The 57,671-nt window shown below is 44.6% G+C and carries 52 protein-coding genes (1 of these 52 running past the window's edge); 29 read left to right on the top strand and 23 right to left on the bottom strand.

Annotated features, from left to right (window positions below):
- The 4 genes from IE165_RS13575 to IE165_RS13560 form a co-directional block, all read left to right on the top strand.
- A protein-coding gene (locus tag IE165_RS13575) for an RNA polymerase sigma factor (RefSeq protein WP_189627185.1) crosses the window boundary here: on the top strand, window positions 1-239 show its end. Its footprint begins 289 nt before the window's first position; the window shows 239 of its 528 coding nt (coding positions 290-528); its start codon lies beyond the left edge, outside the window; the stop codon is at window positions 237-239.
- An 18-nt stretch (window positions 240-257) separates the two neighbouring features.
- Window positions 258-1,166, top strand: a complete 909-nt coding sequence (locus IE165_RS13570; protein WP_189627184.1) for a FecR family protein — start codon at window positions 258-260, stop codon at window positions 1,164-1,166.
- A 104-nt stretch (window positions 1,167-1,270) separates the two neighbouring features.
- The gene (locus tag IE165_RS13565) at window positions 1,271-3,664 is read left to right on the top strand and encodes a TonB-dependent receptor (protein WP_189627183.1); all 2,394 of its coding nucleotides are present in this window, start codon (window positions 1,271-1,273) and stop codon (window positions 3,662-3,664) included.
- A 172-nt stretch (window positions 3,665-3,836) separates the two neighbouring features.
- Window positions 3,837-7,544, top strand: coding sequence for an ATP-binding protein (locus tag IE165_RS13560; protein ID WP_189627182.1), 3,708 nt, complete (start codon window positions 3,837-3,839; stop codon window positions 7,542-7,544).
- A 113-nt stretch (window positions 7,545-7,657) separates the two neighbouring features.
- On the opposite strand, the gene IE165_RS13555 is transcribed toward IE165_RS13560, so the two are convergent.
- The 7 genes from IE165_RS13555 to fabG all read right to left on the bottom strand — a co-directional run bounded on the left by IE165_RS13555 (window position 7,658) and on the right by fabG (window position 14,383).
- Window positions 7,658-8,128 (bottom strand): hypothetical protein, encoded by a 471-nt coding sequence (locus IE165_RS13555; protein ID WP_189627181.1) that lies wholly within the window; start codon window positions 8,126-8,128, stop codon window positions 7,658-7,660.
- Between the two features lie 115 nt (window positions 8,129-8,243).
- Window positions 8,244-9,305, bottom strand: a complete 1,062-nt coding sequence (locus IE165_RS13550; protein ID WP_189627180.1) for a fatty acid desaturase family protein — start codon at window positions 9,303-9,305, stop codon at window positions 8,244-8,246.
- A 229-nt stretch (window positions 9,306-9,534) separates the two neighbouring features.
- Window positions 9,535-10,620 (bottom strand): NAD(P)-binding domain-containing protein, encoded by a 1,086-nt coding sequence (locus IE165_RS13545; RefSeq protein WP_189627179.1) that lies wholly within the window; start codon window positions 10,618-10,620, stop codon window positions 9,535-9,537.
- Window positions 10,621-10,631: 11 nt separating this feature from the next.
- Window positions 10,632-11,654 (bottom strand): LLM class flavin-dependent oxidoreductase, encoded by a 1,023-nt coding sequence (locus IE165_RS13540; RefSeq protein ID WP_189627178.1) that lies wholly within the window; start codon window positions 11,652-11,654, stop codon window positions 10,632-10,634.
- Between the two features lie 143 nt (window positions 11,655-11,797).
- Window positions 11,798-12,313, bottom strand: coding sequence for a C40 family peptidase (locus IE165_RS13535; protein WP_189627177.1), 516 nt, complete (start codon window positions 12,311-12,313; stop codon window positions 11,798-11,800).
- A 160-nt stretch (window positions 12,314-12,473) separates the two neighbouring features.
- Window positions 12,474-13,448 (bottom strand): LuxE/PaaK family acyltransferase, encoded by a 975-nt coding sequence (locus tag IE165_RS13530; protein ID WP_189627176.1) that lies wholly within the window; start codon window positions 13,446-13,448, stop codon window positions 12,474-12,476.
- A 191-nt stretch (window positions 13,449-13,639) separates the two neighbouring features.
- On the bottom strand, window positions 13,640-14,383 hold the full coding sequence (gene fabG, locus IE165_RS13525) for a 3-oxoacyl-[acyl-carrier-protein] reductase (RefSeq protein WP_189627175.1): 744 nt from the start codon (window positions 14,381-14,383) through the stop codon (window positions 13,640-13,642).
- A gap of 236 nt (window positions 14,384-14,619) precedes the next feature.
- Between fabG and IE165_RS13520 the strand changes: the two genes are divergently transcribed.
- The gene (locus IE165_RS13520) at window positions 14,620-16,113 is read left to right on the top strand and encodes a malate:quinone oxidoreductase (RefSeq protein WP_189627174.1); all 1,494 of its coding nucleotides are present in this window, start codon (window positions 14,620-14,622) and stop codon (window positions 16,111-16,113) included.
- A 96-nt stretch (window positions 16,114-16,209) separates the two neighbouring features.
- Here IE165_RS13520 and IE165_RS13515 read toward each other — a convergent pair whose 3' ends face one another.
- Complete coding sequence (locus IE165_RS13515) at window positions 16,210-16,521, bottom strand: hypothetical protein (protein WP_189627173.1); 312 nt, start codon at window positions 16,519-16,521, stop codon at window positions 16,210-16,212.
- Between the two features lie 269 nt (window positions 16,522-16,790).
- On the opposite strand from IE165_RS13515, the gene pxpB reads away from it, so the two are divergent.
- The 5 genes from pxpB to IE165_RS13490 all read left to right on the top strand — a co-directional run bounded on the left by pxpB (window position 16,791) and on the right by IE165_RS13490 (window position 21,182).
- Window positions 16,791-17,456 (top strand): 5-oxoprolinase subunit PxpB, encoded by a 666-nt coding sequence (gene pxpB / locus IE165_RS13510; RefSeq protein WP_229826560.1) that lies wholly within the window; start codon window positions 16,791-16,793, stop codon window positions 17,454-17,456.
- A complete protein-coding gene (locus tag IE165_RS13505) occupies window positions 17,446-18,405 on the top strand; it encodes a 5-oxoprolinase subunit C family protein (protein ID WP_189627171.1) in 960 nt (319 codons plus the stop codon). The genes pxpB and IE165_RS13505 overlap by 11 nt, the downstream gene beginning before the upstream one ends.
- A complete protein-coding gene (locus IE165_RS13500; protein ID WP_189627170.1) occupies window positions 18,395-19,153 on the top strand; it encodes a 5-oxoprolinase subunit PxpA in 759 nt (252 codons plus the stop codon). The genes IE165_RS13505 and IE165_RS13500 overlap by 11 nt, the downstream gene beginning before the upstream one ends.
- Window positions 19,150-20,322: an NRAMP family divalent metal transporter gene (locus tag IE165_RS13495; protein WP_189627169.1), complete on the top strand. Its 1,173-nt coding sequence runs from the start codon at window positions 19,150-19,152 to the stop codon at window positions 20,320-20,322. The genes IE165_RS13500 and IE165_RS13495 overlap by 4 nt, the downstream gene beginning before the upstream one ends.
- Window positions 20,323-20,414: 92 nt before the next feature.
- The gene (locus tag IE165_RS13490; RefSeq protein ID WP_229826559.1) at window positions 20,415-21,182 is read left to right on the top strand and encodes a sulfite exporter TauE/SafE family protein; all 768 of its coding nucleotides are present in this window, start codon (window positions 20,415-20,417) and stop codon (window positions 21,180-21,182) included.
- Window positions 21,183-21,274: 92 nt separating this feature from the next.
- On the opposite strand, the gene IE165_RS13485 is transcribed toward IE165_RS13490, so the two are convergent.
- The 10 genes from IE165_RS13485 to IE165_RS13440 all read right to left on the bottom strand — a co-directional run bounded on the left by IE165_RS13485 (window position 21,275) and on the right by IE165_RS13440 (window position 32,898).
- Window positions 21,275-22,090: a serine hydrolase gene (locus IE165_RS13485; protein WP_229826558.1), complete on the bottom strand. Its 816-nt coding sequence runs from the start codon at window positions 22,088-22,090 to the stop codon at window positions 21,275-21,277.
- A gap of 251 nt (window positions 22,091-22,341) precedes the next feature.
- The gene (locus tag IE165_RS13480; protein ID WP_189627166.1) at window positions 22,342-23,775 is read right to left on the bottom strand and encodes a TolC family protein; all 1,434 of its coding nucleotides are present in this window, start codon (window positions 23,773-23,775) and stop codon (window positions 22,342-22,344) included.
- Window positions 23,776-23,783: 8 nt separating this feature from the next.
- A complete protein-coding gene (locus tag IE165_RS13475; RefSeq protein ID WP_189627165.1) occupies window positions 23,784-25,142 on the bottom strand; it encodes an HlyD family secretion protein in 1,359 nt (452 codons plus the stop codon).
- Window positions 25,132-26,133 carry an ABC transporter transmembrane domain-containing protein gene (locus tag IE165_RS13470; RefSeq protein ID WP_189627164.1) on the bottom strand — a complete coding sequence of 334 codons (1,002 nt, stop codon included), beginning with the start codon at window positions 26,131-26,133 and terminating at the stop codon, window positions 25,132-25,134. Before IE165_RS13470 ends, IE165_RS13475 begins: the two co-directional genes overlap by 11 nt.
- Window positions 26,134-26,202: 69 nt before the next feature.
- A complete protein-coding gene (locus tag IE165_RS13465; RefSeq protein ID WP_189627163.1) occupies window positions 26,203-26,541 on the bottom strand; it encodes a hypothetical protein in 339 nt (112 codons plus the stop codon).
- Window positions 26,542-26,788: 247 nt separating this feature from the next.
- A complete protein-coding gene (locus tag IE165_RS13460; protein ID WP_189627162.1) occupies window positions 26,789-27,166 on the bottom strand; it encodes an SPFH domain-containing protein in 378 nt (125 codons plus the stop codon).
- 143 nt (window positions 27,167-27,309) lie between these two features.
- Window positions 27,310-28,941, bottom strand: coding sequence for an ABC-F family ATP-binding cassette domain-containing protein (locus IE165_RS13455; RefSeq protein WP_189627161.1), 1,632 nt, complete (start codon window positions 28,939-28,941; stop codon window positions 27,310-27,312).
- 81 nt (window positions 28,942-29,022) lie between these two features.
- Complete coding sequence (locus tag IE165_RS13450) at window positions 29,023-31,524, bottom strand: ATP-binding protein (RefSeq protein WP_189627160.1); 2,502 nt, start codon at window positions 31,522-31,524, stop codon at window positions 29,023-29,025.
- A 278-nt stretch (window positions 31,525-31,802) separates the two neighbouring features.
- Window positions 31,803-32,039 (bottom strand): hypothetical protein, encoded by a 237-nt coding sequence (locus tag IE165_RS13445; protein WP_189627159.1) that lies wholly within the window; start codon window positions 32,037-32,039, stop codon window positions 31,803-31,805.
- A gap of 1 nt (window position 32,040) precedes the next feature.
- Window positions 32,041-32,898, bottom strand: a complete 858-nt coding sequence (locus IE165_RS13440) for a universal stress protein (RefSeq protein ID WP_189627158.1) — start codon at window positions 32,896-32,898, stop codon at window positions 32,041-32,043.
- Window positions 32,899-33,112: 214 nt separating this feature from the next.
- Between IE165_RS13440 and IE165_RS13435 the strand changes: the two genes are divergently transcribed.
- Entirely contained in the window at window positions 33,113-33,724 is a 612-nt protein-coding gene (locus IE165_RS13435; protein ID WP_189627157.1) for an RNA polymerase sigma factor, read from the top strand.
- A 12-nt stretch (window positions 33,725-33,736) separates the two neighbouring features.
- On the top strand, window positions 33,737-35,062 hold the full coding sequence (locus IE165_RS13430; protein ID WP_189627156.1) for an outer membrane beta-barrel protein: 1,326 nt from the start codon (window positions 33,737-33,739) through the stop codon (window positions 35,060-35,062).
- Between the two features lie 61 nt (window positions 35,063-35,123).
- On the opposite strand, the gene IE165_RS13425 is transcribed toward IE165_RS13430, so the two are convergent.
- Window positions 35,124-35,735, bottom strand: a complete 612-nt coding sequence (locus IE165_RS13425; RefSeq protein WP_189627155.1) for an HAD family hydrolase — start codon at window positions 35,733-35,735, stop codon at window positions 35,124-35,126.
- A 43-nt stretch (window positions 35,736-35,778) separates the two neighbouring features.
- The gene (locus tag IE165_RS13420) at window positions 35,779-36,972 is read right to left on the bottom strand and encodes a proline dehydrogenase family protein (protein ID WP_189627154.1); all 1,194 of its coding nucleotides are present in this window, start codon (window positions 36,970-36,972) and stop codon (window positions 35,779-35,781) included.
- Between the two features lie 87 nt (window positions 36,973-37,059).
- Between IE165_RS13420 and IE165_RS13415 the strand changes: the two genes are divergently transcribed.
- The 14 genes from IE165_RS13415 (at window position 37,060) to IE165_RS13350 (ending at window position 52,337) form a co-directional block, all read left to right on the top strand.
- Window positions 37,060-37,266, top strand: coding sequence for an RNA-binding S4 domain-containing protein (locus IE165_RS13415; RefSeq protein WP_189627153.1), 207 nt, complete (start codon window positions 37,060-37,062; stop codon window positions 37,264-37,266).
- A 13-nt stretch (window positions 37,267-37,279) separates the two neighbouring features.
- Window positions 37,280-38,350: a 3-dehydroquinate synthase gene (gene aroB, locus IE165_RS13410; protein ID WP_189627152.1), complete on the top strand. Its 1,071-nt coding sequence runs from the start codon at window positions 37,280-37,282 to the stop codon at window positions 38,348-38,350.
- Window positions 38,347-39,063 carry a ThuA domain-containing protein gene (locus tag IE165_RS13405; RefSeq protein ID WP_189627151.1) on the top strand — a complete coding sequence of 239 codons (717 nt, stop codon included), beginning with the start codon at window positions 38,347-38,349 and terminating at the stop codon, window positions 39,061-39,063. The genes aroB and IE165_RS13405 overlap by 4 nt, the downstream gene beginning before the upstream one ends.
- A 218-nt stretch (window positions 39,064-39,281) precedes the next feature.
- On the top strand, window positions 39,282-40,589 hold the full coding sequence (locus tag IE165_RS13400; RefSeq protein ID WP_189627150.1) for a D-alanyl-D-alanine carboxypeptidase/D-alanyl-D-alanine-endopeptidase: 1,308 nt from the start codon (window positions 39,282-39,284) through the stop codon (window positions 40,587-40,589).
- Window positions 40,590-40,671: 82 nt separating this feature from the next.
- Window positions 40,672-41,979: an MFS transporter gene (locus IE165_RS13395; RefSeq protein ID WP_189627149.1), complete on the top strand. Its 1,308-nt coding sequence runs from the start codon at window positions 40,672-40,674 to the stop codon at window positions 41,977-41,979.
- On the top strand, window positions 41,976-42,704 hold the full coding sequence (locus tag IE165_RS13390) for a (Fe-S)-binding protein (protein WP_189627148.1): 729 nt from the start codon (window positions 41,976-41,978) through the stop codon (window positions 42,702-42,704). The genes IE165_RS13395 and IE165_RS13390 overlap by 4 nt, the downstream gene beginning before the upstream one ends.
- Window positions 42,705-42,722: 18 nt before the next feature.
- Window positions 42,723-43,607, top strand: coding sequence for a sugar phosphate isomerase/epimerase family protein (locus IE165_RS13385; RefSeq protein WP_189627147.1), 885 nt, complete (start codon window positions 42,723-42,725; stop codon window positions 43,605-43,607).
- 9 nt (window positions 43,608-43,616) lie between these two features.
- Complete coding sequence (locus IE165_RS13380) at window positions 43,617-44,507, top strand: hypothetical protein (protein ID WP_189627146.1); 891 nt, start codon at window positions 43,617-43,619, stop codon at window positions 44,505-44,507.
- Between the two features lie 117 nt (window positions 44,508-44,624).
- Window positions 44,625-46,196, top strand: a complete 1,572-nt coding sequence (locus IE165_RS13375; protein WP_189627145.1) for a peptide MFS transporter — start codon at window positions 44,625-44,627, stop codon at window positions 46,194-46,196.
- A 110-nt stretch (window positions 46,197-46,306) separates the two neighbouring features.
- The gene (locus tag IE165_RS13370) at window positions 46,307-48,076 is read left to right on the top strand and encodes a peptide MFS transporter (RefSeq protein ID WP_189627144.1); all 1,770 of its coding nucleotides are present in this window, start codon (window positions 46,307-46,309) and stop codon (window positions 48,074-48,076) included.
- A 66-nt stretch (window positions 48,077-48,142) separates the two neighbouring features.
- Entirely contained in the window at window positions 48,143-49,627 is a 1,485-nt protein-coding gene (locus tag IE165_RS13365; RefSeq protein WP_189627143.1) for a peptide MFS transporter, read from the top strand.
- A 92-nt stretch (window positions 49,628-49,719) separates the two neighbouring features.
- Window positions 49,720-50,445 carry a polyprenol monophosphomannose synthase gene (locus IE165_RS13360; protein WP_189627142.1) on the top strand — a complete coding sequence of 242 codons (726 nt, stop codon included), beginning with the start codon at window positions 49,720-49,722 and terminating at the stop codon, window positions 50,443-50,445.
- Between the two features lie 28 nt (window positions 50,446-50,473).
- On the top strand, window positions 50,474-51,496 hold the full coding sequence (gene ruvB / locus IE165_RS13355; RefSeq protein WP_189627294.1) for a Holliday junction branch migration DNA helicase RuvB: 1,023 nt from the start codon (window positions 50,474-50,476) through the stop codon (window positions 51,494-51,496).
- 43 nt (window positions 51,497-51,539) lie between these two features.
- Window positions 51,540-52,337, top strand: a complete 798-nt coding sequence (locus IE165_RS13350) for a hypothetical protein (RefSeq protein WP_189627141.1) — start codon at window positions 51,540-51,542, stop codon at window positions 52,335-52,337.
- On the opposite strand, the gene IE165_RS13345 is transcribed toward IE165_RS13350, so the two are convergent.
- On the bottom strand, window positions 52,320-52,871 hold the full coding sequence (locus IE165_RS13345) for a HEAT-like fold family protein (RefSeq protein WP_189627140.1): 552 nt from the start codon (window positions 52,869-52,871) through the stop codon (window positions 52,320-52,322). The genes IE165_RS13350 and IE165_RS13345 overlap by 18 nt on opposite strands.
- On the bottom strand, window positions 52,861-54,285 hold the full coding sequence (locus IE165_RS13340; RefSeq protein ID WP_189627139.1) for an ATP-dependent DNA helicase: 1,425 nt from the start codon (window positions 54,283-54,285) through the stop codon (window positions 52,861-52,863). Before IE165_RS13340 ends, IE165_RS13345 begins: the two co-directional genes overlap by 11 nt.
- Before the next feature lie 82 nt (window positions 54,286-54,367).
- Between IE165_RS13340 and IE165_RS13335 the strand changes: the two genes are divergently transcribed.
- The 3 genes from IE165_RS13335 to coaD are packed head-to-tail and all read left to right on the top strand — an operon-like array spanning window position 54,368 to window position 56,165.
- The gene (locus tag IE165_RS13335) at window positions 54,368-55,165 is read left to right on the top strand and encodes a DUF3822 family protein (RefSeq protein ID WP_189627138.1); all 798 of its coding nucleotides are present in this window, start codon (window positions 54,368-54,370) and stop codon (window positions 55,163-55,165) included.
- A complete protein-coding gene (gene rsmD / locus IE165_RS13330; protein ID WP_189627137.1) occupies window positions 55,153-55,704 on the top strand; it encodes a 16S rRNA (guanine(966)-N(2))-methyltransferase RsmD in 552 nt (183 codons plus the stop codon). The genes IE165_RS13335 and rsmD overlap by 13 nt, the downstream gene beginning before the upstream one ends.
- Window positions 55,701-56,165 (top strand): pantetheine-phosphate adenylyltransferase, encoded by a 465-nt coding sequence (coaD, locus tag IE165_RS13325; RefSeq protein ID WP_189627136.1) that lies wholly within the window; start codon window positions 55,701-55,703, stop codon window positions 56,163-56,165. Before rsmD ends, coaD begins: the two co-directional genes overlap by 4 nt.
- A 9-nt stretch (window positions 56,166-56,174) precedes the next feature.
- Here the strand turns inward: coaD and IE165_RS13320 are convergent, their stop codons facing one another.
- Complete coding sequence (locus tag IE165_RS13320; protein ID WP_189627135.1) at window positions 56,175-57,482, bottom strand: DEAD/DEAH box helicase; 1,308 nt, start codon at window positions 57,480-57,482, stop codon at window positions 56,175-56,177.
- Between the last annotated feature and the right edge of the window lie 189 nt (window positions 57,483-57,671).

Genomic DNA, 57,671 nt, shown 5'->3' with positions numbered 1-57,671 from the left:
ATGAGGAGAACCACGAATCTCCGCAGTTCCTACTGGAAGAAAAGCAGTTTAAAGAACAACTGCTGCAAGCCATCGCACGCTTGAAGGAAACACAGCGTGTCGCTTTCCTGATGCACCGGATTGATAAAATGAAATATGCAGAGATTGCTGAGGCATTAGGTATCAGCGTAAAAGCAGTAGAGAAACGCATACATTTGGCGATGTTGGCACTAAAGGATCAATTAGCGACATTTAAGTAATTTTCAGATCGTAGAACGATGAAAGAAGATAATAGATTGGCCAAATTTTTGGATGGCTCCTTGTCCGGTGAGGCAAAAAACGAATGGGACCAAGAAGCCGATAAAGAGCTATATGAGCGGATAAAACGCTACTCTGCCGACTTATCGGCACCCATCCATACACATGATGATCACTTGTTGCAAGCGATTATGGACAGCAAGGCTACTGCGGTAAAGAAACTACCCCCGTATGGATACAGCCGTTGGCTGGCTGTTGCTGCGATATTGCTGTGTGTACTACTGGGCGGCTGGTTGATGTGGTCGTCAGAAACGGTTCTTCAGGCATCAACCCACGCGACCTTGCAGGTGCCACTACCCGATGGTTCCGAAGTGCTGTTGGACAACGGATCGAAAGTAAGTTACAAACGCTTCACATGGCCGATACAGCGGTATGTACAGCTCGAGGGCGACGCCTACTTCGCGGTAGAGAAAGGACAAACCTTCACGGTAAAAACGAAGCTAGGAGCCGTTCGGGTGCTCGGCACACGCTTTGACGTGCTGACAAGTAGCGGGAAGCTCAGCGTGCATTGCTACCATGGAAAAGTAGAAGTGCAGCAGCAAAAAGATAAAATGCTATTGACAGCAGGTCAATCCCTCCGTGTCGACGACGGAAGATGGGAACGGGATAGTGTCTTCCTGCTGGAACCTACATGGAAAGCTGGCCAACTGTTGTTTGAGTCGGCCAGCTTGGATCAGGTGGTCACGGAATTGGAGCGTTCCTTTGCTATAACAATTGAAACGACAGCGCATTCGGTTAGCAGAACGCAGCAGTTTACTGGTAAGTTGCCCACAGCGGATCGGGACGCAGCCATACATATCATAGAAACAGCCTTTTCGGTCAGTTGCCGTAAATTGGCAGATCACCGCTACCTGATCGAATCGAAGTAGGGATGTTTTACAAATCATTAAGCCGTATTTGGGCTTTGCTTTTTATGTGTTGTACACTTGTATTTGCACAACAGAAAACCCTGTCCTTACGCCGCTATATAGATATGTTGGAGAAGCAACACCAGTTGTCTTTCAGTTTTTTGGACGGAGATATAGCCCATAAACGTATCGTGCTACCGAACCGTCGTCTTGCTAAAGATGAAGCTTTGGCGGATCTGTACGCAAAGACCGGACTGCTTTTTACGAAGGTGAACGATGCTTATGTGGTGGTACACCGTCCAGAGCGCAAAGAGCTACGCGTACGTGGGTTTGTAAAAGATGACAGTACGCAACTGCCGATCGAAAATGCCAGTATACACAGCATCGACAGGCAGCCTACCTTGACGAATGAAAAAGGTTATTTCTCGGTCATCGTGCCGTCGAGTACTACTTTAACCATTACACATCTCGGTTACAAGCCACTTTATTACAGCGTGACGGAAGGTACCGCTATAGAGGAAGTATCACTCGTGATGGACCGACAGGTGAATCAACTGGAAGAAATAGCGGTTAAACATTTCCTAACTAACGGTCTGCAGATTCGAACGGATCGGAGTTATCAGATGAAGCCCAGAATGACCGGCTTACTACCCGGACTCACGGAACCCGATGTTTTGCAGACCCTGCAACAGCTACCGGGAATAGTGAGCATCGACCAGTCGATTTCAAACATCAGTGTGCGTTCTGGCTCTCACGACCAAAACCTCTTCCTATGGAATGGTATCCGCCTTTTTCAAACCGGACATTTTTTTGGTTTGATATCGGCTTTTAATCCGAATTTACCACACACCGTTACCATCTACAAAAATGGTACACCAGCAATGTTGGGTGAATCTGTATCAGGAACCATACTCATCGATAGCCCACCAGATCAGGTAGAACAAAGTACCTCGATAGGCTCCAGCCTGATCAATGCAGACGTTAACAGTTCCTTCAAAAGTTCACCAAAAACATACTGGCAATTCAGCGGACGACGATCGTTAATGGACTATGTCAACTCGCCGGTTTACCAACGTTATAGCGAGCGCGTTTTTCAGAACACCAAAGTGACGAATTTCTTTGCCGACCAGAGCCTCAGCTACCGTAGTGAAGAAGATTTTCGATTTCATGACCTCAGTGGGCAGGTTAAGCACCGATTTTCAGACCGGGTGGCGATCAGCGCAAATGCGCTGTGGATAGCCAACCAGCTAGCCGTTACACAACAGAATAGTTTGGATTCCATATCGGAAACCAGTGAATTGGCACAAATGTCTTTTGCAACCAACCTGATGTATGAGCAAAAATGGACCAATGGGCATGAAAGTGACCTGCGTGTATCGTTTTCGCGGTATAAGTTATTTGCAGAGGATTTTTATGAAGATCGTGATCAAATCGGCATTCAACGGAACCAGGTTCTTGATAAGACCTTGTCCCTGCGGCATGCACTAATATTATCGGATGCGTGGAAGCTTTCTGCAGGTTATGAATGGAGCGATATTGCGATCAAAAATGATGAGGAAGAAGCACAATCCCTACAGAGCCAGTCCATCGCGGCACAGCTTGTGGCGCGTTACCCCAATTTGTTTTTTACTACGGGACTTCGGGGCATACACTTTATCTCCCACCGTCGCTTTCGCGCCGAACCTCGTGCATCAGTTTCCTACCTCTTTAAGAAATATTGGACGATAACATTTGCCGCAGAAGCAAAAAGCCAAGCAGCCTATCAGGAAATACAGCAGCAACAGGACTTTTTCGGTATCGAAACGCGGCGATGGAAACTCGCGGATGGAGAGGAAACGCCGATTTTACGCAGTAACCAAGTTTCCATAGAGGCACAGTTTCAAAAGCGTGGATGGTTACTCAGGGCAGAATCTTTTGCAAAGCAGGTGAACGATCTTAACAGCCGCAGTCAAGGATTCCAAAACCAGTTTTCGCAAGTGCATGCCATTGGCGACTATACGGTGAAAGGGGTAGAGCTTCAAGTGCAAAAGCAGCAGGGGCGATTTACAGCCTGGACAAATTTTCATATCAACGACAGCCGCTATTCCTTTCCAACGCTCTACGGTACGCGCTTTACCAACAACTTTGAAACTCCCTATGCCATTCGCTGGGGACTGCTGTATGCACCACAGAAATGGGAAGCTGCCATAGGCGGTATTTGGTATGCCGGACGATACTATACGCAACCGAACAGCAGGATACCTTCCATCGCTGGAGATGGAAGCCTTTATATCGACTACATGGCGCCCAATAGCAGCAAACTCCATGATAACTTTCAACTAAATGCCTCCCTCAGTTTGGCGATCGTCGTCCGGAAAAGCCTTCGCTTTAAAACAGGTTTGGCCATACAGAATATGGCGAACAACGCTACGGTCATTAACAGAAGTTATCGTATTAACCGGAATAGTGAAACGATCGAAGAGATCGATAACTACAATTTGGCACGTACCAGTAATGTGTTTATCCGGTTGTATTTTTAGAACCGTAGGTTGAACTGTAACCGATTTTACGAAGCCAATGCACGATTGACGTAATGGATCAGTAGATATTCCCAGAAAACTGGTACCTGCTTAGCGATCTAGTAAAAATCTTGTATCTTTAACCTGTTTCAAGTTGCATTTTTTCGTAGTTGAGACACAGAGCTGATTATTAATGAGTACAGAAATACTAGAGAGCACGGAACAATTTCTTTTAGGCGGTGGAGAGATGGCTAAATTAATCCGCGGCATGGATTGGTCGAAGACACCATTGGGTGCAATAGAGTCTTGGCCGCAGAGCTTGCGCACATCGGTCAGTCTTTGTCTTTCCTCCTCCTTTCCGATTTTGATCGCTTGGGGGCCAGAGAAAATTCAGATTTACAACGACAGCTATCGGCCGATTTGTGGGGCAAAGCATCCCGAATCAATGGGCATGAATTTTCGAATCTGTTGGGAAACGGCCTTGGAAGTTGTTGGCGATGCTTTTACAAAAGCCGAACAGGAGGGAGAAGGGACGTACATCAACGATCAACGGATGTTTTTGGATCGTTATGGCTACTTAGAAGAGGCGTTCATGACATTTTCCTTCGCACCCATTCGGGATGAGTCTGGCGGCGTGGGCGGAATTTTTCATCCGATCACCGAGACGACCGTCAAAATGTTGAGTGGTCGTCGCACGTATGCCCTTCGTGAACTTGGCGCCGCCTTGGGTAAAACAAAAAGCATAGATGAGATTGGTCTCATTACTACCGATAAATATGAGGACTACGAGCTAGATATACCCTTTCTGCTGTTGTATCAACTAAATAGAGCCGATGAGACGGCAGCGCTTCTAGCAGCATCCGGCTTGGCAGAGGAATCTAATTTATCTCCTCATTTGTTAGACTTAGCAACCCCCGATCGATGGTCACTGTCGATGGTACAGGGAGATGACACTTATCTGCAACTGGATGATCTTCAGGATCGATTTGGCGATTTTAGAAGCGGTCCTTATCCAGAAGCACCGCGATCGGCTATGGTTCTTCCCTTGCGTATTACCGGTCAAGAAGAACTCTTTGGTTTCCTGATTGCTGGCGTTAGCGCGAGAAGATCCTTGGATGAGGAGTATTTGAATTTCTACGATCAGCTGCGAAATACCTATAATACGGCACTATCAAGTGTATATGCCTACGAGCAGGAGCAAAAGCGGGCAGAGGCATTAGCGGAGATTGACCGATCTAAAACGGCATTTTTTAGTAATGTGAGCCACGAGTTCCGAACACCGCTCACGCTGATGTTGGGCCCGTTGGAGGATGTTTTGCAGGGGCCTCACGCAACCGAAGCCGTTAAACAATCGCTTACAGCTGTGCATCGTAATGCCGAACGGCTACTCAAATTGGTGAATAATTTGCTGGATTACAGCAGGGTGGAAGCGGGTCGTATGCAGGCCGTTTATCAAAAAGTTTCCTTGGCAGCCATTACAGCAGATTTGGCGAGTAGCTTTCGGTCCATCATTGAAAAGGCGGGCATGCAGCTCTTGGTTTCGTGCCCTGGCTTAACGAAAGATACCTATGTGGATAGGCAAATGTGGGAAAAAATTGTACTGAATCTCCTTTCCAATGCCTTTAAATATACCATGGAAGGCCACATTGCGGTGCAGTTGCGGGAAGAGGGACCATATGCTGTTTTGCAGGTGAGCGATACCGGGATCGGTATTCCTCAAAAGGAGCTTCCTTATATGTTCGAACGTTTCCATCGGGTGGAAAATGCCGCTGGGCGTACACATGAAGGTAGTGGGATCGGATTGTCGTTGGTGCATGAATTGATCAGTTTGCACAAGGGGAGTATCCAAGTTAGCAGCGAAGAAGGAGTAGGCTCTACGTTCACGGTAAAGATACCGTTTGGCAACGCGCATTTGCCATCGGAGAAATTGGTACAGGAAGATGAGAGCTTGGAAACGAATTCCGTGAAGGGAGCGTTCCTTCAGGAAGCAATCAGTCTCTTGGAAGAAGATGCGATGTCGGAGCAGCATGGTATCACCGCCGTATCCGAATCGAATGCCATGCATACTTTAAACACTGTTGATACAGACGCACATATTTTGATCGTTGACGACAATGCGGATATGCGTACCTATCTTCGGCGGCTCATTGAACCACATTTCAAAACAAGTGTAGCAGTGCATGGCGCGGATGCTTTACAAAAGATTGCGCAGCTGAAGCCCGATCTGGTGCTAAGTGATATCATGATGCCTATTATGGACGGCAAGGGTATGTTGCGTGAAATCCGGAACCACAGCAACACTTCCAACCTACCTGTCATTTTCCTCTCGGCACGCGCCGGAGAGGAAGCAAGGATAGACGGTTTGGAGGCGGGCGCTGATGACTATCTCGTCAAGCCATTTTCTTCCGCTGAACTTTTAACCAAGATAAGCGCACAAATTAAAATATCAAAGGCTAGGGATCATGCAGAGAAGCAGCTGCGTCGTATATTGCTGAATGCTCCTGTAGCGATTGCGGTATACAAAGGTGAGCAGCATTGTATCGAAATAGCCAACCACCGCATGTTGGAGTACTGGGGGCGAACGCTAAATGAAGTGGCGGGCAAGCCGCTTTTTGATGTTTTGCCCGAGCTTGTCCCGCAAGGCTTGGATATTATCATGGACGCGGTGTATGCAACCGGCAACCGTTTTGTCGATCAGAAAAAGCGTATTACTCTGGCCCGCGGCGGCATAGCCAACGCAACCTACATCAACCTAACGATTGAGGCATTGATGGAACCTGACGGCCGGATCATCGGTATCATTGCGGTTGCTGCCGATGTGACCGATTTGGTGCTGGCAAACGAGGAAATCGAAAAAGCATCCGATACTTTGGCGTTAGCTTTGGATGCAGCTAATCTTGGTATTTGGCAGACCGATTGGGGGACAAATAATTTATTTTTATCGGACAATGCGCGCAACATGTATGGCATTGATGTCGACACAACCTTATCGTTTTCGGAGATGCTTGCCATCATCATGCCTGATCGTCGTCCTGATGTTTTACAGGCCATCGAACGAGCGGTAGAAACAAAGGGGAATTTTAGTGAGGCGTATCAGATCCAACCTGTTGGCGGCACGAAGCGAAAATGGATCCATTCAACCGGTAAGGTGGAAATGGATACCTTTGGGAATGGGATGCGTGTGGTTGGTACTTCGAGGGATATCACCGAGGAGATGGAAGACGATCAACGCAAGAGCGATTTTATCAGCATGGTTAGTCACGAAATGAAAACACCGCTAACATCCGTCAGCGCTTTTACACAAGTGCTGCAAGCACATGCTAAACGTCAGGCGGATGTTTTTGCTATCGACAAACTCGATCGGATCTATAGGCAAGCCAAGAAAATGAACAGCCTCATCAGTGGGTTTTTAGATGTTGCACGGCTAAAGGATTCCGGGAAAATAAGATTGAATGCGACACGTTATCAACTGAATGATGTGGTGCGCGAAGTTTTGCGTGATATTGGCGATGTATATGCCACACATGAGCTGCATTTCGAACCGGCAGAAGAGGTCGAGCTGCAGGGCGATCGCGATAAGATTGGCTCCGTCATCAGCAATTTAATCGGCAATGCTATAAAGTATTCCCCTGCACAGACAACGGTGACTGTATCAACGCTGATTCACGAAAATAGTGTCGTATTTGCCTGTTCGGATCGCGGTATAGGAATTAAAGAGGAAGACATTACGAGATTGTTCGATCGATTTTACCGAGCAGACAGCCAACTTATAGAACATATTGGCGGTTTTGGTATCGGATTGTACATATGTGCGGAAATTGTTAAAAAGCATCAAGGAGAAATTTGGGCAGAGAGCGTTTTTGGTCAAGGCTCGACATTTTACGTGCGGCTGCCAAGATAGTTGTCGCGGATTGAACGTTTACGATCCCGTTTAGTTTGGCTTAAAATCGGTTCTTTTAAACAAAACTAGGATGTGATGTTAAGGATCGCAAATTGATGGTATGCTATCTATTCTTAAACTGCCTGACGATTCAATAAATTGCAATCCAGCAGGGTATTGATGTGATGAGAGGCCATATACTGTTGCTCTGCTTGCTCGCGGATATGGAACGATAGCAACAGGCGAGACTCGTCTAACGCTACGATCGCTCTTTGATAGGCTTGCGTACACAATTCTTCCACACTTTTGCAGACACCTAAAACGTTGCATACATCAGTTGAAAACAAATCATTAACAGACTTAATAGAAAAAGATCTCGTATCGAATAGGACTTCGCTTGTTAAATCGGACGCGTCCAATCCTAGATCATCTGTCAATTGTTTGACCGCAGCTGCGCTTTCCTCCTGATAGTGGCGAAAAATACTGCGAAGCGATATTTCGTTTTTTATTTTCAGCACGCCCATTGCTGCGCTGTAAATTTCCATCCGGCGCCTGATCGCTCCAAGTAGGGATACAAGACATTCATCAGTTGCTATTTTTTTCATGGTATTTGGATGTTTTTAACAATATAACGCTAATACCACGATTTGTGTCGTCTCCAGTTGCTAAACAGGTGTTTTATCCACTTTTAGGGTAGTTAACCTTGGAACAGCGTATTTATTACCGGGACATCGAATGGATGACGTTTATGTGGGATCGAAAAGCGCTCCAAAACGATTTAAATTCATTGTATTGAATATTGTACTCGATGCATGTCTGCTGTACAATACGGTTTAATGCAGGATAGTGTACATGACTGATTTTCGGAAAGAGGTGGTGCTCAACTTGAAAGTTCAGGCCGCCCAACAACCAAGTTAATATTTTGCTTCTCGTAGCAAAGTTGGCCGTAGATTGTATTTGATGTACCATCCATTCTTCCGCGACGCGCGATTCATCGATAGTTTTAAACGATGTTCCCGTAACAACATGTGCCAACTGGAAAACGGTTGCTAAACTCATGCCACAGACCGCGCCTGCAAGCAATAGGCCAATGATGGTCGGTAGCCACCCTACGACAAATACTGGGACAACGATAAATAGGCAAAAATGTAAAACCTTACTTGTCCAAAAGATAATCTTTTCATGCAGCGGGAATTGAAATCTGTCGGCGTCGGCACCCATGCGCTGTTTAAAATATTTTTCATAGTCCTGATAGAAGATCCACGCGAGATAGGAAATACCATAAAGAACCGGAAAATAGAACCGTTGATAATAATGGTGTTTTTTTAGTTTTTGATCGTGGTGGATACGCATAAACTTCACCTCGATATCATGATCTTCGCCATCTATGTTTGTGTAGGTATGGTGGGCAATGTTATGTTTTATCTTCCAAAAATAGATATTCCCGCCTAGCAGATTTAACGTGTAGGACAGGATGGTATTTAGTTTTTTATTATCCGAGAAAGAATTATGACCAGCGTCGTGCATGATATTAAAGCCGATTGCCGCCAAGTTTGCACCGAAGAGTAGACAGAGTATGATGCTGATAGACCAATGGGGCTGCACGAATACCAGTAAAATGTACAAGGTAGCGAAGCTGGCTAACAAAACTGTTGCCTTGATGAATATTCGACGATTTCCTGTTTTCTTTTGGGAAGTCGACTGAAAATAATCGTTCGTCTTCTGTTTTAAAGTCTTTGAAAACAAAGTATTTATATTGCTAAATTTGATGGATTGGCTCATGCTATCGGGATAGGGGGTATTTTCTTTGAATGTATTTGCAAAACTAAGTGCTAATCTTTTGTGACCAGTGCTGTAAATTTAAGGTTTATAATCCGAGAACCGCGCAATTTTATAGTTAAATACTTGTTAAAGTTATTGCTTATCGGCAAACTTGAGCACTCCTTCTATCTTATATAATATTATGCACAAGAGATATCCCACAATTAAGCCTGGCAGACTAATAAAATAGCTAAATAAGCCCAAGCGTTTTGCGTAACTCCATTGCCGCTGCGGCGCCTGCACGATTCGCGCCAATTGTCGAGGCGGAAGGACCATATCCGACAAGGTGTATGCGTGGGTTGCTTTCTACCATCGTAGCTAACCTTCCGGCCATGCGGATGCCTCCCGTAGACTCGACAGGAAGTATTTCCTGCAGATGCTGTAGCGCACTCTTGAAACCGGTGTTCCATACCAAACAATCCGCTTGGATTTCACTACCATCATCCCATTTAACACCTGTTGGCGTGATTGAAGTGAACATTGGCAAACGATTTAATACACCACGTCTTTCCATATCTTGCACCTCAGGCGAATAAGGCAAGCCCGTCACGGATACAACTGATAGCGGAGGTAAGCCATTGCGTACACGATTTTCTACCATGGCCACGGCGTGGTGTCCGGCAGCATCATCAAAAGGGCCATTCTGAAAAACCGGTGGTGTACGGGTCACCCATGTGGTGCTTGTCACGCGGGATATCTCGTCTAACAATTGGATGGCGGAGATGCCGCCCCCAATAATAACCACATGTTTTCCGATAAAACGATCGGCGCTTTTGAAATCTCGCGTATGCAGCTGTTCGCCTTCGAAGAGCGCTGCACCGGGGTAATAAGGTATGTAGGGATTTTGCCAAGTTCCTGTAGCATTGATTATTCCGGCGGCAGACAATCGGACACTCGTGGCATCCATATGAAACCTATCGTGCGACATTGTAACCCGTTCTACGCGCTGGGGACGGAATACCTGCAGGTCAAATTTCTGTTCGTATAGATCGAAATAATGTGGAACCGCAAGGTTAGCTTGTACAGTGGGTTCGTTAGCGATTAAGGAATCTGAAAACGACATGCCCGGCAAATCGTGGATTTTATTGACCGTGCTTAACGTAAGCGAGGGCCAGCGGAACTGCCAGGCACCTCCGGGACCAGGTGCATCGTCGAGCACAATGAAGTCGCGTCCGATTTTCATCCCAGACCGTTTTAAATGGTAGGCAGCAGAAAGACCAGCTTGGCCCGCACCAATAACAACGATTTTTGTTTTGAATCGAATATTGCTTATCATGGCAGCCGGCTTTATCGCCACTTTAATGCAGGTGCCACATGCTGCAAGATAGTGGATAAGAGGTGCACGTTGTAGGCAACCCCCAGCGTGTTGGGTATGGTCAGCAAGAGCGTATCCGCTTCTTGTATCGCTTCGTCCTGCGCCAGCTCCTCAACAAGCTTATCCGGTTCACCTACATAGCTTCTACCGAAAATCGCCCGCTTGTCAGCTTCGATCATTCCTATCTTATCGACGCTACCGGCCTGTTGTCCAAAATAGAAGTGATCTTGGTCATTTACCAACGCAAAGATCGATCGGCTTACCGACACCCGTGGAGGACGCTGGTGTCCTGCCGCTTCCCAAGCTTCCTTGTAACGCCTAATTTGCTCAGCTTGCTGGATGTGAAATGGCTTCCCACTTTCATCATATTTTAATGTGGAGCTTTGCAGGTACATACCATGTTCCGCTGCCCATATGGCGGTAGCATCCGACGCTGCACCCCACCAAATGCGTTCGCGGAGACCTGAAGAATACGGTTCCACACATAGTAGGCCAGGCGGATTGGGAAACATCGGGTAGGGGTTTGGCTGGGCGAATCCCTCACCGGCTAATTTATCCAAGAACAGCAAGGCTTTCCTCCGACCCATATCGGCATCTGTTTCTCCATGGGCAAGATCATAGCCGAAATACCGCCAGCCATCGATGACCTGCTCCGGTGAGCCCCGGCTTATACCAAGTTGTAGCCGGCCGCCAGAAATAAGGTCTGCCGCTCCGGCGTCTTCCACCATGTAAAGCGGGTTTTCATAGCGCATATCTATAACACCCGTGCCGATTTCAATGGATTTTGTTTTAGCTCCAATGGCAGATAGCAAAGGAAATGGAGAAGCTAGCTGTTGTGCAAAATGATGCACACGAAAATAAGCGCCATCAAGGCCTATTTCTTCTGCAGCCACTGCCAAATCGATGGACTGCAGCAACGTGTCTGCAGCAGAACGTGTTTGATAAGCATCATATTCGGACCAATGTCCGAAGGATAAAAAACCAATTTTTTTCATTGCGCTACAATAAGCATGAACGTAAATCAAAAATACGAAATGTTCTTGTTGTACGACCGCCCGTATTGTCCGTTTGCTGTCAAGATTGTCAGTCCCAGTTGTGTATGCAGCAAGCGTGTATCGAGAGATCGCGGCGCACGAACCTACAGCACACGAATTACTTTCATAAACCTTCTTTTGTAGGTGCCCGCCAAGAGCGTTTGGGTTACCGCTTGTGCTTTTCCAGAACTCGCGTGTATGAAATGTAACTCCTTGCTAGGGTCGTTCGAAAGTACAATCCCGACATGTCCAATACTACGTTTAGCCGGATTGGTACCGGTAAATAAAATGATGTCGCCGGCTTTTGCATGGTCTAGATCCACCTCTTTACCAGCCTGTCCTATGGCTGAAGAACTTCGTGGTAAATCAATATCAAAATTTTTGAAGACATAATATACGTATCCCGAGCAATCGAAGCCCTGTGATGGACTTGTTGCCCCGTATCTATAGGGCACGCCGATAAATCTCTTTGCGAAGGATATAACTTCCTGCTGTGTCACGGCATCAAATTTCGGTTTGCTGAACACATCGGTAAGCAAATTAACTTGCATGTTGTTATCCGTCGAGGACTGTATATGTTGGGTCGGCATGACGGTCAGCAGCATGACGAGAAGTATCATGTTTAGGGGGTATATTATCATTTGCATGTAGGCAAAGGTAAGAAAAATTTACTGGTGTGAAATCGATCGATATAGCAAGCTCATTATTAACCAGTGGACGATCAGCGTGTTAGCTGCTTTATACGATTTGAATCATCCATTTCCACACCCCTGTTAGCGTCTACTGCACCAAGAGGTTGCAACCCCTGATGTCGCTGTTATCGAAGCGACCTAAGATTTCAAAACTTGTGTCATCAACCAATTTACCTAAATCCTGCGTGGCGATAAAAGAGCAAGAGTAATAGTTTGCAAGATCGATGACATTGATTGCACCTGCTCGTCCGTTCTTGATCAAGGTCAATGGATCGTTGGTATCACGGATGAGCACCTTCATCCATGGGGGCGATTTGAACAGGCCCTTACTGTTTGAATAGCTTTGTGATAAGAGCTCTGTCATGCCATATTCCGAATGTATTTGATCGACCCCAAATGCGGTGGATAGGATGTTATGTAATTCTGCGCGAATCATCTCCTTGCGCTTGCCCTTCATGCCGCCCGTCTCCATGATCGTCAATTCCGGGAAATGTACGGTATAGGTTTCGCTGAAATCCAGCAGGGCATAGGTAACGCCGATCAGCAATGTTTTGGTTCCGGCGGCCTTTAAGTTTTGCAAGGTCCTAAAAAGATCTTCGTGATTGTACAAAAAGTAACCCGATGCAGGATGCTTGCTTTGGCGGATGAGGTCGTCTATCATATAAATTAAGGAGGAACCGTCTCGTTCCAGATAGGATGGTAGCAGTGCTAAAATCGCCATGTCTTCCGCCGAACCATAGAATTGCTGGAAGCAACGGCGAAAACTTTCCTTATACCAATCGACATCCGCGACGGGGTGCATACTACTGATCATACCGGTTGTTCCTGAACTGCTGAATACGATATCGGGAGTTTTGGATGAAGCATAGATTTTTTGGCTCTTGAAAAGCTCTATAGGTAAGAAAGGTATAGCGTCGTAATGGTTGATCGATGTTGGTTCATGTCCCAAATAGTCTACGTATTTTTGATAGACAGGATTGTTGTGATATTGGAATTGAAAAACCGTTAAAGCTGCGTTGTTAAATTCCTCTTCGTCGTGAATGGCAAAAATTTTTTTCTGCATAGTGGTCGTTCTCTTTGCAAAGATAAGGCAATTATTGGATTTCATCCTGCGAAAAAATAGGGGCAGCTTTTCCGGGAAGGCTCTTTACAGCGTTTTATGAAACAGGGGTACGGCTTTTTTAGAAACAAATGCCCCCGAGGAAAGACGTTGGGAGCATTTGCTATATTTACTTGCTGTTCGCTATAGTTTGATTACAACATACCACCATCAACCGGAATAACTTGGCCAGTCACGTAAGCGGATAGATCAGAGGCTAAAAACAAACAGGCGTTTGCTACATCTTCCGCTTCGCCCGCGCGCTTTAAAGGAATATTCGACTCCCAGCCAGCAACCACCTTTGGATCCAAGACTTCAGTCATTTCTGTGCGAATGAATCCAGGGGCAATCACATTGCTTCGGATATTTCGTGATCCTAGCTCTTTTGCGACCGATTTGCTGAACCCAATGATACCTGCTTTGGACGCCGCATAATTTGCTTGTCCGGCATTGCCCTGCACGCCCACTACGGAACTCATGTTAATGAAGGATCCTTTGCGGTTCTTCATCATCACTTTAGAAGCGGCTTTCGTGACGTTAAAAACGGATTTTAGGTTCACATTAATCACATCATCCCAATTTTCTTCTGTCATGCGCATCAAGAGTCCGTCTTTGGTAATGCCCGCATTGTTTACAACCACGTCGATCGTGCCAAACTCCTTAACGATCTCTTCAATAAGCTTCTCGGCTTCCAAAAATTGCGAAGCATCAGAGCGGTAGCCTTTAACCTTCGTGCCAAAAGCTTCAAGCTCGCTCGCTAGCGCCTGGCCTTTCTCCACGGAAGATAAGTATGTAAATGCGACGTTCGCTCCATGTTGCGCAAAAACTTCCGCAATTTTTCTGCCGATGCCTTTGGATGCTCCTGTAACGAGCGCTGTTTTGCCTTCTAATAATTTCATTTTATTACGAGTTTCCTTTTGAACTAATCCACAAAAATGTTAAATATTCGGAAATTATCACAATTTATTTTTTGTCAATCCTGCCAATGCGGATTTTTGATGAGTAAATAGGAGCGCAGCCTGCCATATCGTGATGAATCGCGATTGGCAAATTGACAGGAATAATGAAAGAATTTTGACATTATCATTGCGTTAAAACCGATTCGAATGTTAATTTTGTACGGAATTTAAAAATCATGGGTAAAAAGACGAAAAAATCTGAAGTCGATGTCGTACTTATTGGTGCGGGAATTATGAGCGCAACGCTTGGAACGTTGATTAATGAGTTAAGTCCGGACATCAATATCGAGATCGTTGAACGTTTGGATGTCGTCGCGGCAGAAAGTTCGGATGCGTGGAATAATGCCGGTACTGGTCATTCGGCGCTTTGTGAATTAAACTATACACCCGAACAGCCGGACGGCAGCGTGAAGATTGGAAAGGCGATTGATATCGCGGAGCAATTTGAGATTTCTAAGCAATTCTGGACTTACTTAGTCGAAAATGATATTTTAAAAAATCCGGCAGCTTTTATTCGTCAGGTGCCTCATATGAGTGCCGTGTTCGGCGAGAAAGATGTTCAGTTCCTGCGTAGCCGCTATAAGGCGATGTCGAAAGAAACCCTTTTTAAAGGGATGGTCTACACAGAAGATAAGCAAGAACTAGCATCGTGGATACCTTTAATGATGGAGCAACGTGATCCAGAAGAGAAAATCGCAGCTACACGTATGGATATTGGCACCGATGTCAACTTCGGAACCCTAACCCGTGATCTTATTCAACATTTGCAAGCAAAAGATAACATCCGATTATCGCTCAATCAAGAGGTGCGGGATATCGAGCGTCAGAGCGATGGTAAATGGGAAGTGGAAATCAAAGATCTTTCTTCTGGTGAGAAGCGCAAAATCAGGTCAAAATTTGTTTTCATCGGTGCTGGTGGCCGATCTTTACTTTTATTGGAGAAATCTGGAATTCCAGAGGCAAAGGGCTACGGCGGATTTCCAGTGGGTGGTCAGTGGTTGCGTTGTAAGAATCCAGACATCATTGCGCAACACCACGCGAAAGTATACGGCAAGGCCTCCGTCGGGGCACCTCCTATGTCCGTTCCCCACTTGGATACGCGCTATATCGACGGTGAGCAGGCGCTGCTCTTTGGTCCTTACGCAGGGTTTTCTACCAAATTTTTAAAAAAAGGTTCTTATTTTGACCTACCGGCATCTATAAAGTTATCCAATATTCGGCCCATGATTTCTGCCGGACTAGACAACTTGGATCTTACGAAATATTTGATCACCGAGGTGATGAAGAGCCCTTCGGATAAACTGGATTCTTTAAAGCAGTTCATGCCGACAGCCAAGTTAGAAGATTGGGGTATCGAGGTTGCTGGTCAGCGGGTACAAGTTATAAAAAAAGACCCTAAACATGGCGGTATTTTGGAGTTTGGAACGGAAGTGGTGTCGGCAGCGGACGGCTCGATAGCGGCATTGTTGGGCGCCTCGCCAGGCGCATCTACGTCGGTAGCCATTATGATCAATCTGCTAAAAAGATGTTTTCCAGAACGTGCTAAATCCGATGCCTATCGTAAAAAGCTTAGGCAAATGATACCCTCTTGGGGCAAGAAATTGAACGAAAACCCTGTTCTTTGCAATGAAGTTCGTCAACGCTCACAAGAAGCATTGCAATTAGGATAATAAAAATATATAATAGCATAAACTCCCTTTCGGCACGCTGATGGGGAGTTTATTGTTATCTATATCCCGGGATAATCTACGGTTTGCTATCCTTATTCATTCGTCGATTGGCTTGTTGCCAATAACCACATCGCCGCGAATGGATCGCAAATAGCCCTCGTACGCTATCTCCAAACCTTGTAGCAGTACCGCGTCATGGTCATCCACGCTCCCTAATAGCCTTCTGTCTTCATAGGATTCGCCAACCATTGCCAATGCACAGGTCGTGCTTCCCCTTGGAAACACCCCCACGCCCACAATTTCATCACCAAATTTGACAAACCAGGTTTCTTCTGTACTATCATCGGTGGTGTTTGGAATGTGTATGGCCTGCTGCAGGTCATCACATTGAATAAGTTCAAAATTCATTTTTTATGTGATTGCTATAAAGATAAGACCACATGGAAGGGAAGATTGTTCTATGGATTGTACGATTTTTGAAAAAACATTTGTTTGCTAATTTTCGTTCAGCTGGAGGCGGTTTTATCCTCATTCAACTTCTGTTGCAAAAATTTCCTTTTTTTTGTCATGCATAGTTAAAATCACGCGGTATTTAAGTAGTTTTAAATGTGTACATGCTATGTACCATTTTTATTGTATGATTAATGGTTTTTTACGGAAACATAAAAATTTATCCATTGGGAGAAGCAGCGTTAGTGGTAGCTTTCGGAGAGGTGTTAACCGCACAAAGCAATCTCCTTGTTCGATGCTTGGATGTTGCTATCGGTGAATTAAGTTGTGCGGGATTGCGCGAATGTGTTTCCGCATATAATACGCTCACAATCTATTATGATCCGGTGCATTTATCCTACAGTACTATTTATAGGCTTGTCGAAGAACTGATAGACGGGCTTCAACTTGAGGAAACTAAGCCAAATGGTGAAAAGCTCATCCCGGTGTACTACAATGGGCCAGATCTGTTGGACGTAGCACAACATACAGGCCTAAGTGTTGACGAGATTATCGCTTTGCATACTGCTGGACTTTACCAAGTCTACATGTTAGGTTTTGTTCCTGGGTTTCCATATTTGGGAGGGTTGGATAGCCGATTAGCAACGCCGCGTAAAGCAACTCCAAGGCTGAAGGTTGCTGCAGGATCGGTGGGCATCGCAGGAGCACAGACGGGTATTTATCCATTCTCCACTCCGGGCGGATGGCAGATTATCGGTCATACACCATTACAGCTTTTTGATGTTACGCGAGAAGATCACCCGGCCTTCCTTACGGTGGGAGATTCGGTACGCTTTGTTTCTATGGAAAAAACTGATTTCTATAACATGAATACACAACGCCATGGGAATTAGCGTGCTAAAAGCCGGCATGTTGACCACCCTTCAGGATGTGGGCAGGTTTGGCTTTCAGAAGTATGGTATGCCGGTAAGTGGCGCAATGGATAGCCTCGCACTGCGCCTAGGAAATATGTTGGTTGGGAATGCAGAAACCGAGGTTGCCCTAGAGTGTACGTTGGTTGGTCCAGCCTTATTGTTTGAGGCAGGGCAGCTGATCAGCATCACTGGAGGCGATCTTTCCGCTAAATTAAATGGTAAAGCGGTACCGATGTGGAAACCCATTGCCGTTTCGGAAGGTAGCACGCTTACTTTCGGCAAGGCAGTGCGTGGATGTCGGAGCTACGTTTGTTTCCGCGGAGGGCTAGCCGTTTCGCAGGTCATGGGCAGCAAAGCGACTTATCTCGCCGCCGCAATAGGTGGATGGAAGGGGAGAGCTTTGAAAAAAAATGATTTTATTCCATTTCTGTCGATCGATAATAGGGCGACGGAAAATGTTAATTGGCGTTTAGGATCTGGCCTGTATCCTTCTAATCCCGCAAAAAGCATACGCTTTACCGAGGGGCCGCATTACCAAGATTTTGACGATGATAGCCGTAAAAGTTTTTGTAGCGATACCTTTCTCGTATCGAAAAATTCGAACCGTATGGGGTACCGGCTGGATGCCCCCGCACTACGCCTATCGACACCTCGCGAACTGCTTTCGTCTGCCGTAACGTTTGGTACTGTACAGGTTCCCCCTGGGGGGAAGCCTATTGTGTTGATGGCGGATCATCCAACGACGGGAGGTTATCCCGTTATAGGGCAGGTGATCGAAGTGGATTTTCCCTTGCTTGCACAGCTGCAACCGGATGATCGAATCCGATTCGAGCGCGTAACCCTGGAACAGGCACAGCATCTTTTACGAAGTAGGTCTGTTAAAATGCAATTACTAAAACGATCTATAGCATTGAAGCATGAAAAATAAACGTCATATCGATTTGAACTGCGACATAGGTGAAAGCTACGGTTCGTGGATCATGGGCAACGATGCTGCTATTTTGCCCTACGTTTCTGCCGTAAACATTGCGTGTGGTTTTCATGCGGGTGATCCGTCGGTCATGATGGATACGCTTGCCCTGGCAGCCCGACATGATGTACATATTGGCGCACATCCTGGATTTCAGGACCTGCAGGGATTTGGCAGGCGGGAGTTGCAGGTAACACCCCGCGAGGTTTATAACCTGATGGTTTATCAAATTGGCGCCTTGATGGCCTGCGCCAGGTGCCAAGAACTGTCGCTAAGGCATGTGAAACCGCATGGCGCGCTGTATAACCTCGCAGCACGATCGGCTTCTATAGCCGACGCGATCGCATCGGCGGTGTATGATGTGGATCCCTCGCTTATAATCTATGGTCTTTCTGGCAGCGCATTGACGAAAGCTGGTTTGGACAAAGGCTTACGTGTACAGCATGAAGTGTTTGCCGATCGTACTTATCAAGCAGATGGTAGCCTGACGCCACGAACTGATGCAAATGCGTTGATCGCCAACGAGGATGATGCTGTGGAGCAGGTTTTGAAATTGGCAAAAACCGGTCGCGTTATGACGGCTCAGGGAACGGAAGTTCAACTCCAGGTCGACACCATTTGTCTTCACGGGGACAATATGCAGGCTGTAGCATTTGCCATGCGGATCGCAAACGCATTAGCGAACGATAATATTAACATAGGATGAAGAGCAATGCGACGTCAACCCTAGTAGCAGCGGCTTTATTGATGGCTATTTCTGCCGTAGGCCCCGGCTTCTTAACGCAAACAACGGTTTTCACAAAATCGTTGGGGGCAAGTTTCGGTTTTGTGATCTTGCTTTCTATTTTAATCGATATTGGTGTGCAATTAAACATATGGCGCGTTATCGCTGTCTCTAAAAAGCGAGCGCAGGATATTGCCAATATGGTTTTACCAGGGTTGGGTGGGTTTATTGCGCTATTGATTGTATTTGGTGGTTTGGCTTTTAATATTGGGAATGTTGGCGGTGCTGGACTAGGGCTGGAGGCTTTATTTGGTTTAGACGTAAGGCTAGGAGGCGTCTTAGCGTCACTGATCGCCATCGCCGTATTTGCCAATAAGCAAGCTGGTCGAGCGATGGATGCTTTCACTCAAATCATGGCTGCCATCATGGTTCTCGTTATTGTTTACGTGTGTGTCGTATCAAAACCACCGGTATCGGAAGCTGTTTTACGAACATTTATTCCAGAGCACATAGATCTGGTCGCTATTATTACGCTGGTAGGTGGTACCGTAGGTGGTTACATTACATTTGCTGGCGGCCATCGGCTCGTGGATGCCGGGATCGTGGGACGCGGTGCTTTGCCGTACGTCAATCGAAGTGCGGTGATGGGGATATCGTTCGCGTCCTTAATCCGTGTATTACTTTTCCTAGCTTCTTTGGGCATCATAAGCCAAGGACTCGCGATCGACGACGGAAATCCTACGGCCGCCGTATTCAAACAAGCAGCTGGCGATATGGGCTACCGCTTGTTTGGCTTGCTGATGTTCGTCGCTGCTGTCACTTCTGTTATTGGCTCTGCGTATACGTCGATTTCGTTCATCAAATCATTTAGTACCATCGTCGAGAAAAATGAAAATTTGCTCATCGTCGCGTTTATCGCAGTATCTACGCTTATTTTCGTGACGGTTGGAAAACCCGTAGACCTGCTTATTATAGCGGGAGCTGTCAACGGAGTTATCCTGCCGATTGCGTTGGGTGCTATGCTTGTCGCTTCATATAAACCTCAAATCGTAGGTACTTACAAGCAGCCGATCTTATTGACGATATGTGGCGTAATTATCATCTGCATCATGACTGGTATGAGTATACACGTTCTTTTTGCGTTGTTTTGAAGGAGATTATGGTTTGTGTAACAGGTTTTTTTAACATATTTTTTTTACAATAAACAGCTTGCGATATGCTAATGGGCCTTACACTTGCCGTAATGGTAGGAATCACACTTGGATTGGTTGGTAGCGGAGGCAGCATACTAACGGTTCCTATCTTTGTCTATGTCATGGGTGTCGATCCCATATTAGCGACAACGTATTCGTTGTTTGCTGTAGGTACGACGGCTTTTATCGGGAGCATTCGTGGCGTTCGCAATGGAGATGTCGATTTGTCGCATGTTTTTCACTTCGGTTTTCCGTCGTTACTAACTGTTTTTATCACCCGAATCTTTGTGTTGCCATTGGTGCCAGACGTGATAACCATTGGTTCGATTACTGTCCATCAATCGGTGGTTTTGATGTTGCTTTTTGCGCTCGTTATGCTCGCCTCTAGCGTATCGATGATTGCTCCTAAAACGATGCTTACTAATTTATTCCCCAAACCGACTAATGGTAATAAAAAGACCCAAGTTGTGCTATCGGGAGTTTTGGTTGGTTTTGTGACCGGTGTTGTCGGTGCTGGGGGTGGATTTTTGATCATTCCCGTATTGATCAATTTCCTCCATTTATCATTACGCAAAGCCGTTGCCACCTCCTTGATCATTATTGCGGTAAACTCCTTTTTTGGCATTATGGGCGATTTGGAAAAGTTTGCTGTATTTGATTGGTCGCTGTTGCTTCGCTACACATGCTGTACCATCGTAGGCATCTTCCTCGGATTTTCGCTAGCTAAAAAAATAAAGAGCGATTTACTGAAAAAGATATTTGGGTATTTCATCTTTGCTGTTGCCTTTTCCATCTTGCTCAAGGAATTGTGGGGCTGATCCAATTGTTATGCACAACCTCCCATTAGGAATGCAGGTGCCTCGAATGGGCTGATTGCGCTTGCTCCCTCAACGGTATCAAAAGATAGCCATTAGTCTATGCGATCGGGAGCTGTATATTTGTTTTTGGGCTCAAAATAATTCCAAAGCAACGCCGCGATTTTTCTCGTAAGGACTTCCGCTTCATTATCGATCGTCCAACGCGTGTCTTCGTTATTCTTAGTCAGCACGGCAAAAGCAAAATCACCGGAAGGTGCGTGCACAAAAACGACTTCGCCCCGTGCTTTATCAATTGACCCTGTTTTTGAAGCAGTAGCTACGTCCGCGGGAAATTGTGCCAGTGAGCGTTCATTATAATATTGATTTCGGAGGTACCGATACATTTTTTCGGATAAGCGCTTATCAAAGACCTTACCTTGCCGGATCATGCTGATCAACCTAACCATATCGCGAGCCGTCGTTTCACCCCAGCCATATTGCTGCCATGCCGCTTCTCTGCCAGCTGTACGGGAATTCACTTTGGTGTTCACCATGCCGAGTTGCTCCATGAGCGGATTAATCGCGGCTCCACCGCCCGCCAGTTCTTGGCACCAAATTGAAGCAACATTATCACTATAGCTCAACATCAGCGAAACCATGGTAGAAAGATCAATCTGCACACTATCTTTAAAAAATTGCATCAATCCGGATCCTCCGTAAACACGATCTGTTCGGTAAAGATATTCCTTATTTAATTTTAGTTCTCCTGGATCTATTTTTTTGAAAACACCAACAAGCAACGGTAATTTAACTAGACTGGCAGTGGGGAAGATGCTATCTGCACGGATGGATACCGTTTTACCCTTTTTAAAGTGCTGTATAAAAATACCGACATCTCCTTTAAAATCTTGTATTTCGTCTTGCAACATTTTCTCCAGTTTTCTGTCGTTTCGCTGAGCGTGCAATTGGAATGCGGTTATACAAAGAAATAAAAGCGAGCTAAGTTTTCGTATCATGAGTGTTTGGCTTGATTGTCTCAAAGCTACTTAAAAATTAATTTGTTTATTACCTAGCAGATGATCTTTTTGGTTTTCATGAACGTTTTACGCTATGAAAATAGCACGCATAGCTATCTGTTTTAATCTTCTTAGACATGGAACTATGGCAGAAATACGCTATGCTAAAGGCGCGTCCCTGCTTTGTAATACAATTCGGCCAATGCTTTTTGGTAATTTACAACAAGTTCTTCCCGCTTAATTTGCATGTCGATTAGCTTGCTCTCCCTGCTGTTGATGATAAACAATGTCGTTTCTCCCAAATCGAATTTCTGGAGTTCCCCGCGCAATAAAACCTGTTGGCTGGTAATATTTTCGATTTGCAGGGCAATTTGTCTGCTGTAGGCTGTTAGATCATTATACTTTAACGTCACATTGTTGCGTATATTTCGGCCCAGTATGGTTTGGTCATAGTATAGTTCGCGTTGCTTTAACCGAACTTCTTTCAGTTTCCCACGTTCGGCACGCAAGAATAGCGGAAAGGCAAACTCGACCCCTAACTTGTAGTTTCCCCAATTAAAATCGTAATTTGGCGGTAGCTGTTCATGAAAATTTCTACGACTGGACAGCAAGGTTCCGGAAAGATTGAGCTTTGGTTTTAAAAGCTCCCTCCGGTATCGTTCTTCAAATGACAGCTGCAGCTCCTTGCTTTCTAACTGCAATATCTCTGGGTGGCTTATTTCTGCTTGCGCCAGCAGTTCCTGCAGCAAGTCAACACGCGGCACAAGAATGTTTTGATCGATGCTCTCCGGGATTGCCTGCTCGGGCAGCTCAACTGGCTGCCGCTCATCGTTCCACAGATGATTGGATAGAACCAATCGTGCATTTTGCAATTCGATCTCATATTTAGCGAGTTCCATCCTGCGTTCCTGCACGGTAATCACCGCTTCAACAGAATCGATTGTCGGCTTGTCACCCAGTAATGCCTGTTCACGAATGGCACGGAAACGTGTTTCAGCAAGCTTCACACCTTCTACCAAGAGGCGGTATTGCTTGTAGGCATAATACCAATTCCAATAGTCAGAGACTGCTTGAAACCAAATGCCATTTATTTCCTTAATCTGTTCGGCTTCGGCATAGTCTAGCATGGCTTGAGCCTGCCACAGGGTATTCCGACGGCTATCGATGAAAAGGCCTTGCCCCAGCGGTACACTAATGCCCAAAGCGGAAAGCCCTGCTTGGTTTGTTCTGCTTTGGGGATTTGTATATGCCCCTACATTACGATCGTAACCAACTTTTAGATCGGCCCCAGCAAGCCAAAGGGGAACTTTGAGTTCGCTGGACCATTGATTATAGTAAGGCGTATTTCCGAAATGCTTATTGTGAAAGGACGTGTACAGCGCTGGATCAAACTTTCCCAATGCCTGCAGAACTTGTGATTTCGCCGTTTCGCTCAACAGCATGGTTTGCTTCACGACGGGGTGGTTCCGCATGAGCAGATCTTCCAGATCGGATACCGTAAAAATCCGACCCGAACTATCCACTGCTATTTCCTGAGCAGATAAGCGCAAGTCAGCAAAAGATAGCGACAGAAATAGAAGTATACACAATCTGATCATAGCTTGGCTCACTTCGCCGTTTCCTCCTTCGGTTCACGCTCTAGACTCGGTGGAAAGCCATTAAGCTGCCGCCATATTTCGTACCACAATGGGACAGCATTTAAAATGACCCGACCATAGACGCCTGACCCTAATCGTAGTTGTTCGGGCCAAGGCTCATCACCTGCTGGCACCGGGTCTGCTGGACGAATCAAGAGTCGGTACTGGCCATTAGGGCTGCTCACCTTATCAATAACCGTTACAGAGCCGGCAAACGTACCGACAGCCACGGAGGGCCATCCTGAAAACTGTACAGATGGCCAACCTTCAAACTGTAGCCGTGTGTCGCTTTCTTTGATCACTAGTGGAACGTCCATAGCGTCCACGTAGATTTCTGCCGCAAGCGAAGGCGTGCTCGGCTGCAGTGTAGCGACAGATTCACCCTCTTTAATGTTCTCGCCAATACCAGCCTTCAACGTTTTGACGATAAAGCCGTTTTGCGGTGCCCGCAACACGTACAAGCCACGTCGAATATCAATATTTCTAATTTCGTTTCTTAATTTCGCTATGTCACCTTGCGCAGTGGCTTTGCTAGACAGTGCAGAACCAAGATCGGATTGGGCCTTTGCTAACATTTCGTTATATTTCGCACGGATATTGTCTAGCTCGATTCTCGCGTTTGTCAAAGACTGTCTAGAATTCGTGAGTTTGTTCTCTGCACTAACTACCTTTGCGCGATCATTTTGTAAATTCAAACGGCGTGTTTCAATGTCTGTTAGGGAGAAAAGACCATCTTTGTAACCTTGTTCATACCGTGCTAAGCGCGCTACGCTGGTCGCGTACATCGTTTGCGTGGCAACGAGGTCTGCACTATCTATCTTTACTAGATTTTCCGCTTGTAGCACATTATTTTTGGCAGCCTCCAGTTGATAACGTAATCCCGCTCCCAAGGCATCGATTTGTGCCTCTGTAGCTTTCATTTTTTGAAAGGCGGCATCTTCACTGTTGCGCTTGGCCGATAATTGCTCTTCCAGACGCAACGGCAGCTCAGGATCGAAATAAGATTGTGAGGTTTCCGAGATGACCAGTATCGTGTCGCCTTTGCGTACCTCTTGTCCTTCTCGCACGGCCCAACGCTCTATGCGACCACCAATTTGGTTTTGGATCGTCTGCGGCCGGTCTTGCGGCCGGAGGGCAGTAACCGTACCACGTCCTGGGATAGTCTGCCGCCAGGGCAAAAACAATACGATAATAAAGAGTACAGCACCTACTAGCAGTATCCTTCCTAAATAAATGGCACCTTTCCGCTTTAGTAGATTGTCTTTTCCGTATAAAGATAGTTCCTCCCAGTGAACGATTTCATCTATGCCGAATTTTTTACCCCCCATAAGGTGTTGCGCCCTCCACCAACGCCAAATCCGTTACTGCACCGAGCTTAACGCCTCCAGTGAGCATATCAAAAATAGTATTTAGATTGGTAAACAGCTTTTCCACGGCATAGCCTATCTGTACGATAACGACTTCCGCAGCAACAAATTGACCAAATGTCATCTGCCGTTCTACCACGAAATATGACCCTAATAACAGCATTGCGCCGAAAAGAAGCGTTCTTATCAGAACAGAACTTGCAAAAAATCGCTTTAAAATCCTGAAGTGCTCATTTCGTGCTGTTAAGTACTTACTGCTTATGTAGTCCGTTTGAGAAACAACCTCCTGCATCTTTAACGGATTTCCGCGGTAAGCATCAATATCTTCAGCAACCGACTCCAGGTAAGCAACAGTTTCGTACTTATGTTCCGATTCTTGGATGCTGGTACTCAACCCCCTTCTGTAATACACAATTAAAATTATGGTTATTGCGATAATCACAACGAGGCCAAATGTCAGGAATACAGGATGGTAGAAAGAGATGAGTACCACACTGAAGAAAATCGTGACGACCGCCCCGACAATATCGATAAGCAGCTTGATGATGCCCTTTTGGATGATGATAACATCAAAGAAACGGTTGACAAGCTCGACCAAATTTTCGCCTTCAAGTTCTGACCGTTTTATGCGCGGTAGCCGATATGCAAATTCTACCGCCGATTTTAAAAATATCTTTTGCTCTAAGTATTCGACGAGGCTCATCTGCCCGATAAGCAAAAGACCGGCAATAACGACGCCGACAATGACAAACGCTATGAGGATATAGGTGGAGCTGTACATGGCTCCATTGTTCAATAAATTAAAGATTGCTGTTATTCCAACCGGAATTGTCAAGCTGAATACCCCAATCACGATCGCGTACAAAAATATGTAGTTAATGGTACTCCGCTCAGGGTGTAACAACTGCAGTAAACGTTGTAAGGGTGTAACACTGCCTTGTTTATGCGCCATAAATAAAATTTAATATTTCAGGTAAATCTATTGTTTTACATCGGCGAAAACAATAGTTTGATAGCAAAATTATATCGTCACAACGTCCGGAGGCGGTGAAGGTATAACGTTAAAATGCTCGTTGACAAACAGAATATGTTTTCTGGTAGTCACTTTTTCAACGCTAAATCCAAACATGGCTACGCTAATTTGATGATCTGCAATAAGACAAACAAGCGTTCCGGTAGCATTTTTAATATCCTGCATGTCATCCGACTCTGCGTTATCTACATCTGTGGGGACATGCAGATACATCGCACGTTGCTCTGGACATACACTAAACAATAAACCGGCAGTTTTTAATGCTAGTAGTACTAACAAAAATAAACCGACGAGTCGAGTGAGCAATGTATTTCTTAGACTGAGCATCTCTTAAAAATTGATCCCGCAATTATACAAAATTATAGGTACATAATCAGCGAATTTCCGTCATAGTATTTTAAAAAAATCTTTGGACTTCATGTGGATGATGACTATGCAGAGAAGTTAATAAGACAAGATCATAGATTGGGGTATGTATAGGAGAGACCATGCTGCCGGACAGAAACGTCAACAGTTTTTTTGTGGTCTCTTAACTCTTGCAAGGGTGACAAGAGTCAAGAGACCCGTATAGCTATTAATTTGACGGCATGCCACTTTGTTTACCAGCCTCTAGAATCGGAATGTTTGCTTCGGTTGGTACATATATAATTTGGCTGATGGTTCCAGCTTTCAATGCTTCTCCGAAAGCACCAATAAATTCTTGTTTGCGGTATTCTGGGTATTTTTGGGCAGCTTCTCCCATTATTTTTATGGCTTCTGCTTGCAACGTCGCAGCTTCTTTTTCGGCACGAGCCTGTTCGATAAGGATTTGTCGCGATTGCGTAGCTTCCGCTAATCTGGCTTTTCCAGCCATCTCCTGCTGCCATACCGAATACTGCGGTAATCCAAACATCAAGCCCAAAATCAAAGCGATAACGAGCAATCCTACGAATAAAATGGTTGAAGATTTCATATAAGGGTGTTTATGGGTTATTAAGTAGGTAAAATTAATCCTTTGTCATCAAGATTCCAAACGTCACCGTCTGCCCGACGAAAATCGCTTGCACCGTTAAATGTCAATTATAAACCATGTTTTGTATCCATACTTGCAAACATTTATCGTTCGATGTCTTGGAGACTATTCATTTTTTTGTAGGCCAAGAATCCTTTAATATCTTCAAAATGCTCGCGGACACGTTTGTTGCCAAATTCAAATACTTTATTAGCCAATCCATCCAAAAAATCTCGATCATGGGAGACAAGGATCAAGGTGCCGTCAAAATCTTGGAGGGCTTCCTTGATGATGTCTTTCGTTTTCATATCCAAATGATTCGTAGGCTCATCTAAGATTAAGACATTGACGGGTTCCAAAAGAAGTTTTATCATGGCGAGACGTGTTTTTTCGCCACCGGAAAGCACTTTCACTTTCTTTGTGGTATCGTCACCGCTGAACATAAACGCTCCCAATAGATCTTTTATTTTAACGCGCACATCACCAACGGCGATCTGATCAATGGTTTCGAATACCGTCAGCTCGCCATCTAGTAGCGCTGCCTGATTTTGCGCGAAGTAACCTATCTTCGCATTGTGCCCAATTTTTAACGATCCTTCGAAATCTATTTCGCCCATGATGGCCTTGATCATCGTTGATTTTCCTTCACCGTTCTTACCGACAAATGCGACTTTTTCGCCTCGCTCGATAACCATCGCGGCTTTGGCAAAGACGGTATGCTCTCCGTAGGTTTTTGTTAATTCCTCGACGATGACGGGATACTGTCCGGAGCGGGGAGAGGGCGGAAATTTCAAACGGAGCGCAGAAGTGTCCACTTCATCAATTTCGATGATGTCCAACTTTTCCAGCATCTTAACACGGGATTGAACTTGCAGGGTCTTGGAGTAAGTACCGCGGAAGCGATCGATAAACTCCTGTGTGTCGGCAATAAAACGCTGTTGTTCTTCGTAGGCTTTAAGTTGATGCTGCCTACGTTCTTTTCGCAGTTCTAAATAATGGCTGTATGTAGCTTTATAGTCGTATATCCGTCCCAGCGTTACCTCAATAGTCCTATTGGTTATATTATCTACGAACGCTCTGTCGTGGGATATGACGATGACCGCTTTAGCATTGTTAACCAAGAAATCTTCTAGCCATTGGATGCTTTCAATATCCATATGGTTGGTTGGCTCATCAAGCAAAATGAGGTCCGGCTTTTTCAACAAAATCTTTGCCAGTTCAATACGCATGCGCCATCCACCAGAAAACTCGGACGTTTGACGACCAAAATCAGCTCGTTCAAACCCAAGACCTTTCAATACTTTTTCGACTTCCGCATCGTAATTGGTTTCTTCGATTGAATAGAACTTCTCGCTTAATTCAGAAACGCGCTCGATAAGCTTCATATAATCGTCGCTCTCGTAATCCGTTCGTTCGGTAAGTTGTTCGTTTAAGGCGTCGAGCTCGTGTTGCATGCCATACATTTCTTCAAAAGCACGCGATGTTTCTTCAAAGACGGTTACGTTGTCCTGTGTAAGTAGGTGCTGCGGGAGGTAGGCAATCACTGCGTCTTTGGGGCCGGTGATTGTTCCTGAGGTCGGTTTGCTGACACCAGCAATAATTTTTAGGAGCGTGGACTTACCTGCTCCATTTTTTCCCATAAGGGCAATTTTATCATTTTCATTGATCGAAAATGAAACGTCACTAAAAAGCGTTGTTCCGCCGAAAGAAACGGAAATATTGTTTACATTAACCACGTCTTGAATGTATTAAATTTGATGCAAAGATAGTGTATTATCCCTACTTTGCATCTTCCATACGGGTAGGGGGTGGATTAATTAGCCGCTTGTCGTCGGAATATTGCGAATAGGGATCGAGAACCAAAATGTGGTGCCTTTTCCTTCTTCGCTGTGGAGGTCTATCGTCCCTTCATGCAAATGAATGATTTCTTTAGAAATAAAAAGACCGATTCCGAAGCCATTCACGTTTTCATTCTTGGGGCTATCGACCCTATAAAAACGTTCGAATATGCGCGCTTGGTCTGCGGCGGCTATACCAAAGCCCTCGTCTGCGACACGAACCTCCAAGCTGTCTTTTTCGCACGTCGCCGTTACCCGTATTACGGTGTTACTGGGTGTATACTTAATTGCGTTATTGACGAAATTGATGATAACTTGTTCCAATTTGTCTCGATCCGCAACGATCGACAAGCCCGCTGTTTGATCGTTAAATATAAAGTGATGGGACGTTGTAATTTCGGAAAGTGTTTTTTCAATTTCCATAAGGAAAGAAGCGATCTCAAATTTTTTACGGCGCAATTGAAGTTTTCCCTCATTTACACGTGCGATATCTAAAAAGCTATCGATCAAAACCCGCATACGCTCGGATTGCCGGCTTGCATTGCGGATCATGGCATCTAGCCGCGCTTCGTCAAGCTGTTTGCGTTTAAGCGTTAGGATTTGCAGATATCCAGATAGCGAGGTCAGTGGTGAACGTAATTCATGGCTTGCAATACTTAGAAAGTCAGTTTTGCGTTGCTCTTCTTCCTTCTGTGCCGTGATGTCGATGATGACGCCATAGAACATAGTAGTCGATCCGTCAGGATTTTGGGCACCGCTGCCAACGGTGCGAAGCCAACGTGCTTTTCCTGTTTTTTTGTGCATGACCTGACAGCTGTAGTCACAGGGTTGCTTTCGCTGTATCGCTTCCGAGATAGCCAGCTCGGCAATAGGTTTGTATGCTGGTAAGGTTTGTTCCAAGATAGCGTCTGCTAAAAGAATTTCGTCGTCCGAAAATCCGAACAATGCTCGTGCATGGATGTTGAGTTCCATACTTCGATTGATCAGGTTCAAGGTGAAAGTGCCAATTTGGGCAGAGTCGACAATGAGCTGCAGGATCTTCTCTTTTTCCGAAATAAGACTATGGAATCTATCTATTTTTTCACGGGCTAATATAACATCGGTAATATCGCGCGCCGTTCCGGAAAAAAGTATGGGTTGATTAGATTCGTTAAAATATGCCCGTCCTTTGCAGTGCAGCCAACGAAGTTTGCCATCGGTAGCACCAATGGTTCTGAATTGTGTATCGAAGAGCCCACCGGATTTTGGATCAAGGGCGTGTTGCACGGCACGGTGCACCAAGTTAATGTCATCTGCATGCAGGTAATGTAAGAGCTCGTTGTAGTCAATTAGATCACCGGTAGGGTAACCATATAATTCTTTGCTGCGCTTATCCAAAAATACCTTGTTCTCCAAGACGTCTAATGTCCAAGTACCTAATTCAGCAGACTGTATCGCCAAATTCATCCGATCTTCATGGAATTTCAACCTGTCGAAAGCCGACTGCAATTCATCATTCAACGATTGTGTCATTCGTTCCGCATGTACTAAGCTTTCGTTGGACGCTGCTAGTTCCTTATTTAGTGCGGATAATTCGTCGTTAAGGGTTCCCAGTTCCGCGTTCACTTGCTGCAATTCTATCTCCCTTTTCTGCAAGGCATCCAACGCATGGACCGATTCTGTCACATCGCGCACCGTGGCGATGAAACGAGAAGCTTGGTTTTCTCGATTGAAGTAAACGAGTCCAAGCATATGAATCTGCTTCGCGCATCCCTTACTTCCAGCCGCCGTACGAAAGGTCAGATCAAAACTACCCGCAGTCCGGCTGTATTCGTAAGCCTCTACCAGCGATTTCACAACGCGAAGTTTATCGTCTGCATGAACCGCATTCACAAAACGAAGGGGGGTATCATAATTTTCTGCGTGTTCCTGTCCAAATAAATATCTGCATCGCTCATCCCAAACCATCGTATTCTTTATGATGTCGATATCTAAGACACCAAGCTGCGCAGCATGTTTAGCTAATTCGGCATGCACCAATGTGCGATTTGGCGGTAAATGAGCAGTAGCATCATAAAGAGTGCCTTCCCGTAACAACCTTGGTTCTTCCGACTTGCTAGCTTCAATTGGAGCAACGCTTTCTCTCCCTGTTTGCAAAATAGCAAACGTGTCACCCTTGCTATCTATTAGCGTTTTAAATTCAAAATCATAATAACGTGTTTCCCATCGCCCATCTACCCATAGTTCTGTGGGCATAGCTTTTGTTGTTGTATGGCCAGTTCCCTTATCCCAATTTGTTTTCAGGATAGGTAGAAGTGTTTGTTGCTGAGCGGCTGGAAGCACCTCAATGCTAAGTTTCCCCGCGGCATGGCCTTGAAAGTTCCACAGCGAAAGCATGCGATCATTTGCAAAAGCAATACGTAGGCTGGGGCTATCATAAATAGCCATGGCGTCAGGAGAAAAACGGAGTACATCAAACAGGACTTGATCCGAAGTTAGCATAGTAGAGTAATTTTATCTAAATATAATGAATTTCGATAATCGTTGCAAAAAAAAGCCTACGCCAGCTATGATCGGAAAATTACCCGTCTACTGGTGAAATAAACAATTTTCATAATATCCATTCCTTATGGTTGAGTTAGGGCTATTTGTTATACAAGAGCCAAGATGAATACGTCGCTTTTACCATGTTGATAAAAAAGCTTGCCCAAGAAAACAGCAGATTTCACTTGGTTTAGAAAACAAGTTAGATCGACAACATTATTACCGTTCAAAAAGCGTTATTTCAGATACATGGCTTCTTTATGTTCAAGCACTTCTTTAATGGTAGGCGTACCATTTTTAAGGATAGATTCGTGGTAAGGTGCCGCAATCATGACCTTGTAGGTTCGACCGTCTAAGTGCAAGAAAAACAGGACACCGCCTGCTGTACGTTTCTCATCGATCAGCAAGGTGAATTTTTCTGCTAAATGCGCAAGCATCTGATGCTTGCCAAATAATTTTTGTAGTTGTTCCATACTAAAAAGTGCCGGGGTCGTCGCCCTCCTGCAAGACAATAGTCGCGGTGCTGGCGTGCACGCGAAGCCGATTGCTGATACTTGAGGTGAATATACGTTCTAGGAAATTTCTGTTTCGCTTCACAACACAAAGGAGGTCTACCCGATGTTGGGCTATATAAACATTGATAGTATGTTCGATAGACTCATCAAAGTCCAGAAAAACAAATTCAAGCTTATCATCCTGGAATTTTGTCGCCCAACGTTGCGATAATGCGATCAGATCCGGGTTGTACTCCTCGTGAACATAGACACATTTAACATTTACTTGGAAGGGTTTTACCAGCTTCAGTATCGCTGCTAGTGCCTTTTCGTCATTTTCGCGAAACAATGTCGTGAAAATAATCTCTTCGATACGCCGATAGGCAGACTCTTTGGGAACGGATAGCACCGGGATTTTGACACCACGGATGACGCCCAGTGTGTTGGATCCGAATATCTTTTCGATAATACCTTGTGCTCGGTTCGTACCCATCACCACGAGGTCAATCTTTTCACGACGTATAATCTCCTGTACACTGGATACCACTGTTCCTTCCTCAAACAGGAAGGTCAGCGGCACGGTCTCTAGTTTTTTTTCTTCCGCCAACGTCCGCAAGAATGTTGTATGCTGTTTAAAGCTTTCAAACTGATGTAACTCATAGTTTTCATAAACCTCGGGTACAATTTCGGGCTGTCCTACATGCGTTGCCGAAAGTACCGGCTGCATATAGGTATGCAAGACATAGACCTCGGCACGCAAATCGCGAGCGAGGTTGAGCGCATAGATGAATGCATTGTTAGCAGAATCCGAAAAATCTGTTGGGAATAAAATACGCATGGTAACACCTCCTTTTTGTTAACAGCAATTTACGGTTATTTTCGTTTTAAAACAATATGTAAACGTTATTTTTTTTGTACGTATGTAGCGAACCTGCCTATTTGACCGTTTTAAAGCTAGTATTTATGAACGACTTGTATGATGGAATTTTAGTCCGCTGTTCGGATAATGAAATATTAATTCGCTAAATTGCCTTATCGGAACAGACGATTGAATGAAGAGTATTCGGCTTAATTGGAAAAAAGATACCCCTTTATCGCTTAGAGGAGCGCTGGAGGACTGTGTTTTGGCAAAGACCGAACGAGGGAAATCGTTTATTTACAAAAAATATTACGGTTATGTCATGGCTGTCGTTTTGCGATATATGACGTCGGAAATGGAGGCCGAGGAGGCAACCAACGAAACTTTTGTAAAGGTGTTTCGTAAAATGGACAGGTTTGAGAAACATGTGGACGATGAAATTTTGGAGAAGACCTTTCGGTCTTGGCTGGCGCGGATAGCAGTAAACACGTCGATCGATATGCTTAGAAGTAAAAAGCAGGTTGATTTTTTGGATGATACATCCCTAGACGAGATTAAGCAGCACGCCGTTTTGATCAATGATAGGCTTGGCGTGGAAGACATTTTGAATTTATTAACAAAGCTTCCCGACATCCAGCGATCCATTTTCAATCTGTTCGAAATAGAAGGATATTCGCACGAAGAGATAGGGGATATGCTTGGAATACCGGAGAGTACGTCAAGAACGTATCTGACAAGAGCCAAACAGCGTCTCCGCAGACTTTACACAGAAGAGTTTACTATTTCGCAAAATATACCTATATAATTGCGGGCAACAATGGAAGAAAACAACAAAAAGGAACTGATAGAAGTTATTAAGGCGAGACTGCAAAACGCGGATCCCATACCTTATAAGGAGGGTGCATGGGAGACCTATAGGGCAAAATACGAGCCAAAGCAAAGACGTGTATCGCTGGCATATTGGTCTGCTGCCGCCGCTTTAGCGGCCGTCGCCTTTACGACATTATTCCTGCTCAAAGAGAATACGGTTGACGTCTTGGTGCCCACTCAAAGGGACGCGCAAGTTGTTCAACAAGAAAAGAGTCCCATCACCATCTTGCCACAACAAGAGCCACAGGAAAGTGTTCCTTCTTTTTACGGTGCCCCTGTTAACGTCGACAGACAGCATCTTCAGGACATTGCGGTTGCGGACAATCGCCAACCAACATTGGACAAAATGTCTATGGTAGCGGTTTTGTTGGACACACCTCGGCCATTGTTGTCTAGGCTTTTGATGCTCGATACCGAGCGAACGATCGCCATAGGGCGGCCACAGTTGGTAACAACAGACGCGATGGTCGAAGGGTCAAACTTAGGTAGCGCATTTGTTTTGGCACAGCAGGTGGTTGACGGAAACTTACAGCAGCAAGAAGCTGGATTGCGTTTGTCTCCAAAGAAGTTTGACATGAATAATAAACTCGAATTTGGTGCTTTTCTAAGCCCGTCGACCACGAGCCAAAGTTTCGACGTGGGCGGTGGTCTACTTATGGCGTACCAGTTATCGGATAAGGTTGCTGTACGTACTGGGGCTTCGTTTAACCAATATGAAGTCGGTGTTTTGGGGTCGGACCTAGCGCAACAAAATAGGGGTGACTTTTACAATGCTCCAGAGGTTGGCGCGAGCGGGGCAGCACTGGTTTCCAAGGATGTTCCTTATCGAGCCAACAACTTGCTTTTGCCGGATTTGAATTCTGTATCAGGTAAAGTGCAAACGTTGGATATTCCGTTAGAAATAAAGTACAATGTCGGCAGGCAGTTTTACGCAACAGGAGGTGTTTCCTATGCAGTTGTCCTTTCGCAAGAACGCTTCAATCATATCACCGAATATAATGGTGTGCCAACTTACTCAAGCGCTTCCGATTCAGATCAGCCTACAAATCAGTCTGCAGCATCCGGTGTGGAAAGAACGCTTCAGTCTAGCGATAATAATGTAAACACAAATGGTTTTGGAGGGTTTGTCAATTTTTCCATAGGACGAAAAACGAAACTGACCAAATCCATCAAGCTCTCCATCGAGCCTTATGTGAAAATGCCGATCGGACAATTCAAAAGAGCGGACATGGATTACACCAACGGAGGACTTCGGGTTATTACAAATTTCTAGTTTTATCTGCGTGTGACGGGATTCGCAACACGCAGATAAAAGCTAGAACAGTGAGTTTTCTTTACAGCTGATCGACCCTGATCCAACCCATTCCGGCTGCAATCGCGCCCTGCACACCGGGGTCGCCGTCTTCAAAGACTAGACAAGCCTCCGGAGGCACTTCCAACCGTCTTGCCGCCAATAAAAAAGGTTCGGGCGACGGCTTTCCGTTAGGTGTATCGCCGGCGCAAACAAGTGTTTCAAACTTTCCCGTAAGCCCGATCACGTTCAGGGTCTGCTCTAAAGTTTTTCGTGAGCCTCCAGACACCAAACCAATGCGTTTCCTTCCAATGTTTGCCAATAAATGCTCGCGTACGAAGTCAACGGGAACAGTGTGCTCGATAAAGTCCGCGATAAAGATAGCCGATTTTCTGCGTGCGAAAACCTGCGCATTTATTTCACAAAGGTAACGCTTGGCGATTTCCTCGGCTACGGCCGTGGTAGGCCATCCGGCGAGTTCATCCACGATTTTGTCGTCTAATGCAATACCGTACTCGGCTGCGGTGGCTACATACGCCGCTTTGTGTGCATGCATATTGTCAGCGAGCGTCCCATCCACATCATACAATAATGCACGGAAAGGTTCAGATTGTTGCTGTAAAAGCTCAAATTTTCGTTGAGAGGTCAAATTCATGCTGCTAAAATAGATAATCCCGAGCATTGCCCGGGACAGTTTTCTATTTTTGTCGTCGGCGACGTTGCTTTTCTTTCATGATCAGGTTGAGCTCCCTGCTCGTTTGCCCGCCGACGGAGGTGTTTTCCTGCGCACGACGAAACAGGTAGGGCATTACCGCTTTCACAGGCCCATAGGGCATATACTTAGCAACGTTAAACCCAGCTGCAGAAAGATTGAATGAAAGATTATCGGACATACCCAAAAGCTGCGCAAAATATACATGCTCGTTCTTTGGAGAAATACCTCGGCGAAGCAGCTCCTGCGCTAGAATACGGGAGCTTTCTTCGTTATGCGTTCCTGCCATTAAACCAATCCGGTTGATATGGTCTAAACAAAAGTAAATAGCCTCATTGTAATCGGTGTCCGATGCATGTTTTGTAGGTTGTATGGGGGAAGGGTACCCTTTTTCTGCTGCACGCTCGCGCTCGATTTCCATATAGGCTCCCCGCACGATCTTAGCGCCTAAATAGAAATTTTGTGTTTGCGCATAAGCGAAATCTGCTTTGAGGGAAGCAAGCTTGTCGCTTCTGTAGAGTTGATAGGTATTATAAACAATTGCACTTTCTTTATTATACTTCTCCATCATCTGCCGTGCGAAATCGTCAATGGTATCCTGTATCCAAGAGTGTTCTGCATCGACAAGTACTTTCACATTGGCCTCATAACAGGCCTTGCAGATACGGTCTATACGATCGTAGACTTTATTGAATGCTATCTTTTCTTCACTTGTTAAAACCTGTCCGGCATCCACTTTTTGGAATAAATCGAATTGGCCCAAGCCGGTTGGTTTAAACACGCAGAACGATATGCTTTGATGTTGTTGCGCAAACGCCACGGTGCGTAAAATTTCACTGCAGGTGTCGTCAAAACTCTGTTCGGACTCCTCACCTTCCACCGAGTAATCCAAAATTGTCGTTACATCACCGCTGCTTAATTCGGAAATAGCAGCAGCACAGCCTTCTATGGACTCCCCACCACAAAACTGCTTGTATATGGTGTTGCGGATAATTCCTTCGATCGGCAATCCAAGATTTAGCGCGAACGTAGTGAGTGGTGTTCCGACTTTAATGAGCGTGTTACTTGCGACCATCTTGAAAAGCCAATAGGCTTTTTCCAAGTCTTTGTCACTCTTATTGCGAAACGCGATTTCGGTGTTATTGAAATCCAGCATTATCTCGCTATGTGCAGCTATCATACATGTAAAAATTAGTGCCCAAAATTAAATATTTATTTTGAATAGCCTTATATTTACAAACCGCTAAAAGCGGATTTATTTAAAATTATGCAAACGTTTTCATTGAAAGGAGAGCACATCCAACTTATTCAGTTACTCAAGGTGATGAATTGGGTGGAACATGGTGCTATGGCTCAATTCGTTGTCGAAGAGGGATTGGTAAGCTACAACGGTGTAGTAGATTATCGTAAGAGGTTGAAAGTCAAACGAGGAGATGTCGTAGATTTTGACGGTCAACAGGTTAAAATTATTTAATACTTTTTATTATATGACAAAGCAAATAGCGAGCTTAGGCTATACCGTATATTTTGAACAAGAGTTGGATTCCCTTGCATCCTTTATTTCTGAACAACAATACTCGCAGATTTTGGTGCTAGTCGATCGCAACACCAACGATCACTGCCTGCCGGTATTACAGCAGGCCATACCCACGTTGAATGATTACGACATTATTGAAGTGGATCCAGGCGAGGAAAACAAAAACATCGATTTTTGTATCGGTGTTTGGAAAACTATGTTGGATTTTGGTGCAGATCGTAAAGCTTTGATGATCAATCTCGGCGGCGGGGTTGTCACAGATTTGGGTGGTTTTGCGGCGTCTACCTACAAGCGTGGAATTGATTTTATTCAGATTCCAACCACCTTACTTTCGCAAGTCGATGCATCGGTGGGGGGGAAGACTGGTATTGACTTGGACAACCTCAAAAATATTGTAGGTACATTTACGCAACCTCGCGCAGTCTTTATCAGTTCGAAATTCCTAAAATCCCTTGATGAAAGACAAATGCGATCTGGCTTTGCAGAGGTCATCAAACATGGGCTTATCTTCGACGAGGCACTGTATGCACTAACGAAAAAAATAGATCTGGAAAACGATCCGCTGGACGATATTGTATTTCGATCAGTGACGATAAAGAATGAAGTTATTACGCAAGATCCGACCGAAAAAGGCTTACGTAAGATTCTTAATTTTGGGCACACAATTGGACATGCTATCGAGGGATACGCTATGGTGCACGAAGAGAATCCTTTGCTCCATGGAGAAGCGATTGCCGTCGGTATGATTTGCGAAGCGTACCTATCTCATAAGCTGAACGGTTTAAGCGAAGAAGCATTGATGGATATCGTGGAGTGCTTTGATCATACTTTTGATCGATATCCTTTAACGACAACCGCTTATGGAGATTTGCTAGCATTGATGCATAACGATAAAAAGAATGAAGCAAAACAGATTGGCTTTGCGCTATTATCTCGTATAGGAGCGTGTACCTACAATAACTTTGTTGGGGAAGATATGATCATAGAGAGCCTTGATTTTTATAAAAACTTAACTGCATGAATACGATTAAACTAGCCGCTATTTTGTTCTTTTTAGGCATCCACATGGGTGTTCTTGCTCAGGAAACGGTATTGATCTTTTCAAAGACCGCTGGGTTTCGGCATGAAAGTATACCGAAGGGGGTGCGTACCGTTTCTAAGTTACTGAACGAGTCGGGAATCCGCAGTGTGCATACGGAGGATGCTGCTTATTTTTGTGCCGATAGCTTGGCAAACTTCCAAGCCGTGATCTTCTTGAGCACCACGGGCAATATCTTGGATGATGCGCAAAAAAAAGCTTTTCAAAAATTTATACGTGCAGGAAAAGGTTTTGTGGGCATACATGCGGCCACCGATACAGAATACGATTGGCCCTGGTACGGGCAACTGGTTGGCGGGTATTTCGCGAGCCATCCAGCAGTCCAACAAGCAAAAATAGAGGTTGCGGATCGCCAGCACCCATCAACAGCTCATCTGCAAGATATTTGGTGGCACAAGGACGAATGGTATGACTTTAAAGATCTGCAACCAGGGTTACATGTTTTGATGAATTTGGACGAGCAGTCCTATACAGGAGGGAAGATGGGGAAGTTTCATCCGATTGCGTGGTTTCAGGAATTTGAAGGTGCACGTATGTTTTATACGGGTTTAGGCCATACGAATGAAGCTTTTGATAGCCAACAATTCCAAAAACACCTGCTCGGAGGGATCCGGTACGTGTTACAAGTACACTAAGCTCACTTCCCGACGAATTAGGTATGGATATGCCCAGGTTGTCATCTTTGGACAGTTATTGCCGCTGTGATTAAGGCATAAATAGAATTCTCCTTATATAGCTTGCTGGTGGAATGAAGCCAAGCTATGTAAGGAGAATTTCTGTATATGTCCGATTGCTATTGAAATCGTTTTGGTCTACCAGCCCATTCTCGTACTGTTTTTTGTATGTTTACGAAATGAAAAGCATTTTTTTGATTTTTTCTGCGTCCTTTGCGATTCTTTTGGCTAGAGCGCAATCTCTAGATGTTATGCCTATTCAACAAGAACTGAAGTACGCTACGGTCCTCAATAAGCACTTTTATGGCTTCTGTTTATATGATTTGGATAGCAACCGCTTTCTTACGGGGATCAACGAAGATAAAATGTTTACGCCAGCGTCCAATGCGAAAACTTTTACTTTATTTGCTGCCCTTGCAAACCTCGGCGACTCGATTCCCGGCCTAAAATACATCGAGCACGGCGACTCTCTTATTTTTTGGGGCACTGGAGATCCAACATTCCTGCATCATCGATTTGCTGCGCAAAAAGTGTTTGATTTTCTAAAGAAAAGTGAAAAGCAATTGTTTTACGTTGCCGAGGAAGATATCGAAGAAGAGTTTTTTCGGAAGGGGTGGGCTATCGAGGACTATGACGAATATTATCAACCAGAAATAAGCAGTTTTCCCATTTATGGAAATGTGGTTACTTTCCGGGAACGGGAAGGTAAAATCGAATGTGTACCGGATTACTTCCAATCCACGTTACAGTACAAACAGAATACAGCTGTTTCATATGTTCTTCATCGAAAATTCGATACCAATATATATGAACACAATCGAGCAAATCCTCCGCACAAGTATAGCAATGAAAAGCCGTTTCGCTACTCTACGGAATTGTTTGTAAAACTACTGTCAGACACGCTGAGGCGGGAGGTGACGTGTATCGCATACCCCACGCCCGTCAAGAGAAAAACAATCTATTCGCATGCGACGGCATCCCTCTTGCGGGAGATGATGTTGCCCAGTGATAATTTCATAGCCGAGCAGTTCACCATGCTAATCGCACAAGCAAAATATGGAAAGTTTCAAACAGCTCGATTGCGTAGCGATCTGATGCGCGAGTATTATAGCTTGTTTACCGACAAGATCGATCTATACGATGGAAGCGGATTGTCGAGCTACAACAAAGTAACGCCGCGTAGCATGGTGGAGCTACTTGTATTGGTACGCAACAACGTGAAAGATGTACAGGCATTACATCAACTGTTTCCGGCAGGAGGAGTAGATGGAACCTTGAAAAATGCATATAAACTAGACCGTAACGAACCTTTCGTTTGGGCCAAGACGGGAACGGTACATGCCGTGCATAATCAGAGCGGATTTCTCCAAACGCGGTCCGGACGAAATTTGGCTTTCTCGTTTTTGAACACAAACTTTTTGGGGGATGCAGCTCCTGTTCGTCGTGAAATGGTACGCATCATTACGTTCATCAGACAAAATTTTTAGCAAATCGATGGACAATTTTTCACGTAAATTTATCATGCGGTTATTTATATTTAGCTAACATTGTTATATTCGCTTTAAATTTATGCAGGGCATCAAAAAAAACGACAAGCGCTTGATTCGATCTTGGTCCATGTACGATTGGGCAAACTCGGCTTACAACCTAGTTATTACATCCACCATTTTCCCTGCATATTACACAGCCATTACCCAGTCGGAAGAACATGGTGATGTGGTCACTTTTTTTGGCTTTAAGGTCATCAATACCGCCTTATCCAATTTCACTTTGGCGATCGCATATTTGCTCATGGCACTTGCGCTACCTTTCATATCGTCTTACGCGGATGTTCAAGGCAGGCGAAAACCTATCATGATGTTTTTTACTTATTTTGGTGCAGCATCGTGTATGGGCTTATTTTTCTTCCGAATCGAAACGTTGGAGATTAGCATCATTTTATTTGCGATGGCTGCGATGGGCTATATTGGTGGAGTTTTATTCAATAATTCGTATTTGCCCGAGATTGCAACTGCTGATCAGCAGGACCGTGTTAGCGCCCAAGGATTCGCTTACGGCTACGTTGGATGTGTTTTACTGCAGTTGCTATGCCTCGTGTTTATCCTTTCACCAGAAACATTCGGAATTACCGACCCTACATTTGGGCCGCGATTGTCTTTTCTACTGGTGGGTGTGTGGTGGGCTGCTTTCGCCACTATTCCTTTCAGGGCATTGCCGAATAATCAACGTTCGCCTATTCGTGCGTCAAAAGGGATTTTTCGTACGGTGGTTATAGAATTCAGAATAGTATTACGCAAAATCGGGAAGTTAGAACGTATCAAACGATTTTTGCCGGCCTATTTTTTCTATGCGGCAGGCGTGCAGACGGTTATGATCGTAGCAGCGGCATTTGGCGCCAAAGAGTTGCACATGGAAAGCAGCAAGCTTATTGTTACGATACTCCTTATTCAATTGGTGGCGATTTTCGGTGCATTACTCATGTCAAAACTCTCTGAGCGGTACGGAAATATCAAGATCCTTATTTTCGTCATCACCGTGTGGATAGGTATATGCGTATCAGCCTTTTTTGTCAAGTCGGAAACTGCCTTTTACACCCTAGCCTGTGTGGTGGGATTGGTAATGGGGGGCATACAGTCGCTTTCCCGTTCTACCTATTCTAAATTCCTGCCTCAAAACACAAAAGATACAACCTCTTATTTTAGTTTCTATGACGTGACGGAAAAATTGGCCATTGTAATGGGGCTGTTTGCCTTTGCTCTGATCGAACAGGTAACACATAATATCCGTTATTCAGCCTTGGCTTTATCCATATTCTTTATTATCGGCATAGCTTTGCTATTTCGTATTTTACGGTTCAATAAGTTGATGACCACATGAAAGTACAGCTTTTTATTCCCTGTTTCGTAGATCAGATCTATCCAGAAACGGCATTCAATAGCATTAAACTTTTACAGAAGGCCGGTTGCGAAGTTGTTTACAATCCCAACCAGACCTGTTGTGGTGAGCTTGCTTACACGGCGGGGTTTTGGGATGAGGCCAAAGAACTAGGACTTAAATTTCTACAAGACTTTTCCGATGACTGTTATATAGTCTCTCCATCTGCAACCTGCTCCGGCATGGTTAAAAATGGTTACCACGATTTGTTCACGAATTCCACTGTGCACAATCGCTGTCGGAATGTGCAGGGCAACATGTACGAACTAAGTGATTTTTTGGTGAATATACTCAAAAAAGACTATTTTGGTGCAGAGTTGGTGGGAACGGCAGTTTACCACGAGGCCTGTGCAGCAAAACATCTATTTACCATGAAGGATGAACCGCGGCAATTGCTGGAGCAAGTGGGTGGTTTGGAAATCATTGATCTAGACGAAAATGATGCTCGCTGTGGATTCGGTAGTACGTTTGCAGTGAAATATGCAGAAGAATCAGTTTCGATGGCCGAGCAACGGGTGCAAGCGGCGCTAACCGCGCGAGCGGACTACATTATCTCTACAGACAGCACTTGCCTCCTGCAATTGCAAGCTTATATCGACAAGCGGCAGCTTCCTATAAAAACAAAACACCTCGCCGATGTATTGACATCGGGGTGGGCAAATATTTAACACACAAAAGCTAACACAATGAACTCAAGAAGAAACTTTTTAAAACATGTTGGACTGGCAACAGCTGGTTTTGCGCTGGCGCCATCGCTGGACGTATTTGCGGCCAAGAAATCTTGGTTTGATATTTCTTTGGCACAGTGGTCTTTGCATAAGACCCTATTCAAAGGTGACCTGAAAAATATCGATTTTCCGGAACTTGCTGCTAAAAAATTCGGCATCTATGGTGTTGAATATGTCAATCAGTTCTTTAAAGATAAAGCTCAAGATATGAGTTACTTAAAAGACTTGAAAAATCGTGCCAAAGACAATGGCGTAACCAACGTGTTGATCATGATTGATGGGGAAGGAAACTTGGGTGATGCGGAGAACGCGAAGCGCATGTCGGCTATCGAGAACCATCACAAATGGATTGATGCCGCTGCATTCCTAGGCTGTAAAGCTATTCGCGTTAACGCTGCGGGAAAAGGGACGCCGGATGAAGTAAAAGGACGGGTCGTTGAGAGCTTGTCTTCTTTGGCAGACTATGGCAAAAAAGCGAAGATCAATATAATTGTTGAAAACCACGGCGGCATTTCTTCGCATGGCGATTGGTTGTCAGACGTATTGAAAACCGTTAACAAGAAAAATTGTGGGAGCTTACCTGATTTCGGAAACTTCTACGAGTATGACCGTTACCAAGGCGTTCAAGATTTGATGCCATTTGCGAAGGGCGTCAGTGCAAAAACGCACGATTTTGATGCAAGTGGAAATGAGACACAAATTGATTACGAAAGGATGATGAAGATCGTGAAAAATTCTGGCTTCAAAGGTTTTGTCGGTATTGAGTATGAAGGGTCCAAACTATCTGAGGAGGAAGGTATATTAGCTACGAAAAAGCTGTTGGAGCGTTTCAAAACGCTTTAAATCGGTTGTATGAAGTTTTTCTTTATTCGAGCCTTTGTTATCAGCTGTTTCCTAAGTAGTTGCTGTTTTAATGGCGTGGCGCAAGTCAATTTCCACAAGATGGATCGCTGGCAAGATAGCCTTTTGCGTCTTGGCAAAGAGATGTTTGGAAGCAAAGCAGAACCGGAACGTTTAGAGAAAAACTTCTTGTTTGTTAAAACGCTGGTGTCGGCACTCAAAGAACGCTATTCCTTTCTTTACAGTTTCCCTAAGCTAGACATGATTTCGAATTTGCAAGCTCCAAACGGAAGGTTTCGTATTTTCTCTTGGAATATACCATTGGACGATGGCTCATACTTGTACTATGGTGCTATCCAAACAAAATCGCAACACGGCGAATTGCAGTTGGTGCCGCTTCTGGACAAGACGTTCGAGATTATCGACCCCGAATACGTTAACCTGAAACCCAGCGAATGGTATGGAGCGCAATATTATGATATCGCGTCGTTGGGAGATGACTATATACTACTTGGTTGGAAAGGACATACGCCGCAGCAGATGCAAAAAGTAATCGAAATTTTACAATTTGATGGATCCAGCTATCAACTTGGCAAAGCGGTATTTGATGATCATGTAAAAAGTACGCGTAAAATTTTCCGTTTTGCGCGCCATATCGCAATGTATCTTCGCTTGGACGCCGACAAAAAGCGGATTGTTTTTGACCATATCGTGCCTGCAGACAGCACAGTGATAGGATCATACGATTTCTACGGACCAGATTTGAGCTATGATGCGTACACAATTGAAAATGGGAATCTTGTGCTGCAACGAAATGTGTCTTTCCAAAATACCGGTCTCCCAGATGTCCACGTGGATGTAAAACCCGGGCAGGCCATAAAAGCAAAAAAGAGCGGTTTGTAGTTAAGGTAGCAAGAGATAACGCGTTTTTTTGTTTTCTTTGTAGTACAAATACTAAAATCTGATCGGCGTGTCAGCACCTGAATATGAATTATAAGCAACATATACTAATTTAAAAACATGAATCAACAACGAGATGAAGTCCTTGTCAGCCACCTTGCTAAACAGGGTTTAGACGACAAAATGGTGATGGGACATCCGGCTAGCTTGTTCGTTCTTTTCTTCACGGAAATGTGGGAACGGTTTAGCTACTATGGTATGCGGGCCCTATTGGTTACGTTTCTGATCACCGAAATTGCGGACAAAGGCTGGGGCTGGTCGAACGCCCAAGCTATGGAGCTCTATGGCTGGTACACAGGCCTGGTTTACGCGACACCGCTTATCGGCGGCATGATTGCAGATCGGTTAACGGGGTATAAGAAAGCTATCTTGCTAGGGGCACTCATCATGACTTTAGGGCATGCATCGATGGCATTGGAAGGGTACACAAAAACGTTCTTCTACATAGGATTGGGATTGATGATATTAGGAAACGGCTTGTTCAAACCAAATATCTCGTCTATGGTTGGTCAACTCTATCCAGATAACAGCGCCAAGAAAGATTCTGGTTATACCATATTCTACATGGGTATCAATGCTGGGGCCTTCCTCGGTTCACTGCTGTGCGGATATATCGGTGAGAAAATAGGCTGGCATTACGGTTTTGGCTTGGCGGGTGTGTTTATGTTCTTCGGTATGCTACAGTTTTATTTTGGTCAACGTATTTTTGGCGTCATCGGCGACAAACCAAAGAAGGTAATCGATGTGAAAGTAGATGTGGATGCAAGCATCTTACCGGCAAATATTGTTAAAGATCGCCTGATCGTAGTAGCAGTATTGATTATCGCGAGTGTATTTTTCTTTCTTGCGTTTGAGCAAGCCGGCGGCTCAATGACCATCTTCGCTAAAAATTATACACAAAGGGTGTTGGAAGGCACTGCCGGTGTTACATTCAAATGGGTGGACGCGATACTCACATTATTACCGATATTGGTCGTTACTTACGTCTTGAGCAAATTAGCGGCGAAGATTATTAAACAGTATCCCCTGACCATTATCTTCACGATGGTTTCTTTCTTCTCGATTATGTTATTGGGCATATGGAAAATCCATAGGGAGTTTACCTCTGATGTAACAGAGGTTACCGTGGCTTGGTTTCAGATTTTAAATGCATTTTTCATTGTCACACTGGCTTCCTCTTTTAGCAAATTTTGGGAGAAAGTTTGGAATCCCTCTGGACCGGTTAAATTTGCATTAGGATTAACGCTGGTTGGCGTCGGGTTTTTGGTTTTGTCTTACGGCAGTATGCGCATCCCTCCGGGTGCCGCTACAGCATCTATTAGCATGATTTGGTTGATATTGGCTTATTTCTTCCATACGACGGGCGAGTTGTGTGTTTCTCCCGTAGGACTCTCTTACATGAGTAAACTATCTCCCAAGAAATTTATCGGACTAATTTTCGGTTTTTGGTTCTTGGCTTCCGCTATAGCAAATAAGATGGCTGGACTTAGCGGAGGATTAATCGATAAAATCACTGAAATGTATTCCATGTCGACTTTTTTCTTGATTATCGCCGGACTACCTATAGGTGCTGGCTTATTACTATTGCTATTCAATCCTTTATTAAAGAAAATGATGCACGGTATCAACTAAGCTATTTACTGACAACTAAAAGATGCTCGTAAACTTGTTACGGGCATTTTTTTTTACACGAACATTTATTTTGATTGATTTGCTTACTTTTGGCAATCAAATTCATGTGTATGAGAGAAAATTCTTCGGCTGCATCTACTGTTGATGGCAATGGCGGACGAGTATTGGGACATCCAGCAGGTCTTTTCGTTCTTTTCTTTACCGAGATGTGGGAACGCTTTTCGTTTTACGGAATGCGGGTATTATTAATTCAGTTTTTAACGGCTTCCGTACTGGGCGCTAACCCCGGATGGGGATGGACCGCAGAACAGGCCGGAGCCTTATATGGCACGTACGCTATGTTACTTTATATCACGCCAATTTTTGGGGGTGTTATTGCTGATAAGTTTATTGGTTCTCGAGCGGCTGTTATCGTAGGTGCGGCCATCATGACGGTGGGACATGCATCGATGGCCTTCGATACCCCGCTACTGTTTTTTGTTGGGTTGGGCTGTTTGGTTATCGGTACTGGTTTTTTTAAGCCTAATATGCCAGCGATACTCGGTGAGATGTACAAACTCTTACCAGAAAAGAAAGATGGTGCCTACACCATATTCTACATGGGAGTCAATGCTGGTGCATTTTTCGGCATGATGCTATGTGGTTATTTAGCGGAAACAGTAGGATGGCATTGGGGTTTTGGGCTCGCTGGTATTTTCATGTTGCTTGGTACGTTTCAGTTTTGGCTTGCCGGCCCCTTGTTGGGGCGTTTGGGTATATTGGATAAAAAAACCGAGCGAAATAAGAAAACGGCTATCCACAATTTGGAGGCTGGAGAAACTAGACACAACAATTTTACAGCAATCGATGTATTGTTGATGGCAGTCGTCGGAATTGTAGGTTTTGTTTATGCTTTCAATGACCCATTGTCTAAGAATAATGTGCTTGATGTTTTTGCATTTATGGATACAGAAACATTCAGGGGGCAAAATATAATGGTCATCGGTGCGCTTGTGTTATTCTTAATACTGATTGTGCTCCGGATACAACGTTATGCCACCGTGGTGAGAGACCGTATGTATGGCGTGATCCTGCTAGGGTTCTTCCTGATCTTCTTTTTTATGAGCTTCGAGCAAGGAGCCACATCTTTAGTACTTGTCGCGCGCGATTATGTAGATAGGGAGTTAACCGGGAATAGTTTACTGGCATTCAACCTGATGAATACGTTGCTGACAATTGTGCCACTAACCATTATTTCTTGGGTACTTGTCAGGTTGGCGAAGGCCACATGGCATAAAATTGCTTGGTCAAACATTATTTTATTCGCATGTTTTATCATGATCTGGGCTGCTGGAATTTGGATGCTGTACAACGAGTTTACGGCCGAGAAATCGGCCATCAAGGTTTCTTGGTTCTCCATTTTAAATTCATTTTTTATTATTGCATTGGCCTCCTCGGTTTCGAAAATATGGGATTCCAAATTTAATCCGACAGCCGCCATGAAGTATGGCTATGGTTTGATTTTGGTTGCTATTGGATTCTTGATTTTGGGATATGGTGCATGGGGTGCAGGTGATGGTGCCAAGATATCGATGATTTTCTTAGTTTTGACGTATCTGTTTCACACACTGGGCGAGTTATTTATTTCGCCGGTAGGCCTATCATACGTTTCTAAATTGGTTCCGGCGCGAATGCTCGCTTTTATGTTTGGGATGTGGTATCTCGCCATTGCCATTGCACAAAAACTTGCTGCTATCTTAGGGGGACAGGTGGAAACAATACAACAAAATTACTCCCTCAGCCATTTCTTTCTTCTATTTACCATCATTCCGGCGGCAGGCGGTCTGTTAGTGATGGTGCTAAATCCGCTCATCAAGAGGCTGATGCATGGCATAAAATAAATTAAGTCGCGCGATCTCATCCGCCTTCTTGGCGATGAGCAACGCTATGATCAAACAATATACGTGATGTCAAAACAAGTTACCTTGGAGGAAATCCAAAACTTTGAAGGCAAATATCCTAAACAGCTATGGTATTTGTTCCTTGTCGAAATGTGGGAACGCTTCTGTTTTTACGGCATGCGAGGGGTGTTGGCCATTTTTATGGTAGACCAACTTATGCTTTCCGAAAAAGATGCAAATTTAAAATATGGCGCGATACAGGCCTTCGTTTATGCGTTCACCTTTGTGGGTGGTATTTTTGCTGACAAGATCCTCGGTTTTAAAAGATCGCTGACCTTTGGTGCTTTACTGATGATCTTGGGAAACGGTTTGATCGCGATCGATCCACATCAATTCTTTTATTTCGGTATTGCCCTAACCATCATCGGTACAGGTTTTTTTAAGCCGAACATATCCTCCATGGTTGGAGATCTTTACAAGGAGGGGGATCCTCGTCGCGATGCTGGTTTCGGTATTTTTTATTCCGGGATCAATGTCGGGGCTTTATTAGGCGGAGCACTATGCGTCTGGTTGGGTAAAGAGCATTCTTGGAACTTGGCGTTTTTGGCAGCAGCAATTGTGATGCTTGTTGGCATCAGTATTTTCGCAGCGACGAAAAAACATCTGGGTCCTATAGGCAATAGCCCCATCGCGCATTTGCCCAAGCCAACGAAAATCAGGCGGGAAGTATTGGTTTATGTAGGCGCCTTGTTATCTATTCCGTTGATTTTCATTATGGTCAACAATACCCACTACACGGATCTTTTTATGTACACCATCGGTCCGTTAGCGTTGAGCTATTTTATTTATCAGCTTGTTCGGGAGCAGGAATCGAAAGTAAGGCAGCAATTAATGGCCGCATTGGCCCTTATCCTGTTCTCCATCCTGTTTTTTGCCATTTTTGAGCAAGCAGGGGGCTCGCTCGCTTTGTTCGCCAATAGTAATCTAAATACGAATCTGCTTTTTTTTCATATTGATCCCAATGTGGTTAATAATGGTGCCAACTCCTTATTTGTCATCATCTTCAGTCCAATATTAGGATTGTTGTGGCTAACTTTGGCTAAAAAGAAACTGGAACCTAATACGGTGATAAAATTCGGACTTGGCTTCCTATTTCTAGGACTGGGGTACTACCTATTTTTTGGTACACGTTTTTTCGCAGATGCATCCGGCAAAACATCACTTGGTGTTTTCACATTAGCTTATTTAGCTGTGACCATAGGCGAGTTATGCCTTTCACCCATTGGTCTCTCCATGATCACGAAGCTGTCGCCTCGACATTTGGGCGGCATGATGATGGGCTTGTGGTTTTTGGCTAGTGCATATGGACAATATGTGGCGGGCTTATTGGGAGCGGGGATGTCTTCGCCGGAGGAAAAAGCATCGTTGATGGATAAGCTGATGACGTATACAGCTGGTTATCAGCAACTCGCCTGGTACTCTTTGGCCGCCGGCTTATTGATAATCGTATCAGCTCCGTTGATAAAAAGGTTGATGCATGGTGTCAATTAGCGTATAGGCCAAATAGGGGAGTTCCTTCTACACAAATGGTAGAAGTCGCATTTGTTTTTAGTATCTTTATCGGATTTAAATCTTCATAAAGCGTGTCTGACAGTCTAGTCATTATTCCAACATATAACGAAAAGGAAAATATCGAGAAAATAATTCGCAAGGTATTTTCATTAGCAGTACCCTTTGATATTCTGGTGGTCGACGATGGGTCGCCCGATGGGACGGGCAAGATTGTAAAAACTTTACAGCAGGATTTTCCGGGGCGCCTTTATATCGAAGAGCGGCGTGGTAAGCTTGGGCTGGGAACAGCCTATATCCATGGGTTTAGATGGGCATTGGAACGTGACTATGCCTATATATTTGAGATGGACGCTGACTTTAGCCACAATCCGGATGATCTTATCCGCTTGCGGGATGCCTGTCTGCAGGGGGGCGATATGGCTATTGGTTCGCGCTATATCAAAGGCGTCAATGTCGTCAATTGGCCTATGAGCCGTGTATTGATGTCGTATTTCGCTTCGGTATACGTGCGTTTTATCATGCGGATAGATGTTCAGGATGCTACGGCAGGATTTATCTGTTTTTCTCGTCAGGTATTGGAGAAGATTCCACTTGATAAAATCAAGTTTGTGGGCTATGCATTTCAGATTGAGATGAAATTCAAATCTATCCTATATGGCTTTAAAGTTGTTGAAGTCCCCATTATCTTCACAGACCGTACGGAAGGGGTATCTAAGATGAGCACACGAATTTTTAGGGAGGCATTTTTTGGGGTGATACAACTGAAAGTCGGTAGTTGGTTTAAGACTTACAATTAAGTATCTTTATTAACGTTAATTAAGCATGATGAATGAGCATCTCGATCCGAATGCAGAAAGGTTGAACCCGGTTGATAAAGATATCGAAAGAGCCTTAAGACCACAAGTGTTTGAAGATTTCACCGGTCAGGAAAAGATACTGGAAAACCTTTCGATTTTTGTGAAGGCAGCGAAACTCCGTGGAGAAGCATTGGACCACGTGCTCCTGCACGGCCCTCCGGGATTAGGGAAAACGACATTGTCGAATATTATCGCCAATGAAATGTCTGTGAACATAAAGATTACCTCTGGTCCAGTGCTGGACAAGCCCGGAGATTTGGCTGGGCTATTGACGAATCTAGAGGAGGGAGATGTTTTGTTTATCGACGAGATTCATCGTCTTAGCCCATTGGTGGAGGAGTATTTGTATTCCGCTATGGAGGATTTCAAGATTGATATCATGCTAGAGACCGGTCCGAACGCACGGTCGGTTCAGATCTCACTCAATCCATTTACGTTGATTGGTGCTACCACGCGATCGGGTTTGCTTACAGCTCCTTTGCGTGCTCGATTTGGTATCAATGCTCGGTTACAATACTACGATGCGAAGCTATTGACAACGATTGTGCTGCGATCGGCAACCATTTTAAACACGGCTATTAGTGATGAAGGGGCTTACGAAATTGCGCGCAGAAGCAGAGGAACACCGCGTATCGCCAATGCACTACTACGCAGGACACGTGATTTTGCTCAAATAAAAGGAAATGGTGCGATAGACCGCGGCATAGCGCAGTACGCGTTAAACGCGCTGAATGTAGACGAAAATGGGCTGGATGAAATGGATAATCGTATCCTTTCCACGATCATTGATAAATTCAAAGGGGGGCCGGTGGGGCTTAAGACCATCGCAACAGCGGTAGGCGAAGACGAAGGGACAATAGAAGAGGTTTATGAGCCATTCCTTATTCAAGAGGGTTATCTCATGCGTACATCACGTGGACGGGAGTGTACAGAAACGGCTTACCGACATTTGGGAAGAACAAACTTAAATCGAGGCAACACCCTCTTTTGATATCCATCCATCCATTTATTCAAACACGTAAAAAATATCCGACATGCGTATACGTTTATTATTAAGTCTTGGTATAAGTTCGGTTTTAATCCCTTTAGGTTTGCATGCACAGTTAAACTGTCCACCGGTGGGTAAAATCAATTTCAATCGCAAGATTAACGTTACACTAGGCGTTGGCCCAACATTGTTATATGGTGATATTGTCCGTGGAAAAAACGTTGGAATAGCCGGTGTGTTGAAGGGTGACTATAAGCTTTATAAGGGTTTGTATGCAGGCGTGGAAGCTCAACTCGGTATTTTAAACGCCTATGGCCGTAATTACGATCAAGTCGATATTCCTGTTGATTATGAGCAGCGGGATCCGCGGTTCGTCAAAAATTATTATTACAGTGGATCCTTAAATCTGACCATATTTCCGGGATTATTTTTTGTTGATGAAAGGCAAGAGTTCAGAAAACCAGCTCTTGGAACACTGGTGGGCAGGGGGCTTTATGTAGGATTTGGGGTAGGCGGCGTCGTTAACAACTACGATAAATTATACCGGAATATCAATAGTAACGCCAGTCAGGCAGAATTTGAGTATGACGCTAATGGCGACATCGTTAAATATAAAACGCCAACGCGCGATATACTATGGCCTATCGGGAATCTGGGCCTGTTCATGCCGCTGAATAAATACAGCTCCTATGATGGACGCTATTTAAGCCTCGTGGTCAACACACAGTTTAATTTCGCTAAGGATGATCAACTGGATGCCTATCGTCCTTTCCTTGGCGAAGGCCGACGTTCTAAAGGAGACGTTTATAACTTTACCTACGTAGGTTTATCCTATACGTTTTAAAATGCGTTTTGCTCTACTTACTAGGGCGGGCGTCGGTGTCTTTAATAGATGCCTAATTTGTTCGGCTAATTCCTCGCGCACCCATTGATAATCGTCGCTTAGATAATAAAGGATATCTAGGCAATTTACGGTTACAGCTACTGGACAGTCGTCCTGAATAATCCATTGGAAGCATTGTTCGATCCAAAGCTCGTCGTGGGCTTGATCTGTTTTATCGCACAAGCGCGGTCTCTTGGTTGCCAGCATGCCAATTTTACTAAAACTTCTGATACAACTCCAATTTACTTGCTCGGGGAGTCGCTTCATGAATTGCGGATAGATTTGAGTCAAAAGTAGCGGCGACTTCAACAGGGTGTGTTCCAGCAACCAAGCTGCCCGGAAAGCAACCTGCGCATCTCGGTGGAACGCATACTCCAATAATGTTTCCAACGTGAAGCCCTGTTGCTTAATAAAATCTTCATTAAAACACTTGGCTTCGTACATCCGAATACCCGATTTGAGAAACGCAATATCGTCGGGAACATTATTCTCCATAGAATTTGGGGTTGAAGTTTACCAAAAAAAGCTGTTGTGTGGCCCGGGTAATGGCAGTATAAAGCCAGCGTAGAAATTCGGTATTCAGCATATCGTCGTTCAAAAAACCTTGGTCAACAAATACACATGGCCACTGCCCACCCTGCGCTTTATGGCAGGTTATTGCGTAGGCAAACTTGATCTGCAAGGCATTGTAATAGGGATCCTTTTTGATTGCTTCCAAGCGATCCTTCTTTGTCGGAATATCCATATAATCTTCTGCTATGGCTTTGTAAAGCGTTTGTTGCTGCTCATAGGGAAGATTTGGAGCATCTACATGCAAACTATCTAAAAGCACCCGGCAAAGGACGGGTTCCACATCATCTTCATCAAGAAATTCTAGTGCAATATCCGCAAATCGGAAGCCATGTTGTTCATGTACATTGGTAACTTTCCTTACTTGTGCCAAATCGCCGTTAGCGATAAATCCGGTATTTTTCTCATCATGCTGCTGTAACCAATAATAGTTGTTACGGACAACCATGATCAGGTCGCCTCCTGTTATCTCTTCTTCCCGAAAAAGAATTTGATTGCGAATATGCGTGTTGTAAAGATTTGCGGAACGATTAGAGCGGCAGATAACAATGGTATGTTGCATGCCGAAGTTATCATAACTGTAATGGAGCCCATCGATTAATCGCTCACCATTCATCCTGAACACATCTTGAAAACCTTTGGTATGGAATTGCGGAAAAGGGAGCCCTTCTTGCTGTCGCTCCAAATCAATATCGTCACGTACCTTGGTAGCATTATATAATATGCCGGATTCTTGCCGTTGCCGCACTACTTCGCGCAATTCATAGTGAAACGTTTTCAGGTCATAATTTCCTTGAAGGTGTTCCGCATCAAGGGCTGGACTTTCCAACATCCCGACCGGTGGAAGCTGTGCCGTATCACCAACAAACATAAGGCTGCAGTTTTTGCCGGATTGCACATAACGGATCAGATCATCCAAGAGGCTCTTTGAAAAAAATTGTAACCCATCGTCAGCAATCATAGACGCTTCATCGACAATAAAGAGGGTGTTTTCATGTACATTTTCCGCTAAGACAAAATCCAACTCTATGGTGGAGGCGGATTTCTTTCGGTAAATTTTCTTATGGATGGTATAGGCTTTGTGACCCGAATAGTATGACATGACTTTCGCAGCGCGCCCCGTCGGAGCCAACAAGAAAAAGCGCTTATTCAATGAGGGCAACACCTTGACCAATGCGCTTATCGTACTGGTTTTTCCGGTACCGGCATATCCCTTTAACAAAAAGCAGGATGCTGGATTGAACGATAAGAGGAAATCCTCCAGTAGCGCGAACAGCTGCTGTTGCTGCCCTGTGGGCGACCAGGCAAACTGTTGGGCTAGCAGGTTTTGAATACGCATTGTCAAAGTTATCTAAAAGGTTGGTCAAATCAATTGTAAAAGCTAATTTTGTTTATTAATCGAGGGTCAACGGCATTATTACATGAAGTACACGGCAGAAAACTTTTTCCTACATTATATACCTGAATATCAACTGTTAATCAAGTCCGATTTCTCTACGGATACATTAATCATAGTAGACAAATCGCAGGAAGTTAAAGCGCTTTATTCCTATCCATCCGATGCGCCAGATGCCGAGGCTACCAAAATTTTAGGGCTTCCGTTCCGCAATGTCTCGATTAGCTTGCCCTTGCAAAGCTTCACGTTAGTCCCCTCAGCTGTTTTTGATAACCGCTATCTTTCCACTTACCAAGCTTTTATGCAAGATGATCAGCTCAGCCGGACACATGCACGAACGCTTGACGCGCTTGGCATAACGGGCGTTTTCCAATACGATCTTTTTTTACACAAACGCTGGTTGGGGATTTTTCCACAAGCCAATTTTCTAGCTGCATTCCAAGTAGTTTTGCAGGCCGCCCAAAGCTATTTATCCGATACAGGAAATGTGTTGGGCATACATCTCAAAGATAAACAGGCAGAGATCTTCGTATTTAGCGGAAAAGAACTGCTGTTGTATAATATTTTCGATGTCGAGACTGGTGGTGATTTGCAATATTTCCTGCTGACAATTTGCAATAGCCTGGAGATCCAGCCACAATTCAGTCAGGTATTGCTTTCGGGGATGGCCGAAGCACATCCATTTGTTGACTTGGCGCAGCAATATGGGCAGGTGGTACAAGCGATGCAGGCAAGAACAAGCATGCATAGTTCGAATATAGCGGTAGAAAGCTATTTGCATTCCGTAAATCTAATGGCCGATTTTCAGACATGCGCATCATAGGTGGTAAATATGGTGGTCTTCGGTTACATCCGCCGACCAATCTGCCAGTGCGGCCCACAACGGACATCGCTAAAGAGGCGCTATTCAATATTTTGGAAAATAGACTTTCTTTTTCAGACTGCCATTGCCTAGATCTTTTTACGGGCACGGGCAATATCAGCTTTGAACTCGCCTCCCGCGGTGTGACAGCAGTAGACGCCGTGGATGTCCATTATAAATGTCTACAATATATCAAGGAAACTACGTTGAGACTCAAAACCGACGTGATCAGTACCAAGAAGGCGGATGTCCTGAAGTTTTTGACGAACTGTGAAAAGCAATATGACTTTATTTTTGCAGATCCGCCTTACGACTTGCCGCAGCTTCCTCAATTGGCGACGCTTATTTTCACAAACGGCTTGCTGAAACCTAATGGGCTGCTGGTGATTGAACATCCATCTACGCGAAAAATAGAAGAATCGACAGGCTACATGGAAACAAGAAAATATGGTTATTCTTCTTTTAGCTTTTATCTGCATACCGAAAATAACAAATTATGAGAACCGCTGTTTTTGCTGGATCATTTGACCCTTTTACCATTGCACATTATGATTTGGTACAACGAAGTTTATCTTTGTTTGATAAAATTATTATAGGCATAGGCGTAAACAGTGCCAAAACAGGAATGATGCATTATGATGATCGGGAAAAGGCAATCAAGCTTGTGTTCCAGCCGTATAGTCAAGTGGAAGTACAGCAATTTACCGGGCTGACCGTCGATTTCTGCGCGAAAGTCGGTGCCGGTTACCTGCTCCGCGGATTGCGAAATACGCAGGATTTTGAGTTCGAAAATGCGATAGCACAAAACAACTTATCATTGGCGCCATCGATCGAAACTTATTTTTTGATGGCAAGATCGGGACTCGCACACATTTCATCGACCATTGTACGGGACATTTACAAAAATAATGGGGATATTCAACCTTTTGTGCCTGCAGAGATCGTTCCATACCTCAAATAAAGAAGGGCATTAAGTACGGCCAACCTTTACTTTTTTACCCTTTATTTTCTGGTTTGTAGCGGCTTTACTTATGCTAAGGGCCAGCTCACGTTTTACGGCAACAAAGGATTCTTTTTCTTTCACTTCGATAAGGCCAATATCATCTTTTTGCATATTCGGCAGATTCAAGAGAAACCCCACAATATCAACTTTATTGATCTTGTCTTTCTTCCCTCCCGTGATGTACAGTGTGGCAAAAGGAGCATGTTCGGGCAATGGATAGTGTTCTGCTAATTCCAATATTTTGCTATCAGCAGCGACATATGGATACTCTTCCTCAGGTTTTAAGATAACAAATACTTCGCCCTTAGCCTGCATTCGTGCGGTACGACCGTTCCGGTGAATAAAAGCATCCTCTTTATAAGGTAGTTGATAATGTATAATGCATTCTACCTCGGGGATATCAAGGCCACGTGCAGCAAGATCCGTGGTTATCAATATGCGATTGGAATTGTTCCGAAATTTCAACAAAGCCAGTTCCCGGTCCGACTGCTCGAGTCCACCGTGAAAAAGATCATGGATCACCGAACGCTCCTCCAACAAAAGACTGATATGATCCACAGCGTCTCGATGGTTGCAGAAGATGATCGTTTTCTTGTTGGCATTCATACATAGCAAATTGAAGAGGGCTTTTAATTTGTATTGTGCCGGCGCAATTATCTTTTTGATTTCGAGTTGCGGCGCAGACGGTTGATCTGCAGAAAAGTCAACGACAACGTGCTCTCGAATGCCTGTAAATACAGGAATCTCAGCCATGGTTGTTGCTGACGTCAGTAAGCGGTGCTGTAAGTTATTTAGTTGTTCAATAATAGCGACCATTTGCCCGTGAAAACCAAATTCCAAGGATTTGTCGAACTCATCCAGCACCAAGGTGTGTATGCTGTCCGCACCGATATGTCCTCGTTGCATATGGTAACTCACCCTGCCCGGCGTACCTATAATGATTACGGGTGCTTCGCGAAGCTTATTGCGCTCTACTTTTGAATTATTTCCGCCATAAACGCAAGTAACCTTCATTCCCGCGTGCACTTTTCGTACAACTTGCTCGATCTGCAGAGCCAGTTCACGTGTGGGGACCAGCACGAGGACCTGCGTGGTTGGTATTTCCGTTTTTACGGTATGCTTCCCAATTAACAACGTAAATGCAAGTGTTTTTCCGGTTCCGGTAGGCGAGTGCAAGATGAAATCCTTTGTCCCGTCATACCTATTGAGAACAGTCTGCTGCATCTCGTTAAGCCTGGTGATATGCAATTGTTGTAATACCTGTTGAAGCTCCATGCTGCAAAAGTAGGTAAATTAAAAACGGAAAAATTAAAAATAAAAACTAAAAATTCAGCAGATGTATTCTCCCATTACTTGTCGACTGGACAAGGTATGTGGAGGAGGCTTTGCATAAAAAAGAGGCCGTCTCATAAGGATAGCCTCTTTTTTTATTTGGTTGAATTTTCGTACTTTAAAGTCATGGGA

It is taken from the genome of Sphingobacterium griseoflavum (assembly GCF_014653155.1).
Lineage (GTDB): Bacteria > Bacteroidota > Bacteroidia > Sphingobacteriales > Sphingobacteriaceae > Sphingobacterium > Sphingobacterium griseoflavum.
Note: the sequence above shows the minus strand (reverse complement) of the source record. Positions and strands in the feature narration are given on the sequence as shown.

Coding starts and splice junctions, on each gene's coding strand:
- IE165_RS13320 (WP_189627135.1), bottom strand. CDS start 57,482: ATGGAGCTTCAACAGGTATTACAACAATTGCATATCACCAGGCTTAAC.
- IE165_RS13390 (WP_189627148.1), top strand. CDS start 41,976: ATGAAAGTACAGCTTTTTATTCCCTGTTTCGTAGATCAGATCTATCCA.
- IE165_RS13515 (WP_189627173.1), bottom strand. CDS start 16,521: ATGAATTTTGAACTTATTCAATGTGATGACCTGCAGCAGGCCATACAC.
- IE165_RS13415 (WP_189627153.1), top strand. CDS start 37,060: ATGCAAACGTTTTCATTGAAAGGAGAGCACATCCAACTTATTCAGTTA.
- IE165_RS13400 (WP_189627150.1), top strand. CDS start 39,282: ATGAAAAGCATTTTTTTGATTTTTTCTGCGTCCTTTGCGATTCTTTTG.
- IE165_RS13530 (WP_189627176.1), bottom strand. CDS start 13,448: ATGCAGAAAAAAATTTTTGCCATTCACGACGAAGAGGAATTTAACAAC.
- IE165_RS13520 (WP_189627174.1), top strand. CDS start 14,620: ATGGGTAAAAAGACGAAAAAATCTGAAGTCGATGTCGTACTTATTGGT.
- IE165_RS13375 (WP_189627145.1), top strand. CDS start 44,625: ATGAATCAACAACGAGATGAAGTCCTTGTCAGCCACCTTGCTAAACAG.
- IE165_RS13340 (WP_189627139.1), bottom strand. CDS start 54,285: ATGCGTATTCAAAACCTGCTAGCCCAACAGTTTGCCTGGTCGCCCACA.
- IE165_RS13380 (WP_189627146.1), top strand. CDS start 43,617: ATGAAGTTTTTCTTTATTCGAGCCTTTGTTATCAGCTGTTTCCTAAGT.
- IE165_RS13495 (WP_189627169.1), top strand. CDS start 19,150: ATGAAGAGCAATGCGACGTCAACCCTAGTAGCAGCGGCTTTATTGATG.
- IE165_RS13465 (WP_189627163.1), bottom strand. CDS start 26,541: ATGCTCAGTCTAAGAAATACATTGCTCACTCGACTCGTCGGTTTATTT.
- IE165_RS13555 (WP_189627181.1), bottom strand. CDS start 8,128: ATGAAAAAAATAGCAACTGATGAATGTCTTGTATCCCTACTTGGAGCG.
- IE165_RS13425 (WP_189627155.1), bottom strand. CDS start 35,735: ATGAATTTGACCTCTCAACGAAAATTTGAGCTTTTACAGCAACAATCT.
- IE165_RS13490 (WP_229826559.1), top strand. CDS start 20,415: ATGGTAGGAATCACACTTGGATTGGTTGGTAGCGGAGGCAGCATACTA.
- IE165_RS13460 (WP_189627162.1), bottom strand. CDS start 27,166: ATGAAATCTTCAACCATTTTATTCGTAGGATTGCTCGTTATCGCTTTG.
- IE165_RS13500 (WP_189627170.1), top strand. CDS start 18,395: ATGAAAAATAAACGTCATATCGATTTGAACTGCGACATAGGTGAAAGC.
- IE165_RS13405 (WP_189627151.1), top strand. CDS start 38,347: ATGAATACGATTAAACTAGCCGCTATTTTGTTCTTTTTAGGCATCCAC.
- IE165_RS13470 (WP_189627164.1), bottom strand. CDS start 26,133: ATGGCGCATAAACAAGGCAGTGTTACACCCTTACAACGTTTACTGCAG.
- IE165_RS13345 (WP_189627140.1), bottom strand. CDS start 52,871: ATGGAGAATAATGTTCCCGACGATATTGCGTTTCTCAAATCGGGTATT.
- IE165_RS13545 (WP_189627179.1), bottom strand. CDS start 10,620: ATGATAAGCAATATTCGATTCAAAACAAAAATCGTTGTTATTGGTGCG.
- IE165_RS13570 (WP_189627184.1), top strand. CDS start 258: ATGAAAGAAGATAATAGATTGGCCAAATTTTTGGATGGCTCCTTGTCC.
- IE165_RS13550 (WP_189627180.1), bottom strand. CDS start 9,305: ATGAGCCAATCCATCAAATTTAGCAATATAAATACTTTGTTTTCAAAG.
- IE165_RS13505 (WP_189627171.1), top strand. CDS start 17,446: ATGGGAATTAGCGTGCTAAAAGCCGGCATGTTGACCACCCTTCAGGAT.
- IE165_RS13435 (WP_189627157.1), top strand. CDS start 33,113: ATGAAGAGTATTCGGCTTAATTGGAAAAAAGATACCCCTTTATCGCTT.
- IE165_RS13535 (WP_189627177.1), bottom strand. CDS start 12,313: ATGATACTTCTCGTCATGCTGCTGACCGTCATGCCGACCCAACATATA.
- IE165_RS13475 (WP_189627165.1), bottom strand. CDS start 25,142: ATGGGGGGTAAAAAATTCGGCATAGATGAAATCGTTCACTGGGAGGAA.
- IE165_RS13560 (WP_189627182.1), top strand. CDS start 3,837: ATGAGTACAGAAATACTAGAGAGCACGGAACAATTTCTTTTAGGCGGT.
- rsmD (WP_189627137.1), top strand. CDS start 55,153: ATGCGCATCATAGGTGGTAAATATGGTGGTCTTCGGTTACATCCGCCG.
- coaD (WP_189627136.1), top strand. CDS start 55,701: ATGAGAACCGCTGTTTTTGCTGGATCATTTGACCCTTTTACCATTGCA.
- IE165_RS13480 (WP_189627166.1), bottom strand. CDS start 23,775: ATGATCAGATTGTGTATACTTCTATTTCTGTCGCTATCTTTTGCTGAC.
- fabG (WP_189627175.1), bottom strand. CDS start 14,383: ATGAAATTATTAGAAGGCAAAACAGCGCTCGTTACAGGAGCATCCAAA.
- IE165_RS13445 (WP_189627159.1), bottom strand. CDS start 32,039: ATGGAACAACTACAAAAATTATTTGGCAAGCATCAGATGCTTGCGCAT.
- aroB (WP_189627152.1), top strand. CDS start 37,280: ATGACAAAGCAAATAGCGAGCTTAGGCTATACCGTATATTTTGAACAA.
- IE165_RS13540 (WP_189627178.1), bottom strand. CDS start 11,654: ATGAAAAAAATTGGTTTTTTATCCTTCGGACATTGGTCCGAATATGAT.
- IE165_RS13420 (WP_189627154.1), bottom strand. CDS start 36,972: ATGATAGCTGCACATAGCGAGATAATGCTGGATTTCAATAACACCGAA.
- IE165_RS13385 (WP_189627147.1), top strand. CDS start 42,723: ATGAACTCAAGAAGAAACTTTTTAAAACATGTTGGACTGGCAACAGCT.
- IE165_RS13565 (WP_189627183.1), top strand. CDS start 1,271: ATGTTGGAGAAGCAACACCAGTTGTCTTTCAGTTTTTTGGACGGAGAT.
- IE165_RS13370 (WP_189627144.1), top strand. CDS start 46,307: ATGAGAGAAAATTCTTCGGCTGCATCTACTGTTGATGGCAATGGCGGA.
- IE165_RS13485 (WP_229826558.1), bottom strand. CDS start 22,090: ATGTTGCAAGACGAAATACAAGATTTTAAAGGAGATGTCGGTATTTTT.
- ruvB (WP_189627294.1), top strand. CDS start 50,474: ATGAATGAGCATCTCGATCCGAATGCAGAAAGGTTGAACCCGGTTGAT.
- IE165_RS13440 (WP_189627158.1), bottom strand. CDS start 32,898: ATGCGTATTTTATTCCCAACAGATTTTTCGGATTCTGCTAACAATGCA.
- IE165_RS13450 (WP_189627160.1), bottom strand. CDS start 31,524: ATGCTAACTTCGGATCAAGTCCTGTTTGATGTACTCCGTTTTTCTCCT.
- IE165_RS13365 (WP_189627143.1), top strand. CDS start 48,143: ATGTCAAAACAAGTTACCTTGGAGGAAATCCAAAACTTTGAAGGCAAA.
- IE165_RS13350 (WP_189627141.1), top strand. CDS start 51,540: ATGCGTATACGTTTATTATTAAGTCTTGGTATAAGTTCGGTTTTAATC.
- IE165_RS13335 (WP_189627138.1), top strand. CDS start 54,368: ATGAAGTACACGGCAGAAAACTTTTTCCTACATTATATACCTGAATAT.
- IE165_RS13430 (WP_189627156.1), top strand. CDS start 33,737: ATGGAAGAAAACAACAAAAAGGAACTGATAGAAGTTATTAAGGCGAGA.
- IE165_RS13395 (WP_189627149.1), top strand. CDS start 40,672: ATGCAGGGCATCAAAAAAAACGACAAGCGCTTGATTCGATCTTGGTCC.